The sequence below is a fragment of the Nostoc sp. 2RC genome (assembly GCF_014222165.1).
Classification (GTDB): domain Bacteria; phylum Cyanobacteriota; class Cyanobacteriia; order Cyanobacteriales; family Nostocaceae; genus Nostoc; species Nostoc linckia.
Genome location: NZ_JACKZU010000002.1, coordinates 1 through 57,671, shown reverse-complemented (window position 1 = coordinate 57,671; position 57,671 = coordinate 1). Strand labels below are relative to the sequence as shown.

At 36.4% G+C, this 57,671-nt stretch carries 22 protein-coding genes and 1 pseudogene (1 of these 23 running past the window's edge); all 23 read left to right on the top strand.

What is annotated here, in order from left to right; genetic code table 11:
• A protein-coding gene (locus GNE10_RS00800; RefSeq protein WP_185563220.1) for a non-ribosomal peptide synthetase crosses the window boundary here: on the top strand, nt 1-5,007 show its 3' portion. It extends 1,581 nt beyond the left edge of the window; 5,007 of the gene's 6,588 nt are visible here — the last part of the coding sequence; its start codon lies off the left edge, out of view; it ends in the stop codon at nt 5,005-5,007.
• A 175-nt stretch (nt 5,008-5,182) separates the two neighbouring features.
• Nucleotides 5,183-6,049, top strand: coding sequence for a TauD/TfdA family dioxygenase (locus tag GNE10_RS00795; protein ID WP_185563219.1), 867 nt, complete (start codon nt 5,183-5,185; stop codon nt 6,047-6,049).
• A gap of 88 nt (nt 6,050-6,137) precedes the next feature.
• Nucleotides 6,138-12,098 (top strand): type I polyketide synthase, encoded by a 5,961-nt coding sequence (locus GNE10_RS00790; RefSeq protein WP_185563218.1) that lies wholly within the window; start codon nt 6,138-6,140, stop codon nt 12,096-12,098.
• The gene (locus tag GNE10_RS00785; RefSeq protein ID WP_185563217.1) at nt 12,085-13,038 is read left to right on the top strand and encodes a class I SAM-dependent methyltransferase; all 954 of its coding nucleotides are present in this window, start codon (nt 12,085-12,087) and stop codon (nt 13,036-13,038) included. The genes GNE10_RS00790 and GNE10_RS00785 overlap by 14 nt, the downstream gene beginning before the upstream one ends.
• 33 nt (nt 13,039-13,071) lie before the next feature.
• Nucleotides 13,072-18,660, top strand: coding sequence for a non-ribosomal peptide synthetase (locus tag GNE10_RS00780; RefSeq protein WP_185563216.1), 5,589 nt, complete (start codon nt 13,072-13,074; stop codon nt 18,658-18,660).
• A gap of 78 nt (nt 18,661-18,738) precedes the next feature.
• Nucleotides 18,739-21,957, top strand: a complete 3,219-nt coding sequence (locus GNE10_RS00775) for a non-ribosomal peptide synthetase (RefSeq protein WP_185563215.1) — start codon at nt 18,739-18,741, stop codon at nt 21,955-21,957.
• 14 nt (nt 21,958-21,971) lie between these two features.
• Nucleotides 21,972-26,696: a type I polyketide synthase gene (locus GNE10_RS00770; RefSeq protein WP_185563214.1), complete on the top strand. Its 4,725-nt coding sequence runs from the start codon at nt 21,972-21,974 to the stop codon at nt 26,694-26,696.
• Complete coding sequence (locus GNE10_RS00765) at nt 26,693-28,096, top strand: condensation domain-containing protein (RefSeq protein WP_185563213.1); 1,404 nt, start codon at nt 26,693-26,695, stop codon at nt 28,094-28,096. Before GNE10_RS00770 ends, GNE10_RS00765 begins: the two co-directional genes overlap by 4 nt.
• Nucleotides 28,097-28,099: 3 nt before the next feature.
• Nucleotides 28,100-28,993, top strand: a complete 894-nt coding sequence (locus GNE10_RS00760) for a cupin-like domain-containing protein (RefSeq protein WP_260446700.1) — start codon at nt 28,100-28,102, stop codon at nt 28,991-28,993.
• Nucleotides 28,994-29,033: 40 nt separating this feature from the next.
• A complete protein-coding gene (ectB, locus tag GNE10_RS00755; protein WP_185563212.1) occupies nt 29,034-30,290 on the top strand; it encodes a diaminobutyrate--2-oxoglutarate transaminase in 1,257 nt (418 codons plus the stop codon).
• Nucleotides 30,291-30,325: 35 nt separating this feature from the next.
• Entirely contained in the window at nt 30,326-33,091 is a 2,766-nt protein-coding gene (locus GNE10_RS00750; RefSeq protein ID WP_185563211.1) for a non-ribosomal peptide synthetase, read from the top strand.
• A gap of 21 nt (nt 33,092-33,112) precedes the next feature.
• Complete coding sequence (locus GNE10_RS00745; RefSeq protein ID WP_185563210.1) at nt 33,113-37,780, top strand: type I polyketide synthase; 4,668 nt, start codon at nt 33,113-33,115, stop codon at nt 37,778-37,780.
• A gap of 17 nt (nt 37,781-37,797) precedes the next feature.
• Nucleotides 37,798-39,444, top strand: a complete 1,647-nt coding sequence (gene panP / locus GNE10_RS00740; RefSeq protein ID WP_185563209.1) for a pyridoxal-dependent aspartate 1-decarboxylase PanP — start codon at nt 37,798-37,800, stop codon at nt 39,442-39,444.
• A 128-nt stretch (nt 39,445-39,572) separates the two neighbouring features.
• Nucleotides 39,573-43,898, top strand: coding sequence for a type I polyketide synthase (locus GNE10_RS00735; protein ID WP_185563208.1), 4,326 nt, complete (start codon nt 39,573-39,575; stop codon nt 43,896-43,898).
• Between the two features lie 33 nt (nt 43,899-43,931).
• Nucleotides 43,932-46,586: pseudogene (locus GNE10_RS00730) on the top strand (type I polyketide synthase); the annotation flags it as partial.
• Complete coding sequence (locus GNE10_RS36460; protein WP_397324417.1) at nt 46,566-47,162, top strand: phosphopantetheine-binding protein; 597 nt, start codon at nt 46,566-46,568, stop codon at nt 47,160-47,162. The pseudogene GNE10_RS00730 and the gene GNE10_RS36460, both read left to right, overlap by 21 nt.
• An 85-nt stretch (nt 47,163-47,247) precedes the next feature.
• Entirely contained in the window at nt 47,248-48,021 is a 774-nt protein-coding gene (locus tag GNE10_RS00725; protein ID WP_185563206.1) for a class I SAM-dependent methyltransferase, read from the top strand.
• A gap of 97 nt (nt 48,022-48,118) precedes the next feature.
• A complete protein-coding gene (locus tag GNE10_RS00720; protein ID WP_185563205.1) occupies nt 48,119-52,225 on the top strand; it encodes a non-ribosomal peptide synthetase in 4,107 nt (1,368 codons plus the stop codon).
• Entirely contained in the window at nt 52,225-53,619 is a 1,395-nt protein-coding gene (locus GNE10_RS00715; RefSeq protein WP_185563204.1) for a cytochrome P450, read from the top strand. The genes GNE10_RS00720 and GNE10_RS00715 overlap by 1 nt, the downstream gene beginning before the upstream one ends.
• 63 nt (nt 53,620-53,682) lie before the next feature.
• A complete protein-coding gene (locus GNE10_RS00710; protein WP_185563203.1) occupies nt 53,683-55,071 on the top strand; it encodes a cytochrome P450 in 1,389 nt (462 codons plus the stop codon).
• 50 nt (nt 55,072-55,121) lie between these two features.
• Complete coding sequence (locus tag GNE10_RS00705; RefSeq protein WP_185563202.1) at nt 55,122-56,009, top strand: SDR family NAD(P)-dependent oxidoreductase; 888 nt, start codon at nt 55,122-55,124, stop codon at nt 56,007-56,009.
• A gap of 96 nt (nt 56,010-56,105) precedes the next feature.
• Complete coding sequence (locus GNE10_RS00700) at nt 56,106-57,122, top strand: sucrase ferredoxin (RefSeq protein ID WP_185563229.1); 1,017 nt, start codon at nt 56,106-56,108, stop codon at nt 57,120-57,122.
• A gap of 10 nt (nt 57,123-57,132) precedes the next feature.
• A partial coding sequence (locus GNE10_RS00695) for an MATE family efflux transporter (protein WP_260446699.1) occupies nt 57,133-57,671 on the top strand: 539 nt, incomplete at its 3' end.

Here is a 57,671-nt window from a genome sequence, read left to right as displayed (position 1 = left end):
ATTCGCCAAGCCATTACAGAAGAACATGAAATTCAAGTTTATGGTGTAGTTTTAATTAAACCAGGTACGATTCCCAAAACTTCTAGCGGAAAAATTCAACGACGTGCAACTCGCGCTCAATTTGAGAATGGCGAACTCAATATAGTTGCTAGCAATATACTTAAAATTACTGATATTCCCAGAAAACAAACTCGATTACAGCGTTCTCAATTGTTGCCACTTTCTCCCAAAGAATGTCAACCAATTCTAGAGAATTATTTAATTGAACTTTTAGCGGGAGTACTTTCCATTGCAGCAGATGATATTAATCATCAAGAACCATTAAGCAGCTTGGGACTAGATTCTTTAAAGGTATTTGAGTTAAAAAATTGTATTGAAAATGATTTAGAAATAGAAGTATTGATAGCCGATTTTTTTGAAGGAATGAGTTTGCGATCGCTCGCTACCAAAATACTCGCTCAACTCACCACAGCAGCTTTCATTCCCTCAAAATATCTCAGCCAAATCCAGCCTGCGAAAGTTTATCCTTTATCTTTTGCCCAGCAGCGACTCTGGTTTCTTGACCGATTAGAACCAGGTAACCCAGCTTACAATATTTCCTTGGCTGTGAAACTCCAAGGTCAGCTAGAAATTACTTTCCTAGAACAAAGTTTGAATGAAATTATCCGGCGACATGAAACTTTAAGAACCACATTTACAACAGTCAACGGAGAGCCGGTACAAATTATTGCTGATTTATTAACATTATCTTTATCAGTAATCAATATAGAATCACAGAACAATCTGACACTTGAAAAGTTATTAACTCAAGAAAGTCAACAACCTTTTGACCTCACCCAAGGGCCATTATTTCGTGCTAAACTTTTGCGCCTAGCACAGCAAGAGCATATTCTTTTGCTACAGATGCACCATATAATTTCTGATGGCTGGTCTACTGAAGTATTGTTACAAGAAATTGCACTACTCTACAAAGCATTTTTAAATAAAACTGCTTCACCATTACCAGAAATTTCTATCCAATACAAAGACTTTGTACACTGGCAGCGACAATGGTTACAAGGGGAAATTCTGCAAAATCAACTTTCTTATTGGAAGCAACAACTTGCAGACATACCAACTGTTTTACAATTACCAACGGATCGACCAAGACCGGCTGTACAGTCCTCACGGGGTTTGCATCAATTCGTTGAGTTACCCAAAACTCTGCTAGACGACCTCAAAGCCATCGCTCGTCAAGAAGGCGTGACTCTATTCATGTTGCTACTAGCAGCATTTGGGACTTTTCTTCGTCGCTACACAGGACAAGATGATATTCTCATCGGCTCACCAATTGCTAACCGCAACAGTCAACAATTTAAAGGACTAATAGGCTTTTTTGTCAATACTTTGGTGTTACGTACTGACCTTTCTGGTAACCCCACATTTCAACAGTTACTTGGTCGCGTGCGGAGCTTGGCTTTAGAAGCATATAAACACCAAGATTTAACTTTTGACCAACTAGTAGAAGCATTAAATCCAGAGCGAAACGTTAGTCACACTCCTTTATTTCAGGTGATGTTTGATTTCCGCAATGCTCCACTTCTACCAGAAATGCCCGATTTAGTCGCCAGTCAATTAAAAGTAGAAAATGAAACAGCGCAGTTTGATTTAAGCTTATCTGTGGAAGTTGGGCAAAAGCTGATGGTGTCATTTGAATACAACACTGACTTGTTTGATAACAGCACCATTGCTCGAATGCTGCAACATTTTCAAAACTTGCTTTCAGGCATTGTGGCAAATCCTCAAGCTCAACTTTCTGACTTGTCACTATTGACAAAAAAAGAGCAACATCAATTACTTGTAGAATTTAATCAAACTCAAATCCCCAACCACAAGTTTCAAATTACGCAGTGCATTCATCAGCTCTTTGAAGCACAGGTAGAGCAAACACCGAATGAAGTTGCAGTGGTATTTGGTCACAATCAGTTGACATATCAACAGTTGAATCAACGCGCCAATCAGCTAGCACATCATTTACAAACGCTTGGTGTGGGGCCAGAAGTGATGGTTGGTATTTACATGGAACGCTCTGTGGAAATGGTGGTAGCAGCCTTGGGTGTGCTGAAGGCTGGAGGAGCCTATGTGCCTTTAGATCCCGTCTACTCCCATGAGCGACTGGCTTTCATGTTGAAAAATATGCAAATGTCAGTTTTGGTGACGCAAAAGTGGTTAGTGAAAAATCTCCCACAACACCAAGCTGGAGTTGTTTGTCTAGACTCCAATTGGGAGAGTATTTCTCAACAAAGCAGGGAAAATTTAGTGCATCAAACAACTTTGCAAAACCTTGCATACGCAATTTACACCTCCGGTTCCACAGGGATTCCCAAGGGAGTGATGGTTACTCATGGTGGTTTAGTGAATGCCTATTTTGCTTGGGAGGATGCATATTCGCTGCGTTCCTTAGCCACAAGTCATTTGCAAATGGCCAGTTTTTCCTTTGATGTTTTTACTGGGGACTTAGTTCGGGCTTTATGCTCCGGTGGGAAACTAGTACTGTGTCCGCGAGAATTGCTGTTGCAGCCAGATGGACTTTATGCATTAATGCGTTCCCAAAAAGTTAACTGTGCCGAATTTGTACCAGCTGTGCTGATGAACTTACTTCAGTATTTGCAAGAGACTAAACAATCTCTTGACTTTATGCGATCGCTAATTGTTGGTTCTGATAGCTGGTATGTTAGTGGATATCATCAAGTCAAGACTTTTTGCGGTCATGGAACCAGATTAATTAACTCCTACGGTGTTAGCGAAGCCACCATTGATAGCTCATATTTTGAAACTACTACAGCTAATTTACCACTGGAGCGACAAGTACCAATTGGCCGTCCTTTCGCCAATACTCAAATTTATTTACTAGACTCCCAACTACAGCCTGTACCCATAGGAGTTGTGGGGGAACTTTATATTGGTGGGGTTGGATTAGCTAGAGGTTACTTTAATCGTCCGGAATCCACCGCCGAAAAATTTATTCCTCATCCATTTAGCCAAGAATCAGGCGCACGTTTATACAAAACTGGAGACTTGGGGCGATATTTAGAAGATGGCAATATTGAATTTATTGGTAGAGCAGACTATCAAATTAAAATCCGGGGTTTTCGTATTGAATTAGGAGAAATTGAGGCAGTATTAAACCAACATCCAGCTGTTGAAGAAGCTGTGGTTGTTGCTCAAGAATATGAACCTGCCAACAAACGCTTAGTTGCTTATGTGGTACAAAATCCCGAACCAGAAACTACAGCAGAATTAATTTTAGGAAAGGAATTAAGCACTCAGCAGTTGTCACAGTGGGAAGGTGTGTTTGATGACCTTTATCAAGACCTGGCCGATGAACAAGTACTAAAATTTGATATCAAAGGATGGAACAGTAGTTACACAGGACAACCAATACCAGAAGCAGAAGTACGCCATTGGGTAGAATCAACAGTGGAGCGCATTTTGTCTTTACAACCAACCAAGGTATTAGATATTGGTTCTGGTAGTGGTTTGATGTTATTTCGCATAGCTCCTCATTGTCAGGAATATTGTGCAACAGATGTTTCACAAAAAGCCTTGTTGAGTCTCAAGCATCAGATGACAATGCTAGAGTCTGAATTATCAGGAGTGACTCTCATCCACAGAGGAGCAAATAACTTTGAGGGTGTAGTGGCTAACAGTTTTGATGCTGTTTTGATAGTTTCTGTGATGCAGTACTTTCCTAGTATTGACTATCTACTGCAAGTGTTAGAGAACGCCGTGAATGCAGTAGCACCGGGAGGTTTTATATTTTTAGGAGATATTCGCAGTTTACCTTTATTAGAAGTATTTCATACATCTGTGCAATTTGAGCGATCGCCAGATTTTGTTTCCAAAGAAGAATTACAACAGCGGGCACGAAAACAACTGTTTGAAGAAAAACAACTAGTTATTGACCCGGCCTTTTTTACAGCTTTAAAACAACATTTACCCAAGATTAGCCATGTAGAAATTCTTTTAGAACGTGGTTACTATCAAAACGAGTTGAATAAATTCCGCTACGATGTGATTCTCCATATTAGCGATGAAATTCCTTTGTTAGATTTGCCCTGGTTGGACTGGGAAAAGCAAGAGTTAACACTAGCATCTGTCCAGGAAATGCTGATAGAAACTGCCCCTAATATCTTAGGTATCGCTGGTGTTCCCAATGCTCGAATTGCAAAAGATATGCAGATTTGGCAGTGGTTAACTTCTCCTGGAGGTGTTGCAACTGTGGGAGATATGAGACAATTCCTAGAAAAAAATAGTCAGTACCAAGGAATTGAGCCGGAAGATTTTTGGACATTAAGCAAAGATTTGCCTTACTCCATTGATATTACTTGGTCAAACTGTGGAGATAATGGTCGTTACGATGTCATATTTAAACGACAGCCAACAATCAAAATAACCCAGTCGGAAATTACTCATACTGCAAAACATCGTCCTTGGCGAGATTATACTAACAATCCCTTACAGGCAAAATTTGCCTTGGAGTTAGTACCACAACTGCGCGATTTTTTAAGTGAAAAGTTGCCAGAATACATGATACCTACAAATTTCATGCTTCTGGATGCTCTACCCCTATTACCCAACGGCAAAGTTAACCGTCGTGCTTTACCTCCACCAGATATTGCGACAGCAAGAAATACACTTCATACACCACCAGAAACAGAAGTAGAACAAATGATTGCCAATATCTGGCAAGATGTTTTGCGTCTTGAACGGGTGGGAATTGACGATAATTTCTTTGATTTGGGAGGTCATTCATTATTAGTAGGTCAAGTACATGCCCAATTGCGAGAAAAATTAAATCGAGACTTATCATTAGTAGAAATTTTTCAACATCCAACTATCAATTTGTTGGCGAAACATCTTAGTGAAGAACAGCAAGAACAACCTGGCTTTGAAAAAGTGATGAATCGCTCTGAAAAACAAAAGTTGGCTTTAAATCGCCAGAAAAAAGCTCAGAGACCCCGATAATCAAATCAGGATTTTGTTTACAGGACTTACACAAAATAATGAAAAACAAACCGCAAAGCACGCAAAGTACGCAAAGTGGCTTCTTGCAGGGTAAGACGCAAAGAAATAAGAGTTTGTTTCAGAGAGTTTTTGCGTAAGTCTTAGTTTTCTTGTAATAATTTAGAGGTTGACTGATATGCTGACAGCAGAATTATTAAAAAGTAGTAGCGGTAAGATTATCTTTAATGATACTGGACAAAATATTATGCAATTACCAGTATCAAAAATATTAGAAGACTTCAAATCATTTGGTCTACTTTTGTTTCGAGGATTTGATGTCAATTATGAACAAATGAAAGTCTTTGCCGAACAATTTGATGCTACATTTATCAATCAGTACAATAGACCAATTGTTGATTTAAACAATCAGTTTATTACTTTAGTAGATTCAGGAATGCATTACATTGCGCCTCATTGTGAAAATGCTAATTCTCCTTTTAGACCAGATGTAGTTTGGTTTTGTTGTGCTGTGCCAGCAACAGAGGGTGGTGAAACTTTATTTTGGGATGGTGTTGAAGTCTGGAAGGCAATGAGCCGAGAATTACAACAATTATTTATCGACCAAAAAATTCGCTATGTCCAAAAGTTTCTGGCTTCTCATTGGCAGCAATTTTTAGGGGCTAGTGCCACGATAGATGATGTCAAAAAAATACTAGATAATATGGCCGATATCAGCTATAAAATTAACCAAGATGAATCGCTAATTTTAGAATATATTTGCTCTGGTGTTATCAAGACTAAATACGGTAATCAAGATGCATTTGCTAATAGTATAATTTCTGAATATAGAAATCCTAGAGCAATCGTGACTTTTGCTAATGGCTGTGCAATTCCTGTAAAAATTATCAATGAAATCCAGAAAATTATGGATGATTTGATTGGTTTTATTCCTTGGATGTCTGGAGATTTGGTGATGATTGATAACTCCAGGTTTTTACATGGACGCAAATCTTTTAACGATAAGCGTCGAAGAATTGTGACTTTACTTAGTGATATGAAATAAAGTTTCTAGAGGCGCGATGCTTTGCGTTATCAAAATTGTAGATAAAACTATAAATCAGGGAACTTTTTAGCAAAGTAAAAGGAAAAAAATGAGTATGGTGGAAACAAGTGAATTAATAGAAGGGGTAGCTATTATTGGGATGGCGGGGCGTTTCCCTGGGGCCAAAAATATTACAGAATTTTGGCAAAATTTACAATCAGGGGTGGAATCTATTTCTATTTTTACGGATGAAGAATTAGTATCTGCTGGCATTAATCCGGCGCTGCTGAATGATAAAAATTATATAAAATCAGGCTCGATATTAGAAGATATTGATTTATTTGATGCGGCATTTTTTGATTTTAATCCCAAGGAAGCCGAGACTACTGACCCGCAACACAGAGTGTTTTTAGAATGTGCTTGGGAAGCTCTAGAAAATGCTGGTTATGACTCTAATAGATGTGAAAGTCGCATTGGGGTTTATGCTGGGGCGAGTCAGAATAATTATTTAGCTTTTAATTTATATACTGATGGTGTTGGTTCGGCAAAATGTTATCAAACTTCTATAGGCAATGAAAAGGATTTTCTCAGTACTCGCGTATCTTATAAATTAAATCTTACCGGGCCGAGTTTAACTGTACAAACGGCTTGTTCTACATCGTTGGTTGCAGTTTTCCTTGCTTGTCAGAGCTTGTTGAATTATCAATGTGATATGGCTTTGGCGGGAGGAGTTTCAATTTATGTTCCCCAAAAAACCGGCTATTTACATGAGCCTGGAGGAACTTTATCCCCTGATGGTCACTGCTATGCTTTTGATGCTAGGGCGCAGGGTATTACTATCGGTAACGGTGTCGGAATTGTTGTCCTCAAGCGACTGAGTGAAGCGATCGCAGATGGCGATCGCATTCATGCTGTAATTAAAGGTGCGGCTATTAATAATGATGGTTCTGCCAAGATGGGCTTTACAGCGCCTAGCGTTGATGGTCAAGCAGAGGCGATCGCTGAAGCCATGATGCTGGCTTCGGTGGAACCTGATACAATTAGCTACATTGAAGCTCACGGTACTGGCACACCTTTAGGCGACCCCATCGAAATAGCTGCACTCACCAAAGTTTTTCGCGCCGGTACTGATAAGAAAGGTTTTTGTGCCATTGGTTCTGTGAAAACCAATATCGGTCACCTCGATGCTACCGCCGGAGTTGCAGGGTTAATCAAAACCGTTCTCGCTCTCAAACACAAGCAAATACCACCTAGCTTAAATTTTCAGCAACCCAACCCACAAATTGATTTTGCCAATAGTCCGTTTTACGTCAATACAAAACTGACTGAATGGAAAGAAGGCATAACTCCCAGGCGTGCTGGTGTCAGTTCTTTGGGTATGGGAGGAACCAATGCTCATGTCATTCTGGAAGAAGCACCAACACAAGTCAAAAATCAAAAGTCAAAAGTCAAAAGTGAATATTTTCTGTTGTGTCTGTCGGCGAAAAGTGAGAAAGCACTTGAGAAGGCAACAGCTAATTTAATCACCCATTTAAAAGAGCATCCAGAAATTAACTTTGCAGATTTAGCTTATACCTTGCAAATTGGTCGCAGGCAGTTTAATCAACGTCGGGTATTAGTATGTGAAAATATTCAAGATGCGGTGAGCGCATTGCAAGAACAAGTTTCTCAACGAGTTTTGACAAACTTGCAATCAACTAGCCATCCTGCCATTGCTTTTATGTTTCCCGGTCAGGGCGCTCAGTATGTGGATATGGGTAAAGAACTTTATGAAAATGAAGCAATATTCCGCAACCAAGTAGACCGTTGCTGCTCAATTTTAAAACCTCACTTAGAAATAGATTTGCGTTCGTTACTTTATCCCCAAGCAGATGAAGTTGCAGCCACAGCCGCAGAAAAATTAAAACAAACTGATATCGCTCAAGCAGCACTATTTGTCATTGAATATGCGTTGGCTCAATTGTGGATATCCTGGGGTATTTCTCCCAGTGCAATGATTGGTCATAGTATTGGGGAATATGTAGCAGCAACCTTGGCAAATGTCATGTCTGTTGAAGATGCTTTAGCTTTGGTGGCGATGCGCGGGCGATTAATGGGAGAAATGCCGCCGGGAGGTATGATTGCGGTTTCATTACCAGAAGCAGAAGTTATTAGTTTACTAAATAAAAATTTGTCTTTAGCTGCCATTAACGCTCCTGGTTCCTGTGTAGTTTCGGGAACTGATGCGGCTATAGATGCACTGCAACAACAACTAACAAATAAAGGTATAGAATATCGCCGTTTGCATACTTCCCATGCTTTTCATTCACCAATGATGGAACCTGTGAAGGAGCGATTTATTCAGGAAGTTAAAAAAATTAAATTAAATTCTCCCCAAATTCCTTTTATTTCCAATGTTACCGGAACTTGGATTACAGCAGAACAAGCCACAGATGCCAATTATTGGGGAAAACATTTACGACAAACGGTTAATTTTAGTCGGGGAATTTCACAGTTATTACAAGATAAAAATTGTATTTTGTTAGAAGTAGGGCCTGGGCGGACTTTATCTACCTTTGCTAAAAAATGCACTGCACTCACTAGCAAAGAAGTAGTGTTAACTTCATTACGTCATCCCCAGGAGCAAAAGTCAGATGTTGCCTTGATGTTAAATACATTAGGTCGTCTTTGGTTAGCCGGAGTTGAAATTAATTGGTCTGGTTTTTATGCCAATGAACATCATTATCGAATTCCCTTACCAACTTATCCTTTTGAACGACAGCGTTACTGGATTGAAACTGAAAAAACTGCTAATTATTTAGTTGATACCAATTACAAAAAGCCAAATATTTCCGACTGGTTTTATGTTCCTGCGTGGAAACAAGCAATTTTATCTCCAGTCAAAACAGGAGAACAAAAGTTATGTTGGCTAGTTTTTGGAAATGTAGATAAATTCGGCAAACAAATTGCCCAATATTTGGAAAGTAATGGCGATGATGTGATTACTGTACAGCCAAAAAAACAGTTTGAGCAAATCAGCGATCGCCAGTTTTATCTGAATCCCCAACAGCCAAAAGATTATGATACTTTAATCACACAATTAGAAATATTAGGTAAAATTCCCGACAGAATCATTCATTTATGGAGTATTACAGCAGACCACGAAACACAAGCCGGAATAGAATATTTTGAAAAATGTCAAAATCTGGGTTTTTATAGTTTATTATTTCTCGCCCAATCTCTTGAAAAACAGGATATTACTCAACCAATCAAGATTTTTGTCGTCACCAATAACATACATGATGTGACTGGTGTGGAAAACTTAAATCCAGAACAAGCAACTGTATTGGGAATGTGTAAAGTCATTCCTCAAGAGTATGCAAATATTACTTGCCAGAGTATAGATATCGATAGTATTGAAGAGAACATACACCAACTAATAAAAGAAGTCTGTCACGAGTCATCAGATTTAGTAATTGCTTACCGCAGACATCATCGCTGGATACAAACTTTTGAGGCAATTCCTGGGGATGATTCTACAAATTGTTCTCTGAAAGAATCTGGTGTTTATCTAATTACTGGTGGCTTGGGTGGTATAGGTCTTGAACTGGCTGAATATCTAGCACAAACATTCAAAGCAAAGTTGATTTTAGTGGGAAGATCCCCTGTTCCCCAACGCCAGGAATGGCAGCAATGGCTAAAAACTCATGGTGAGACAGATAAAATCAGCCGCAAGATATTGAAAATCCAGCAGCTTGAAAAACTGGGTGCAGAAGTGATGGTAGAAAGCGCTGATATTGGCGACGAAACACAAATGCAAGCAGTGATTAATCAAGCTGGCGATCGCTTTGGTAAAATTAACGGAGTTATTCATGCAGCAGGCATCAAATTATTAGGAACTGTTCGAGAAATAAATCGCAGTGAATGTGAAAAGCAACTGCAAGCAAATGGTCAGGGATTATTTGTTTTAGAAAAAGTTTTACAAGACAAAGAACTTGATTTTTGTTTATTAATATCTTCTTTATCATCCATGTTGGGTGCATTGGGTATGGCAGCTTACCCAGCAGCCCATTTATTTACTGATGCCTTTGTTTATAAACATAACCAAACACATTCCACACCTTGGATGAGTGTGAATTGGGATAATTGGCTCACAACTCAATTAGCTACTGAGTTAGCTGGTCAACAAGAAAGTGCAAATGATGTCTTCATGACAGCTAGCGAAGGGATAGAAGTATTCCAACGTGTATTAACTTTCAAAAACTTAACTCAATTAGTTGTTTCAACCACTAATTTACCAGCGAGAATTAAACGTTGGGTTGGTGATGAGTCATTAAAAAATTCCCAATCTTCCCTAAGCAAAAATTTAGCATCACGTCACTCTAGACCAAACTTAGACAATAGTTATGTTGCTCCTAGAAATGAAACAGAGCAAATCATTGCTAACATTTGGCAAGAAGTTTTGGGATTTGAAAGAGTCGGTATATACGATAATTTTTTAGAGTTAGGTGGGGATTCTCTGTTGAGTATCCAAGTAACAGCGAGAGCAAATAAAGTAGGGTTACGTCTTAACAATCAACATTTATTTCAATACCCAACAATTGCAGAATTAACAGAAGTAGCAACCAAAACTCAGAATGTTTTGGGCGAACAAGGATTAGTACAAGGAGAAGTACCTTTAACACCAATACAACACTGGTTTTTTGAACAAAATTTAGTAGATAAGCATCATTGGAACCAAGCTATTTTATTAGAAGTACAACAACTGATTTCTTCAGCTTTATTGACCCAGGCAATACAATATTTACTTGTACATCATGATGCTTTACGTTTACGTTACGTCGAAAATGAATCTGGCCTCCAGCAAATTAATATTCTCCCTGATGAATTTGTGCCCTTTGTGGAAATAGATTTATCAACAGTACCAGATTTGTTACGAGAATCTGCTTTTGAATCTGCTGTTAATCAATTACAAGCTTCACTAAATTTATCATCAGGCCCGCTTTTACAAGTTGCTCTTTTTGATTTCGGCACACAGCAACCCCAAAGATTACTATTTGTAATTCATCATTTAGTAGTTGATGTTGGTTCTTGGCGGATTTTACTCGATGATTTAGAAACAGCGTACCAACAATTAAATCAAGGTAAAACAATTAAATTGCCAGCGAAAACAAGCTCATTTAAACAGTGGGCACAACGGTTAATTAAATATGCTAAATCAACAGAGTTGCAATGGGAAGAAGTTTATTGGTTGTCAGCTAATCGTGAGTCGGTATCACCGTTACCTGTAGATTATCCACAAGGAGCGAACACTGTAGCCTCAACAGACACCATATCCATAACATTGAGTGTTGCAGAAACGCAAACATTACTACAAGAAGTGACAGCAATTTATCGAGTTCAAATGGAGGAAATTCTATTATTTGCTTTAACACAAGTAATTAGTAAATACACTGGAACTCAATCATTGTTAGTTGATTTAGAAGGTAATGGTAGGGAAGTAATTTTTGATGATATAGACGTAAGCCGGACAATGGGTTGGTTCACTAATATTGCTCCTGCACTTTTAGATGTAGAAGCAAGCAATAGTCCAGGGGAAGCATTGAAATTAGTTAAAGAACAACTACGAAATTTCCCAAATCAAGGTCTTGGTTATGGTGTATTGCGATATTTGAGTGATGATTTAATCATTACGGAAAAAATTCGTTTATTACAACCAGCAGAAATCATTTTTCTCTACCTTGGTAACTTAGAAGAAACTTTACCCAAATCTCCTTTGTGGAAGCTATCTGAAAAGTCTTTGGGAAATGTTGTTAGTTTGCAAGGAAGCCGCAGTCATTTATTAGAAATTAATGCTTTAATTGCCAATAATCAATTAAAAGTAGATTGGAATTATAGCACAAATATACATCGATTAGAGACAGTAAAACAATTAACTGAAGATTTTATTGTAGTTTTGCGATCGCTAATTGATAATAGTCAAACTTCTCCATTAGAAAATTACACGCCTGCTGACTTTGCAGAATTTCAAGCTAGTCAATGGAGTCAGTCTGATATTGATAGTATTTTGGCAAAATTTGAGAACTCTTAAAGTTGGTTTTTGGACAGATTTGATAGGAGCGATCGCCATGAAATTAGATATTTATCCCCAAACAATTTGGCAAAATTTATCTCATCAATTACAGCTATTCATCCACCGTAAAGATTTAAGTAAATTATTGCCATTGTATGATTGCAAATGGAATCCCCATTTGTTTGGTCAGCGCTACCAATTGCATTTTGCACCTTTAAGAACTAAAAAATTAAAAATTCTAGAAATAGGTATAGGTGGTGTTGAAGTCGGCGTATCTGGTGGTTATGCTGATGACCCATATTCTGGAGGCGAATCTTTAAGAATGTGGAAGAATTATTTTCCTAATAGTATGATTTATGGTATTGATATTATAGATAAAACAGCTTTAGAATCAGACAGAATCAAAATTTTTCAAGGAAGCCAAGACGATGAGGTTTTTTTGAAAAAAGTTGTCGAACAAACAGGGAAATTAGACATCATTATTGATGATGGTAGTCATCACAACGACCATGTAATTAAAACATTTAAAGTCCTCTTCCCCGAATTGAATGATGGGGGAATTTATATCATTGAAGACACTCATACTTCTTATATACCCAGCTACGAAAATTGGTGGAAATTCTCCGATGATAACCAACCTCCTGAATGGTCGCAGTATGGGGGAAGCTTAGATTTATACGACCCAAAAACGATGATGAATTTTTTTAAAAGACTAGTTGACTGTTTAAGTCATCAGGAATTTTTTAATCCTGGGTATTTACCTAATTATTTTGATAAACATATTGTTGGTATCCATTTTTATCGCAATCAAATTTTTATTTATAAAGGAAATAATACAGAACCAGGTAATGTGATGGACAATAATACATTAAAACCAGAATTTTTAGAAGAAATCGGTATCGATGCGATTGATAAATTAGGTTTAAGTTTTCCCATAATTGACGACCCCACAAAATAGTTAATTTTAATAATATTTTTTGGTATTCATCAAATGAAAAATATTGAAGATTTCTATCCACTTTCACCAACACAGCAAGGCATACTATTTCACAGTCTTTATGCCCCAGACTCCGCAGTTTATTGTGAAATCTTCAGTTGCAATATTGTAGGTGAATTGAATATCTCAGCATTTAAACAAGCATGGGAAAAATTAATACAACGTCATTCAATTTTGCGGACATCTTTTGTTTGGGAAGGCTTAAAAGAACCCGCTCAAATTGTACATAAGCAAGTAAAGTTACCTTGGCGGCAGGAAGATTTGCGCGGCATTGATAGTATTACCCAGCAAAAACATATTGAAAGTTTTTTAGCCGCAGAACAACAACGAGGTTTTGATATTTCTCAAGCACCGTTGATGCGGTTAACTTTGATACAATTAGCCGAAAATAATTATCAATTTATCTGGAGTCAACATCACTTATTATTAGATGGCTGGTCTTCATCTTTGGTGATGGACGAAGTCTTTACATTTTACAAAGCGTTTAGCCAAAATAAAAATTTAGATTTACCAAAACCTCGTCCTTACCGAGATTATATAGCTTGGCTACAACAACAGGATATTTCTCAAAATGAAGCTTTTTGGCGACGGTATTTGCAGCAATTTAATGCAACTACTTCCTTGAGTGTAGACCAAATTTCTAGTACTTTATCTGACGAACAAAAAGAATATAAACAACAATATATTAAATTATCAACTGCCGAAACATTAGCATTACAATCTTTTGCACGACAGCAACAGCTAACTTTAAATACTTTAATACAGGGTACATGGGCTATTCTTTTAAGCCGTTACAGTGGAGAAAAGGATGTTGTTTTTGGAAGTGTTGTTGCTGGTCGGGGCAATTTAGCTGGAACTGAATCAATGGTGGGGGTGTTAATTAACACTCTGCCAGTGCGAGTACGTATAAATTCAGAAGCATCTTTGATATCTTGGTTCAAGCAACTGCAAGTACAGCAAAATGAAACACGACAATATGAGCAATGCCCATTAATCAAAATTCAAAAATGCAGTGAAATTCCATCTGGGCAACCTTTATTTGAAAGTCTAGTTAATTTTCAGAATTATCCGACAGATTTTTCTAAGTTAGAACAAGTCAGCAATTTACAAATATCTCATATTCGTAGTTTTATACATCCTCATTATCCCCTCACTGTATCAGTGAAGGTGGATGCAGAATTATTATTAGAAATTTTCTATGAAAGTCATCGGTTTGAATCAAATGCCATCGCTCGAATGTTGGGGCATTTGCGTACATTATTATTGGGGATGATAGCCAACCAACAGCAGCGTGTTAAAGACTTGCCGTTACTGACTGCACAAGAACATCAACAATTATTGGAAGATTGGAATAATACCGGAGTTGATTATCCTCAAAAGTGCATTCATCAATTATTTATAGCGCAAGTGGAAAAAACACCTGATGCTGTAGCAGTAGTATTTGAAAATCAGCAATTAACTTATAACGAACTCAATATCAAAGCTAATCAATTAGCACATTATTTACAAAAACTGGGAGTAAAACCGGAAGTTTTAGTGGGGATTTGTGTAGAACGTTCCTTAAATATGCTTATCGGATTATTAGCCGTACTCAAAGCAGGTGGAGCATATATTCCGCTAGATCCTAGTTATCCAAAGGAGCGATTAGCATTTATTTTAGAAGATGCAAAAGCCCCGGTTTTGTTAACTCAAACTTGCCTTTTAGAAGTAATACCGCAAAATCAAAGTCAAGTCGTTTGTTTAGATGCACATTGGCAGAAAATTGCACAACAAAGTCAAGAAAATTTACTTGATAAATTAACTATTGATCATCTAGCTTATGTTATTTATACCTCTGGTTCTACAGGAAAACCAAAAGGCGTACAAATTCCCCACAGCGCTTTGAGTAATTTTTTGTACTCCATGAAACAAAGACCGGGATTAACCGAAAACGATACTTTGTTGGCAGTGACAACTTATGCTTTTGATATTGCTGCTTTAGAACTTTTTCTACCAATTATAGTTGGTGGTTGTTTGGTAATTGCTAGTAGGGAAATAACCTCAGATGGAATTCAATTATCAGCAAAACTAACAGAGTCCAAAGCAACAGTGATGCAAGGAACACCAGCAACTTGGCAATTGCTTTTAACAGCAGGCTGGAGTGGAAATCGTCAATTAAAAATTCTCTGTGGTGGAGAAGCTTTACCTGGATATTTAGCCAATCAATTATTGCATCGATGTGCTTATTTATGGAATATGTATGGCCCTACAGAAACCACTATTTGGTCAGCAGCATCTCAGGTAGAAACTGATGTAAAAATTATAGGTATTAGTGGTGCGATCGCCAATACACAATTTTACATTCTAGACCAATACAATCAATTAGTTCCTATAGGTGTAGCAGGGGAATTGCATATCGGTGGCGATGGACTTGCACGAGGTTATTTCAATCGTCCCGACTTAACAGCAGAAAAATTTATCCCAAATCCATTTAGTCAAAAACCTACGCGTTTGTATAAAACAGGAGATTTAGCCCGCTATTTATCAAATGGAGAAATAGAATACATTGGTCGAATTGATAATCAAGTAAAAGTCCGTGGTTTTCGTATTGAACTAGGAGAAATTGAAGCACTCCTAACTCAACATTCCGCAGTTAGAGAAGCAGTAGTTATAGTACGTAACGATTCTCTAGATTCTCAACGAATAGTTGCTTATTTAGTCCTTCAAAGCCAGCAAACATTAACGATTCCTCAACTGCGTAACTTTTTAGAATCGAAATTACCAAGCTATATGTTACCAAGTAATTTCGTCATCTTAGAAGCACTACCACTAACACCTAATGGAAAAGTTGACCGCAAGGCGTTACCCGCACTTGATAAAATACTTCCAGAATGTGAGGAAAACTTTGTTGCACCTCAAACTTCTATGGAAAAGCAATTAGCAATTATTTGGATGGAAGTACTGGGATTAGAAAAATTAGGAGTCAACGATAACTTTTTTGAATTAGGGGGACACTCACTTTTAGCAACCCAAGTGATATCCCGCATTAATAAAAATTTAGATATCCAGTTGCCAATACGCCGCATTTTTGAACTGCCAACAATAGCAAAATTAGCTAAAAGCATTGAAGAAAAACAGCTAAATATTAATTCCTTACCACCAATTGCACGAATTTCACGAGACAAAGAATTACCCTTATCTTTTGCTCAAAAAAGATTGTGGTTTTTAGAACAATTAGAGGAAGGAAGTTCTACATATAATATGCCAGCCGCCGTTTACCTCAAGGGACATTTAGATATAAATGCTTTAGAACAAACTTTTCAAGAACTTTCACGGCGACAAGAAGTCTTACGCACTAGCTTTAAAAAAGTAAACGGAAATCCTGTACAATTAATCCTTCCATCTATTACTATCACTATCCCAATTGTAGATGTCAGTGAAGCTTCAGCAGAAAAACAATCTTTGAAAGTGCGGCAGTTAATTTTGGCAGAAGCTCAACGACCTTTTGACTTAACTAAAAGTCCATTGCTGCGAGTGAATTTATTGCGTTTAGCTGAAGAATCTTATGTATTGCTGTTAGTGATGCATCATATTATTTCTGATGGCTGGTCAATTGGCGTACTGATTCGTGAATTATCTATTCTTTATGCAGCTTTCAGCAAAAAACAACCATCACCTTTAACAGAATTACCAATTCAATATGCAGACTTTTCCTATTGGCAAAATCAATGGCTGCAAGGTGAAGTAATGCAGAAACACTTGTCTTATTGGAAACAACAACTTGCTAACTTACCCGTGTTGGAATTGCGTACTGATTATCCCCGTCCTAAAATTCAAACTTTTCGCGGTACTAGCCAACATTTACAACTATCAAAACAACTATGTGAAGAAATTAAAGCATTAAGTCGTAGAGAAGAAGTCACTTTATTTATGACTCTAGTGGCAGGATTTAAAATCTTAATGCATTACTGCACAAAACAAGATGATATTGTTGTCGGTACTGATGTTGCAAACCGCAATTATCCAGACACAGAAAATATTATTGGTTTTTTTGTTAATCAGCTAGTATTACGTACCAACTTAGGAGGAAATCCAACTTTTCAGGAACTATTGCAACGTATTCGTGAGGTGACATTAAGTGCTTACGAACATCAAGATATGCCATTTGACCAGTTAGTATTAGCCTTAAAACCAGAACGAGATTTAAGCCGTACACCTCTATTTCAATCTAAATTTGTTTTGCAAAATGCCCCGACTTTGCCACTAGAACTTGAAGGTTTAAAGTTGAAAGTTATCGAAGATATTGACAATGGCACAGCTAAATTTGATTTACTACTTACCATGTGGGAAAGTGAACAAGGTTTGAGTGGTAGTTGGGAATATAGCACAGACTTGTTTAATGCTTCTAGGATTACTAAATTTATTACAGATTATGAAATAATTTTACGTGCTGTTGTTGCTCAACCTAATATTAAATTTACAGGCATCAAAGAAATATTGGCAGCAGCAGAAAAACAAACACAAGATGCAAAACAAGAGGAATTTAAACAAGCCCGTAGCCAAAAATTTAAAGCATTTAAATCACAAGCTCAGCCAAAAGTAATTAACTTATCTCCCCAAGAATTAATTACACAATCTTTTTTAGAAACTACAAATAAACTACCTTTAGTTATCTCGCCAAAATTCAGCGATTTCAATTTACCTATTTGGACTGCAAAAAATCAAGAATTTATCGCCACTAATTTATTAAAATATGGAGGTATTTTATTTAGAGGTTTTGCTATTAACCAAAAAGAGGATTTTGAGCAATTTGTTAGCGCCGTGTGTCCTCAATTAATGCCTTACATAGAATCTTCCACACCTCGTACTAAATTAAGCGAAAAAGTTTATACTTCTACCGAATTTCCTGCCGACCAAACTATTGCTTTACATAACGAATCATCCTATGCCAATACCTATCCGATGAAGATATGGTTTTGTTGCATGGAACCAGCAAGCCAAGGAGGAGAAACTCCAATTGCTGATGTGAGAAAAGTATATCAACGTATTCATCCCCAAATTAGAGAACGCTTTCAAAAAAAAGGATGGATGCTAGTCCGCAACTATGGTGATGGATTTGGTTTACCTTGGCAAAAAGTCTATCACACAACAGACAAAGCTGTGATGGAAGAATATTGTCGTGATGCTTCTATTGAAGTTGAGTGGAAAGACAACAACCGCTTAAGAACTCGCCAAGTTCGTCCAGCCATAGCAAAACATCCGAAAACAGGTGAAATGGTTTGGTTTAATCATGTTGTTTTTTGGCATGTATCGAGTTTACAAACACAATTTCGAGAGAAATTTTTCAGCGAGTTTACAGAAGAAGATTTACCTTATAACACTTTTTATGGCGATGGTTCTCCTATTGAAGATTCAGTGATTGCAGAAATTCGTGCAGCTTATCAACAAGAAATGATTGTTTATCCTTGGCAGAAAGGAGATATATTAATGCTCGATAATATGTTGACAGCCCACGCCCGTAATCCCTACTCTGGTTCCAGAAAAATTTTAACTGCAATGGGCGAACCTCTTCAGCATGATTTTTCAATAATTACTCACTCATAAAATCCCTAAACTAGACAATTTCTCTTTCCTCTCTGTGTCCTCAGCGTCTCTGCGGTTCCTTTAAAAATTAACTGAATCATGAATAATCAAGGAATTCACGGTTTTCAACTTTCACCACAACAAAAACATTTATGGCTATTACAACAAGAGAACAATAGCCATGCTTATTATTCATTTAGTGCGGTGGAAATTACAGGTAATTTAAATATAGAGACGTTGAAGAATGCCATAAAAACTATTGTCCACAAACATCAAATTCTTTGCACTAGCTTTCGCTGCTTACCAGGAATGAATATTCCATTACAAGTAATTGAAGATAACAGCGATTTATTAATCAAAGAACACGATTTGAGAACAATTTCAACGGCAGAACAAAATAATGCTATTGAATTGTTAATTGAATCTCTTAAACAAGATAAATTACAGATATTTCTAGCTATCTTGTCAGAATCTAGATGGATATTATTGTTAAACTTACCTGCTTTATACGCAGATACAACTTCCCTGAATAATTTATTAACGGAAATCACTCGTGCTTACACTGGCAATTTAGATAATGAGGAACCAGTACAATACATAGTTTTTTCAGATTGGCAAAATGAATTATTAGAGTCAAAAGAAGCAGAAATTGGCAGAAAATATTGGCGAGAAAAAGATATTAGTCATATTTGTAATTTGAAACTGCCAAATGAAAATTATTTATCTAGTAAAACTGAATTTAAACCGCAAATTTTTACTCAGATAATTCCCCCTGAAATTGTAGCGAAAATCAAGGCGATCGCCGAAAATTTCAATACCACTGAATCATCTTTATTACTAACATGTTGGCAAACCCTACTATGGCGTTTGACCAATGTATCCAATATGGTGATTGGTACTCACTGCGATGGTAGACCGGAAGCAGAACTCCAAGACATGCTGGGACTGCTAGCCAAATATGTACCAGTAGATTGCCATTTCCAAGGTAATTTAAAATTTAGCGAAGCTTTAGAGCAAATTACTTTGAAACAAAATCAAGCTGAGGAATGGCAAGATTGTTTTAATTGGGAATTATTTTCAGGATTTGATAATATACCCTTCTTACCCTTTTGTTTTGAATTTATAGAGCAAAATTCCGAAATTTTGACTACAAATACAGTTAAATTTTCTCTATTACAGCAATATGTTTGTTTTGATAAATTCAAAATAAAATTATCATTTATTCCTAGAGAAAATTTTCTTCAGGCTCAATGGCACTATGATGCAAAGTTATTTTTTCTAGAAGATATCGAACAATTATCGGGACAATTTTTTAATCTTTTAAAAAATGTCATTAACTATCCTGATGCACTACTCAGGGAATTACAAATACTTAGTGACAATGAAAATCAAAAACTGCTAATTGAGTTTAATAATACACAAATTGATTTTCCAACCAATAAATGTTTTCAGCAACTTTTTGTGGAACAAGTACAACGTACCCCAGACAACATTGCTGCTGTTTATGAAAATCAACAATTTACCTACCAAGAATTAAATCATCGTGCTAACCAGCTAGCTCATTATCTACAACAATTAGGTGTAAAACCAGATGTCATGGTGGGAATTTGTGTAGAACGTTCCCTTTTCATGTTGATTGCACTTTTAGGGATCTTAAAAGCTGGTGGTGCTTATGTACCCATTGACCCTAATTATCCTTTAGAAAGAAAAACTTTTATCTTAAAGGATTCTCAAATGCCAGTGCTATTGACTCAACAGCATTTAATGGCAGATTTAGTTACAAATGAAATTCAAGTAATTTATCTTGATAGTGATTGGGAAACTATAAACCAACAAAAAATTGATAACCCAATTACTACAACAACGACATTAAATTTAGCTTATGTGATTTACACTTCCGGTTCCACTGGGAAACCGAAAGGAACTCTTATCCCCCATCAAGGATTAGTGAATTACTTAAGTTGGGCTACTCAAAAATATACAGTGGCACAAGGAATAGGAACTGTAGTCCACTCACCTCTGGGTTTTGATTTAACCATCACCAGTTTATTATCACCTTTATTAGTTGGTCGCACAGTAGAATTATTATCAGAAGAACAAGGAATTGAAACTCTTTCTCAAGCTTTAAAGAAAAGCTCGAATTTAAGTTTAGTGAAAATCACTCCCGCACACTTGGATTTGTTGAAACAACAGTTATCCAAAGAAGAGATAGCAAATAAAACGAGAGCTTTTATTATTGGTGGTGAAAACTTATTAGCCCAAAGTATTACTTTCTGGCAAGATGTAGCCCCAGATACGATATTAATCAATGAATACGGCCCCACAGAAACAGTGGTAGGCTGTTGTATTTATGAAGTTCCAGTGGGAAAACATACTTCAGGTTCCATACCCATTGGTAAACCCATCGCTAATACTCAGTTGTACGTTTTAGACCAATATTTACAACCAGTACCAACAAACGTAACGGGCGAATTATATATTGGTGGACTGGGATTAGCTAGGGGTTATTTGAATCAACCTGAATTAACAGCTTTGAAATTTATCCCCAATCCCTTTAGCAAACAACAAGGCGATCGCCTTTATAAAACAGGTGATTTAGTCCGCTTTTTACCAAGTGGAGATATTGAGTATATCGGTAGAATTGATAATCAAATAAAAATCCGGGGTTTCCGTGTTGAATTAGGAGAAATTGAAGGAGTTATCAATCAACATCCATCGGTATCTGCAAGTGTAGCAATACTTCGGGAGGATAAACCAGGAAATCAAAATTTAATCGCCTATATCACTCTTTATCCAGACAAAACATTAACAATTTTTCAACTGCGACGCTTCTTACAAAATAAATTGCTTGACCATATGTTACCAACAGCGTTTATGATATTAGAAGCATTTCCACTAACATCTAATGGCAAAGTAGACCGTCGAGCATTGCCAATGCCAGATGCGCTACGTCCAGAATTAGAAGTTGCTTATGTAGTACCACAAACAGAAGTAGAAAAAACAATAGCTTCAGTTTGGCAGAAAGCTTTAAATCTTGAAAAGATAGGTATTCACGATAATTTCTTTGAAATTGGCGGCCATTCATTACTTTTAGTTACAGTTCACAGCCAATTACAAGAAATATTGAATAATGCCGAACTATCAACCCTTGATTTGTTTAGATATCCCACCATTAATTCTTTAGCAGAGTATTTAAGCTCATCTGCAAATCAAACACTATCCCTACAAGAAACTGATATTCAAACAGAGAAAATTTCAGCTGGGAAAGCGCAACAAAGAAAACGGTTGCAAAAACTTAAATCAGTTGAAAATAATTAAGGAATTTGTCAATTATGAATATTCCCAGCGACACATATTCTTATAACGGTTCAGAAATCGCAATTATCGGATTAACAGGAAGATTTCCTGGGGCGAAAAATCTTGACGAATTTTGGCATAATCTCCAAACCGGCGTAGAGTCAATTTCTTTTTTCAGTGACGAAGAACTGTTAGCAGCAGGAATAGAACCAGCACTGATTAACAATCCCAATTATGTGAAAGCCAATGGTGTTTTAGAAGATGCAGAACTTTTTGATGCTGCCTTTTTTAACTTTAATCCTAGAGACGCAGAAATCACCGATCCGCAACATAGGATTTTTTTAGAGTGTGCTTGGGAAGCCTTGGAAAATGCCGGCTATGATTCTGAAACTTATAATGGTTCCATAGGTGTTTTTGCTGGCTCTAATTTAAGCGGTTATTTATTAAATATTTATTTTAATCAAAATATTAGAAACTCAATAGACGAACACCAATTAACAATTGCTGCGGATAAAGATTACTTAGCTACACGTACTTCTTACAAACTTAATTTAACAGGCCCTAGTTATACAATTCAAACAGCTTGCTCAACTTCATTAGTCGCTGTACATTTAGCTTGTCAAAGTTTGCTTAATGGTGAATGTGATATTGCTTTGGTTGGCGGAATTTCTGTTGGTGCATCTAGAAAAGCTGGCTATTTATATCAAGAAGGCGGTATTAAATCTCCTGATGGACATTGCCGTGCTTTTGATGCTAAAGCACAGGGAACTGTTAGTGGAGAAGGTGTAGGAATTGTTGTTTTAAAAAGATTAGAAGATACATTAAACGATGGTGATTTTATTCATGCTGTAATCAAAGGTTCTGCCGTTAATAACGACGGTTCAAATAAAGTTAGCTATACAGCACCCCGCATAGAAGGTCAAGCTAAAGTTATTAAAACTGCCCAATTTGTTGCAGAAGTAGAAGCAGAAACAATTAGCTATATTGAAGCTCATGGAACCGGAACTTCTTTAGGAGATCCCATTGAAATCGCAGCACTAACCCAAGCCTTTGAAAGCAGCACAAAAAAGAAAAATTTCTGTGCAATTGGTTCCTTAAAAACAAATATTGGACATTTAGATGCCGCCGCCGGTGTTGCAGGTTTAATTAAAACAGTTTTAGCCTTAAAACACAAACAAATCCCTCCCAGTTTGCATTTTGAGGAACCAAATCCTCAAATTGATTTCGCCAATAGTCCTTTTTATGTCAACAATCAACTTTCAGAATGGAAAACAAACGAATATCCTAGACGTGCAGGAGTTAGTTCTTTTGGTATTGGCGGTACTAATGCTCATATCATATTAGAAGAAGCTCCAAGGCAGCAGGGGAAGCAAGGAGCGATGGAGCAGGGGAGAAAGTATCAATTGCTGGTACTTTCAGCTAAGACGAATACAGCCCTAGAAACCGCTACAAAAAATCTGGCGAATCATCTACAAACACATCCAGATTTAAATGTCGCTGACATTGCTTATACTTTGCAAGTTGGTCGCCGAAATTTTAATCATCGTCGAGTTTTATTGTGTGAAAATATTTCAGATGCAATCAAAACACTCACAGCGCCAGATAAACAAGGGATTTTTAGTAATTGTTCAGAAACCCGTAACCATCCAATTGTATTCATGTTTCCCGGACAGGGAGCGCAGTATGTAAACATGGGACGGGAATTATATGAAAGTGAATGGATTTTTAGGCAACAAATTGATAATTGTTGTGAATTATTAAAGCCATATTTAAAGTTAAATCTCAAAGAAATACTTTATCCTTCAACATTAGAAACTACAGCAGAAAAACTCCAACAAACTTCCTTAACTCAACCTGCATTATTTGTAATTGAATATGCCCTGGCTAAACTTTGGATGTCTTGGGGCGTGCATCCCCAAGCAATGATTGGTCACAGCATCGGCGAGTATGTAGCAGCTTGTATTTCTGGTGTTTTTTCTTTAGAAGAAGCACTGATTTTAGTCGCTATTCGCGGACAATTAATGCAAAATGTCGAACCTGGGTCGATGCTTTCTGTTTCTATTTCTGCTGAAGAAATACAACCAATGTTAAGTTCAGAACTTTCTTTAGCAGCCAGCAATGCACCATCTCTTTGTGTGGTTTCTGGTGCTACAAATGCCATAGAAATATTAGAAAATAAGTTGACAGAACAAGGTATAGATTGTCGCCGTCTGCATACATCTCATGCCTTCCATTCCCAAATGATGGAGCCGATTTTAAAGACATTTTTACGACAAGTTAGAGAAGTCAATTTCAAAGCACCACAAATTCCTTTTATTTCTAATGTTAGCGGCACTTGGATTACAGTACAGCAAGCAACCGATCCTGATTACTGGGGGAGACATTTACGACAAGCGGTATTGTTTAACGAGGGAATCGCTACATTGCTGCAACAACCAGAGCGAATATTTTTAGAAGTCGGCCCTGGACGCACCTTAACTACCCTAACCAAACGACAGTTAGCTACACAAACTATGGTACTAACTTCGCTGCGACATCCCCAAGAGCAAGTTTCTGATGTGGCATTTTTACTTAATACTTTGTCTCAGCTTTGGTTGACAGGATTGCCGATAAATTGGACGGGCTTTTATGCTGGCGAACAATGCAGACGTATTCCTTTGCCTACCTATCCTTTTGAGCATCAGCGTTATTGGATTGAGGCTGATTCTGAAACTACCTTGTCAACAATATCGCCAAAATCATTAACTAAAAAGCCAAATATTGCTGATTGGTTTTATGTCCCAAGTTGGAAACAATCAACACCAATTGAATTATTTCCAGCAATTGAAAAAAATATCTGCTGGTTAATTTTTATAGATGACTATGGAGTGGGTGATGCAGTTGTCAAAAAATTACAACAGCAAAGTCAAAATTTAATCACAGTTAAGATTGCAGATAAATTCACCCAAATTAATAAATATACATACACTGTTAATCCCCAACAAAAAAATGATTATGATGTTTTGTTGGTAGAACTGCAAAAACAAAATTTGATTCCCAATGTAATAGTTCATTTTTGGAGCATTACTCAAAATGATACTTTACCTACTTTAGAAAATTGCCATAATCTTGGTTTTTGGAGTTTGTTGTATTTGACTCAAGCATTAGGAAAACAAAATATTAGCGATTCTCTGAAATTAAAAGTTGTAACTAATAATGTACAGAATGTCATTGGCGATGAAAAATTGTCCCCAGAGAAGGCAACTATATTAGGTGCTTGTAAGGTAATTCCCAAAGAATATCCAAATATTCATTGTTCGCTGATTGATGTGGTAATTTCTAACGCTCAAATTTCCCAGAAATTTGTCAATTATTTAATTATAGAATTAACAACCCAGCAAACAGAAAATATAATTGCTTATCGGGGATATCATCGCTGGATTCCAACCTTTGAAAATCTACGTTTAGATGAACATATTCCTAGTAAAACTAAACTAAAAAAAGCAGGAGTTTACTTAATTACTGGTGGACTCGGCGGTATGGGTTTAGTACTGGCGGAACATTTAGCCAAGACAGTACAAGCTAAATTAATTTTAATTGCTAGAAAAAAATTACCAGAGCGATCGCACTGGCAAGAATGGCTAGAAAATCACGATCGCCAAGATTCTGTAAGCCGCAAGATTGAAAAAATATTGGCACTTGAAAAATTAGGTTCGGAAATTGAAATTAAAAGTGCTGATGTCGCTAGCTACGAAGAAATGCAGGTAGCTATTACTGAAGCTTTAGAAAAATTTGGTCAAATTAATGGCGTCATCCATGCTGCGGGTATTGCTGGCGGTGGTATGATTCAACTGAAAACAGAGGATTTAGTAAATAGTGTTTTCGCACCAAAAATCAAGGGCACATTAGTATTAGAAGAAATTTTAAAATTCAAAAATATTACTTTAGATTTCTTGGTGCTTTGTTCATCCCAAAGTTCTATATTAAGTGAATTTGGACAGGTAGATTATTGTGCTGCTAATGCATTTCTCGATGTTTATGCAAATTATCGTACCTCTGAATTTGATGAATTCACTGTGTCAATTAACTGGGATACTTGGCAAGAAGTAGGGATGGCAGTGGAGACAACACTACCAGAACAATTAAAATTGCAACGTCAAGAAGAAATTAAAAAAGGCATACTACCTCCAGAAGGTGCAGAAGCTTTTAATCGTATTTTGTTAAGTCATTTGCCTCGTGTTATTGTCTCCACCCAAGATTTTCAACAAGTAATTGAACAGAACAATTCCTTCAATTACCTCAATCAAGATTTAGGACTGTTATCAAAGACATCAACAACAAATCTTACCCAAATCAGTCATCCGCGTCCAAATTTAGCAAATGCTTATGTTGCCCCTCAAAATGAAGTTGAGCAGACTTTAGCTAATATTTGGCAACAATTTCTAGGGATTGAAAAAATCGGAATTCATGACAACTTTTTTGAATTGGCAGGAGATTCGATTATTGCAATTCAAATTGTTGCCCAAGCTAATCAATTAGGCTTAAAGTTAACTTCTCAACAAATGTTTCTCCACCAAACTATCGCTGAGTTAGCAACAGCAGCCAATTTAATTGAGGTGAAAGAAACAATCGAAATAGCACCGATTCAACATCAGCAGTCTCAGTCCTTGTCAGCAGAAAAATATACACCCTCTGACTTCCCCAGGGCTAACTTAAACCAAGACGACTTAGATAAATTTTTGGCAAAAATCAATAAATTAAGTGAGAATAAAGCACAATGAAAGTAGAAAATGTAGAGGATATATACGAACTCACACCAGTGCAAAAGGGGATGCTTTTTCACTGCTTATATGCTAAGGAATCAGCATTATATTTCTTCCACCACACCTTAACTTTACATGGTCAACCCAATATAGAAGCTTTTGAACAAGCATGGCAGCAAGTCGTAGATAGACATACAATTTTGCGTACAGGATTTTATTGGGAAGACATTGATAATCCCTTACAAGTTGTTTATAAACAAGTCAAAATTACTTTAAATCAATATGATTGGCGTGGCATTGAAACAGCAGAACAACAAGAGCGAATGAAGTTATTTTTAGAGAGCGATCGCCAGTTATATTTTGACTTTTCTCAACCATGTTTAATGCGTTTATCTTTAATTCGTCTTGCTAGCGATCGCTATGAATTTATTTGGAGCAATCATCATATAATTATAGATGGCTGGACAACTCCGATAATCTTAGAAGAATGCTTACAAATTTATGTAGCACTTTGCGAATCTAAACAAGCTAACTTACCCCCAGCCCGTCCTTTTAGAAATTATATCGATTGGTTACAGCAACAGGATATAGCTAAAACTGAAAGCTATTGGCGACAAGCATTACAAGGAATCAAAGCACCAACTCCCTTAACTTACATCGAAAATAATCAATTACCCGATCTCAAAGAAAGATACGACGAAGAAAAAATTCAATTATCAGAAGCAACTACAAAATCCCTACTATCTTTTGCAACAAAAAATCGTCTAACTCTTGCTACATTAATTCATGGAATTTGGTCTATTCTCCTGAGTCGTTACACTTGTCGTGACAACATTATCTATGGATGTACTGTTACAGGAAGACCAGTAGATTTACCCGATGTCAATTCAATGGTTGGGATGTTTATAAATACCTTACCAATTAATGTTAAGCTAAATCCCGATCAACAAGTATTGTCATGGCTACAAGATTTCCAAACTCAATTAGTAGAAGCACGTCATCATGAATATACTCCCCTAACACAAATTCAAGGCTGGAGCGAAGTACCCCGAAATTTACCATTGTTTGAAACAATTGTTGTAGTTGAGAACCTTCCAGTTAGTCAATTTGTCAGAAATTGGAAAGGAAATATAGAATTTGAACCAACTGGAACTTATTACAGAAACAACTATCCTTTAAATTTAGTTATCTATCCCGAATCAGAAATTATAGTAGCAATTTCATACAATGCTTCTAGATTCGATATCGCCACAATCACTGGGATAATTAGAGATTTTCAAGTACTTCTACAAGAAATCATAAATAATCCTCATGTTCCTATCAAAGAACTATCATTTTCCACGGCACAAAAACACCAAATATTAACTGCTTTAGATAAAGAAGCATCATTTGATTGGCAATTAGCAGCAACATTTTAAGGTATGTATGAAGGTATGATTATTTCCTCGGCAATAGAAAGAAGATATAAGCTATCAAGTGATGAATTTCAAAAAGAATATGTTGAACTAGGTAAACCAGTCATCATTTCTGGAGTAATTTCCAATTGGAGTGGGTTTGATAAATGGTCTTTAAAATATTTCAAACAATTATCTCCATTTCTCAATATTTATGCCAAGAAATTTAGTAATAAGGAAATCGAAATATGTAGATTGACCATGAAAAAATATATAGAATTAATAGAAAGCTATGAAAAAGATCCAGAAAATCATCCACTACCACCATATTGCCATGACCTACCTTTATTTAGTTTAATTCCTTCACTAATAGAAGATGTTAAACCATTTCCTGTTGAATATTTACCAAAATGGTATTGGTATAAGTGGTGGCGTTACTGCCAATTTTTCTTAGGTTCTTCCAACAGCATTACACCATTACATTTTGATTGTCTTCTTACTAACAATATTTTTTTCCAAATTACTGGACGCAAACAATTTACCATCCTATTACCTGAAGACGCTAAATATTGCTATCGCCAAGGCTGGAGATGGTTTCTTGTCAATCCAGAAAATCCAGATTTCAATAAATATCCTGATTATAAAAACGCTAGACCAATTACATTTATTGTTAATCCTGGGGAAATTTTATATATGCCTCCTGGAACGCTGCATTATGTTAGAAGTTTGGATATGTCAATTTCCTTTAATATCGATTGGCATACACAAAAAAGCTCATTGACTGCTTTAGCAGCTATTAAAAAAGGAATGCCAGTACAAAATTTATACTATAACTGGTTATTAACAATGGGCTTAGTATTTAAAGTACCTCCCCAGATAATTTTTAAATTTTATAAAACTTATCTTAATTACGTTTCTTAAACAGTACACGCTCGGTTTGTAATTCAAATCCTAGAATCTCATGAACATATTTGAAAAGCGTGAATCCAACGTCAGAAGCTATTGCCATAATTTTCCAGATATCTTCCATCGAGCCAAAGGTTCTATCATTTATTCGGAATCAGGGAAAGAATATATTGATTTTTTTGCTGGAGCCGGGGCTTTAAATTATGGACATAACCACGACTATATAAAACAAAGGGTAATTTCATATTTAGATGCTGATGGAATTGCACATGGGCTAGATATGTATACTTCGGCTAAAGAAAAATTTTTAGCGAAGTTTGATGAAGCGGTACTTAGTTCAAAAAAGCTAGATTACCGCATTCAATTTTGCGGCCCGACAGGAACAAATGCAGTAGAGGCAGCTTTAAAATTAGCTAGAAAAGTTAAACAAAGACCAGGTATTTTTTCCTTTATGGGGGCATATCATGGAATGACTTTAGGTAGCTTATCAATTAGTGGTAATATCGGAATTAGGGCAGGGGCAATTGGGACATCAAGTAATGTCACATTTATGCCTTATCCTTATGGATTTATGGAAAGTTTTGACACAATAGAATATATTGAATCTGTTTTAAATGATGTTAATTCCGGAATTGAAAAACCAGCAGCAATTATTTTTGAAACAGTGCAAGCAGAAGGTGGGGTGATTGTCGCTCCCATTGATTGGATGCAAAGATTAAGAAAGTTATGTGACGAACATGATATTTTATTAATTTGCGATGATATTCAAGTCGGCTGTGGTAGAACGGGGTCTTTCTTTTCTTTTGAAAGAGCAGATATTGTTCCCGATATGGTCGTACTCTCGAAATCAATTAGCGGGTATGGTTTTCCCATGTCGCTATTATTAATTAAGCCAGAATTGGATATTTGGGAACCTGGCGAACATAATGGTACTTTTAGAGGAAACCAATTAGCATTTATTGGAGCAACAGCGGCTCTGGAGTACCGAGAAAGCTATGATTTTGAACAAGATGTAAAAGCTAAAGAGCTTTTTTTGAGAAATTTTCTGAATCACGAAATAGCAGCGATGAGTGAAAAAATTGCAATCCGGGGAATCGGAATGATTTGGGGAATTGATGTGAAAAATTTTGGCGATCGCACTTTATCTCAACGTATCACATCGCGTTGTTTTGAACTGGGATTAATCATTGAAAAAGCAGGCAGAAATGATAGTGTAATTAAAATTTTGCCTCCCCTCACAATTGATATGTCTAGCTTACAAAAGGGTTGTTCAATTATTAAAGCAGCCTTTGATAATTGTATATCGAGTTAAATTTAAGTACTAGTTAATTAGTCACATCAAAGATTATGGGTTTACATCTACAGTCACATGACACATTCTCTGAAAAAATTTATTGGATAAATAAATTATCCAAAGAATTGCCAGAAACAAATTTAATGTTGGATTATGTAAGACCATTATTTCCCACTGGTAATAAAAAATCTCTGAGCTTTGATTTATCCAATGATTTATCTCAAGCAATCATTAAACTGGGGAATAGTTCTTACTTTTCAATTTATTTAATTCTTGTGTCGACTTTGAAAATATTGCTGCCAAAATATACGCGAAATAATGATGTTATTCTTGGCATACCAGTATATGAAAAAATCGCAACAAATAACGTAAATAGTAAAGTCATTCCTCTACGTACTCAAGTTACGCCTCAGCTGACATTCCAAGATTTGGTTTTGCAAGTTAAAGATGCTACTATAGCTGCTTACGCTCATCAAAACTATAATTTTGATGAACTAATTAAATTATTAGCAATCCCCACAACTCCTAATCGTTGTCCCATTTTTGACATAGTAGTTTTACTAGAAAATATTCATCACAAAACTCAGTTAAAGCAACTCAACAACGACATCACAATTTCTTTTACAGTTAACGGTAAAAATATTAGTGTTCATATAGAATATAGCGAATATCTGTTTCAAGATGAAAATATCACATCAATGAGCAGATGTTATGTAAATGTTTTAGAAAGCTGTTTGAATCAAGTTAATATTAAAATTTCCGATATTGCTTTCTTAAAAGAGTCGTATAAGTACCAATTATTACAACAATTTAACAACAATGTTAAAGAATATCCCGTTTACCAGACAATCAATGAATTATTTGAAAAGCAAGTAATTCAAACTCCAAACAATGTAGCTGTAGTTCACGAACAAACTCAATTAACTTATCAAGAGCTAAATCAAAAAGCTAATCAGCTAGCTGGCTTATTGCAGAAATTAGGTGTTAAGCAAGGGGAATTTATTGGTATTTTCAAAGACCGCGATATTAATTTTCTTATCGCTATTCTTGCTATCTACAAGGCGGGTGGGGCTTATGTACCCATTGATAGCACTTATCCAGCGAACCGCATTAAATATATGCTAGCTAATAGCGAAGTCAGGTTTTTATTCACAGATATTTCGTTATTAAATGTGTTATATGACTTAGCAAAAGATAGTTTTGAGCTATCATCTATTATTTGCTTAGATAGCTTGATTGTTGATGAAAAATTAGTTAGCGATCGCCCACAATTAAAGATATATAACAACTTAGATTTTCAACATCTACCCAATGATAATATAGACCCTATAAATCATGCTGGTGACCCAGCTTATATGCTTTATACTTCTGGGTCTACAGGATTACCAAAGGGAGCAATTGTCAGGCATGATGGGGCAATTAATCATATTTATGCCCAATTCGATGAATTACAATTAACAGAAGAATTTTCTTTTCTCCAAAGCGCTCCTTCATCAACAGATATTTCCGTCTGGCAATTTTTAGCACCGCTTTTAATTGGTGGCAAAACAGTAATAGTAGATGTAGAAACTGTAGCAATTCCTGATAAACTATTTAAAGCACTCAAATCAGAAAAAATTACAGTTGTTGAATTAGTACCTGCATTATTTGGCAGCTTACTTGAATATACTTCCGAACTACCAACTCATGAAAGAGAATTACCCGATTTAAAATGGATGATGGTTGTCGGAGAACCAGTAACAATAAGTTCGGTAAATAAGTGGCTCCAGATATATCCTGAAATCAAAATTGTTAACGCTTACGGCCCCACCGAAGCTGCTGATGATATTACTCAATTTATTGTTAATCAGCCTTTTGCTGAAAATCAGCGCACAGTACCAATTGGTAAACCATTAGCTAACTTGAATATCTATGTTCTCGATGAGCAAATGCAACTATTACCCATTGGCGCTCCGGGTGAAATTTGTGTTTCGGGTATTGGTGTTGGTGCGGGATATTGGAAGAATGAAGAGAAAACTAATTTAAGTTTTGTTCCTAATGTTTTTCCAGATACTAAAAAGAAATTACCACCAAATCGTCAGGATTTAATTTATAAAACTGGAGATTTAGGTAGGTGGTTGGCTGATGGAAATTTGGAATTTCTTGGACGCATTGACCATCAAGTAAAAATTCGTGGTTTCCGAGTTGAACTGGGAGAAATTGAAACATTTCTCAATCAACACCCCAATGTACGTGACAATGTAGTCATCGTTCAAGAAGATGTACCAGGTAATTTATTAATTGTTGCTTATGTAGTTCCGAAAATCTCCCCAGTTCCTAGTGTTAGTGAATTGCGTAGTTTTTTAACAGAAAAGTTACCAGATCACATGTTACCTTCTGCCTTTGTGATGTTAGAAAATTTGCCTCTAGCACCAAGCGGAAAGGTAGATAGGAAAGCTCTACCAAAACCAGATAATCTTCGCCCAGTACTAGAAACAGCTTATGTATTGCCGCGAAATGAAATGGAACGCACAATTGTTGATATTTGGCAAAAAATTCTCAAGGTGGAGAAAGTCGGCATTCAAGATAACTTTTTTGACCTTGGCGGACATTCTTTAAATGTGCTTCAGGTTTACAGCAAACTCCGAGAACTTTTTAAACCAGACTTAGCAATAACTGACTTGTTTAAATATCCAACAATCAGTTCTATTTCGCGGTATTTAAATCAAGAAACAGATGACAGCTTTGAAAATCAAAGCAATGAATTAAACGAAAAAATAGAAGCTGGTAAAGCCAGATTAAAGCAACGCTTTTTACAAAAAAGACAACAAAATGTGTAATAGCCAATAGCCAAATTAATTATGGAAGATTCAGAATATTTCACAAATACAACTGGTCTGGAAATAGCTATTATTGGCATGAGTGGCTGTTTTCCGGAAGCTTCAAATATAGAACAATTTTGGCAAAATCTCCGAGATGGAGTAGAGTCAATTCATCGATTTACTGACCAAGAATTGCAAAACTTGGGTGTAGATGCCGCCTTAATCAATGACCCGAATTATGTGAAAGCAGAAGGCCGAGTCGAAGGTATAGATTTATTTGATGCTGCATTTTTTGACTTTAGTCCTAGAGAAGCTGAAATTCTAGACCCTTCATTGCGCTTTTTCTTAGAGTATTCATGGAAAGCATTGGAAGATGCTGGTTATAGTTCGCAGATATATAAAAAACCTATTGGAGTTTACGCTGGTACGAGTTTTGGCAGTTATTTACTGAATATTTATTCTAATTATGATGTCATAGCTTCTGTAGGCGATAAGCAAATAGAAAAAGGAACTTCTACAGATTACGTTACTACACTTGTTTCATATAAATTAAATTTGCAAGGGCCGAGTTATGCGGTTCAAACTACTTGTTCGAGTTCATTGGTTGCCGTACATTTAGCTTGTCAAAGTTTGCTTAGTGGTGAGTGCGATATTGCTTTAGCAGGAGGAGTTTCAATATCTACAGCAGACGGTTATTTATATCAAGAGGGAGGAATTGAATCTCCTGATGGACATTGCCGTGCTTTTGATGCTAAGGCTGCGGGAACCGTAAAAGGAAGAGGTTTAGGTCTTGTAGTTTTAAAACGATTAGAAGAAGCGATCGCCGATCAAGATTGCATCCATGCTATTATCAAAGGCTCTGCTATTAATAATGATGGTGCCGATAAAGTTAGCTACACCGCACCGAGTGTAAATGGTCAAGCGAAAGTAATTCGAGCAGCCCAAGTGATGGCTGAAGTGGAACCTGAAACTATTAGCTATATTGAAGCACATGGAACCGGAACTTCTTTAGGCGACCCCGTTGAAATTGCAGCATTAACACAAGCTTTTCGTACTAAAACTCAGAAAAAAGAATTTTGTGCCATTGGTTCTGTAAAAACCAATATTGGACATTTAGATGCAACTGCCGGTGTCGCGGGTTTAATTAAAACTGTTTTAGCTCTAAAACACAAACAAATTCCTCCTAGTTTAAACTTTGAAAAACCTTCGCCTCAAATTGATTTTGCTAACAGCCCTTTTTATGTAAATAATCAATTATCAGAGTGGAAAGCAAACAATACTCCTCGCCGTGCGGGTGTTAGTTCCTTTGGTTTTGGTGGCACAAATGCCCATATTATTTTAGAAGAAGCACCAAGGCAGCAGGAAAGCATGGGAGGAGGGGAGCAGGGGAGAAAGTATCAATTATTGCTACTTTCAGCTAAGACGAATACAGCTCTAGAAACCGCTACAAAAAATTTTGTAAATCATCTACAAACGCATCCAGATTTAAATTTTGCTGACGTTGCTCATACTTTACAAGTAGGTCGCTGGGCTTTCAACCATCGCCGCATGGTAGTTTGTCAAAATCAAGAAGATGCTATTAACGCATTGCAAGACCCACAAAGAACTTTTACTTCTTATCAAGAACCTTGTAACCGTTCAATTCTATTTATGTTTTCCGGACAAGGTTCGCAATATGTAAATATGGGTCGCGAATTATATGAAAATGAAAGCATCTTTAGAGAACAAGTTGATTACTGCTGCGAATTACTAAAACCTCACTTACAAATAGACTTACGTACAGTTCTTTATCCCAGCGAAGAAAAAATTGCAGAAGCAACACAAAAATTACAACAAACAGCAATTACTCAACCTGCATTATTTGTTATTGAATATGCCATGACCAAGTTGTGGATGGCTTGGGGCGTGAGTCCTGAGGCCATGATTGGTCATAGTATTGGAGAGTATGTAGCTGCTACCATAGCCGGAGTTTTTACTTTAGAAGATGCGTTAATAATAGTCGCAACGCGAGGAAAACTCATGCAAGAGTTACCCGGCGGTGCGATGCTTTCGGTTCAGCTTCCTGAAGAAAAAATACAACAATTTATAGAACAAGGAATTTCTTTAGCTGCCATTAATGCACCTACTTCTTGTGTAGTGTCTGGTTCATATACAGCAATAGATAAATTACAAGAAAAATTGCCACAAATAGGCGTAAATTGTAGGCGTTTGCATACATCTCACGCCTTTCATTCTCCAATGATGTCACCCATCATTAAGAGTTTCATTCAGTCATTTCAAAAAATAAAATTGAATGCTCCAAAAATTCCTTTTATTTCCAATGTTAGTGGAACTTGGATTACTGCCATTGAAGCAACAGATCCTCAATATTGGGCAAGGCATTTAAGACAGCCAGTCAATTTCAGCTTAGGGATTTCTCAGTTGCTAAAACAGCCAGAGCAAGTATTGTTGGAAGTCGGGCCGGGACGGACATTAAGTAGTTTGGCTAAACAACATCAAACAGATGTAATAACATTAACTTCTATACGACATCCCCAAGAACAACAATCAGATATAGAATTTTTACTTAACACCTTGGGCAGACTTTGGTTAGTAGGAATTCAAATTGATTGGTCTGGTTTTTATGCAAATGAAAAACGTCGTCGCCTACCTTTACCTACCTATCCCTTTGAGCGCCAGCGTTATTGGATTGAGGTAAATCGAAATGCAACTTTAGCAATGATGTCTGCAAAAGCATCAGAAAAAAAGCCAGATATTGCTGATTGGTTTTATGTTCCTCGGTGGAAAGAATCTACACCAGTTGAATTTCTTCAACAGGATAAACTGTTAGAAGACAAATCATTTTGGTTAATTTTTGTTGATAATTATGGAGTGGGGATAGAAATTGCCGACCGACTGCAACAACAAAATCAAAATGTAATTTTTGTTCGAGTTGGGGATAATTTTACTAAGCTTGACGACTGTAATTATGTCATTAATCCCCAAGAAAGTAATGATTATGATACTTTATTTCAAACACTTCAAGAACAACATTTGATTCAGGAAGTAAGGCAAATCGCGCATTTTTGGAGCCTAACTTCTAACGATATTTTACCTAGTCATGAACTAAATCCGAAAACACAATATCAATTTTTTGAAGATTGCCAAAATCTCGGTTTTGATAGTCTGTTGTTCCTAGCACAAGCCTTGGTAAAACAGAATATAATTGACCCAATAAATTTAATGGTTGTCACCAGTAATCTACATGATGTCACTGGTAGCGAGAATTTATGTCCTGAAAAAGCAACTATATTGGGGCCGTGTAATGTCATCCCCCAAGAATATCTCAACATCACTTGTTGTTGCTTTGATATTGTACTTGCAGACTCTAAAACTAAACCATCAGCAACACTAATAGACTCGCTGTTGACGGAATTTACAACACCAATCACTGATAATTTAATTGCTTATCGTGGTAATCATCGCTGGATTAAAACTTATGAAGCTGTACGTTTAGATGAAAGTGTTACCAGCAAAAGCAAGTTGAGAAAAGGCGGTGTTTATCTAATCACGGGTGGTCTTGGTCGCATCGGTTTAGCAATGTCAGAATACTTAGCAAAAACAGTACAGGCTAAGTTAATTTTAATCGGTAGAAAAAGCTTACCAGAAAGACATCAATGGTCTGAATGGCTACTAAATCATGATGAATTTAATGAAGTTAGCCAAAAGCTAAAAAAAGTGATGATGCTTGAGGAATTAGGTGCTGAAGTTCAAGCGATTAGTGCTGATGTCGCTAACGAAGAACAAATGCAAAAAGCTATATATTTAGCTAAAGAACGCTTTGGTGAAATTCATGGTGTCATCCACACAGCCGGAATTAATGACGATGCCTATTACACTATTGAAGAAAGTTCTAAAGCTCAAAGTCAAGCACAATTTAGTCCTAAAGTATACGGGTTATTTGTTTTAGAAAAAGTTTTACAATGTGAAAAGTTAGATTTTTGTTTATTCACATCTTCCTCATCATCTGTATTAGGAGGTTTGGGGTTAACTTCCTATTCTGCTGCTAACATTTTTATGGATGCTTATGCCCACAAACAGAATCAAACAAATTTGTTTCCTTGTATTAGCGTCAACTGGGATACTTGGCAATCTGAATCAGGCGATATTCAAGACCTTACTGTGGGATTAGCTTTAGAAAAATTACGTATGACATGGAAGGAAGGTATAGATGTTTTTAGTCGGGTATTATGTTTAAATAAAACTCCTCAAATTGTTGTTTCTGCGGGAGAATTACAACCCAGAATTGAGCAATGGATAAAACGACAATTTTTACAAAATAATGTAGAAAATTTATCACTTCATTCCAGAGGAAATTTACAAAATGAGTACGTTCCAGCTAGCAATCAAGTAGAGCAAATAGTAGCGACAACTTGGCAAAAACTTCTGGGAATTGAAAAGATTGGTATTTATGATAACTTCTTTGATTTGGGTGGCAGTTCTTTAATCGGTGTTGAGGTGATTTCCCAGTTACAAAAAGAATTAAATACCCATATTCCCATAATCAGCATTTATGAAAGACCAACTATCAGTTCCCTTGCCGAATTTTTAACTAGGGAGGAAGAAGTTGTTTCGCAAAAAGATTCTTATCGTCCTCAGGTAAGGTCTGCTTCAATTAAGCGTCGCAAGGAAGCAAGACAAAGTCATCGCCGAGCCAGTCAAAAGTAAATAATCAGGGGTATAAAATGGCATTAAGTCAGCAAAAATCAGAAAAAACTCAGCAAAATTTATTTTCAGAAAATGAGCTAACGCCACAGTATGCAGTTGCCAATGAAGTGATGCAATTATTTGCACCATCTAATAGCTTAGTCTGTAGTGAAGCTAAGATGACTATTGAAACTGATGTGTTGATTGATAATTTTTTAAATGCCATTAACACTAATTCAGATATTGAATTTAATTCATTAATAGAAACATTTGCTGATAGTCAAGTTCCTGTTAATCCTGCTGACTTTGACACTTATCTTGAATATTTAGCAAATAATGTTATTAATCATTCAATACATACATCTTCACCGAGATTTATCGGTCACATGACTTCGGCGCTGCCTTGTTTTGTAAGACCTCTGGCAAAACTAATGACAGCAATGAATCAAAATGTCGTCAAAATAGAAACAGCCAAAGCTTTTAGCCCCTATGAGCGTCAAGCTTTGGCAATGATTCATAGATTAATTTATAACTTTTCTGATAAATTTTATAGCGAGCATGTGCAAAATAGCCAAAGCACCTTAGGCATATTAGTTTCTGGAGGTACGGCAGCCAATATCATTGCATTATGGTGCGCTCGTAATAAATCTTTGGGTGCAAACAATAGTTTTCCTGGTGTAGAAAAGGCGGGTTTATCAGCAGCTTTAGATTACTATGGCTATCAAGGAGCAGTAATAATTGGTTCGGAATTGATGCATTTTTCTTTTGAAAAGGCAGCAGATTTATTAGGCATAGGCACGCATAGTTTGATTAAAATTCCTACTAATAGAAACAATCAAGTGGACTTAGTAGCCTTACGTCAAGCTGTTGCAGATTGTCAATCAAAAAATTTGCATATTATTGCGATCGCTGGCGTTGCCGGTACTACGGATTCTGGTAATATAGACTCACTTTCTGATATTGCAGATATCGCCCAAGCTGCAAATGTGCATTTTCATGTAGATGCTGCCTGGGGAGGGCCGCTAATATTTTCCGAACAACATCGACAAAAACTTGCTGGTATCGAACGCGCTGATTCTGTCACAATTGATGGACATAAACAGCTGTATTTACCTATGGGTATTGGCATGGTGTTTATGCGCGAACCACACCTAGCTGCATCCATTGAAAAAAATGCTAGCTATACCATGCGTAAGGGTTCGTTTGATTTAGGAAAACGTGCTTTAGAAGGTTCTCGTCCCGGTATGGCATTATTTTTACATGCGGGGCTACATCTAATCGGTTTGAAAGGTTATGAATTTTTGATTGATGCAGGTATTGAGAAGACGCGATATATGGCTGCGCGTATTAATGCTATGCCGGAATTTGAGTTACTATCGGAACCTGATATAAATCTGCTGCTTTATCGTTATATTCCCCAATCTTTAAGAGATGTTGCAGTTAAAAAGCAATTAACAGAAAGTCAGAATCAAGAAATTAATTTATTTAATGAACGTCTACAAAAAAGTCAGCGTCAAGCTGGTCGTAGTTTTATTTCACGGACAATAAAAAGAATTGGTTGTTTCGAGAAAGAAGTTTTTGTAACTGCGTTGCGTGCGGTAATTGCTAATCCGTTGACGACTAAAGAGGATATTGATGCTGTTTTAAATGACCAAATTCAAATAGCTTTGGATTTGGAGGTATGAATATTTTGAAACGCATACCGCCAAAGGCGGAACCCGCAGGGTAGGGACGCAAAGTAACGCGCAGAGGTACGCAGAGATTTATACCTCAGTAGACTAGGAAATTCTATATGTAATTTTTGGTAATAAAGATGAATGATTTTCAAGAGTTTGACAATTTTGATGACAGGGATGAGATAGCTATTATTGGAATTACTGGTAGGTTTCCAGGGGCAAATAATGTTGATAAGTTTTGGGAAAATTTGCGAGATGGAGTAGAATCAATTTCGCGTTTTACAGATGAGGAGTTGCTAGCGGCTGGTGTAGATGCTGCTTTGTTAAGTGACCCTAATTATGTAAAAGCAGGCAGTATTATAGAAGGTATTGAGTTATTTGATGCTGGATTTTTTGGATATACTCCTAGAGAAGCTGAAATTACAGATCCGCAGCATCGGATATTTTTAGAGTCTGCCTGGGAAGCTTTAGAATCTGCGGGTTATGATTCTGAGTTTTATCAAGGGAAAATTGGGGTTTTTGCTGGTGTCACTAATAGTAATTATTTATTTACAAATTTAGCTTCAAATAAAGAGTTAATCGAATCTGTAGATGCGTTAAATATTTTTATTGGTAATGAAAAAGATAATTTAAGTACTCAAACTTCTTATAAATTAAATCTTACCGGGCCGAGTATTAATATTCAGAATAACTGCTCTACATCATTAATAGCTGTACATTTAGCTTGTCAAAGTTTGCTGAATGGAGAAAGTGATATTGCTTTGGCTGGTGGTGTTTCTATAGCTAAGTTACCCCAAAAATCTGGCTATTACTATCAAGAAGGAGTTCTGCATTCTCCTGACGGACATTGCCGGACTTTTGATGCTAATGCTAAAGGAACGGTGTTTGGTGATGGGTTGGGAATTGTTGTTTTAAAAAGATTGGAGGATGCGATTGCTGATGGTGATTTGATTCATGCTGTAATTAAAGGTTCCGCTATTAATAATGACGGTTCTTTAAAAGTTGGTTTCACAGCACCTAGTGTTCGCGGTCAAAGAGAAGTAATTGCAGAAGCGCTGGCTTTAGCTGGTGTTGAAGCCGATACGATTTCTTATGTGGAAGCTCATGGAACTGCAACGCCGTTGGGAGATCCCATTGAAATTAAGGCTCTCACACAAGCTTTTAATGCTACCACAAATCGCAAAAATTTTTGTGCTATCGGTTCAGTCAAAACCAATATTGGACACCTGGATACAGCAGCAGGTGTGACAGGTTTAATTAAAACAGTGCTGGCATTAAAACATCAGCAAATACCGTCTAGTTTACATTTTGAAAAAGCAAATCCAGAGATAGATTTCGTTAACAGTCCTTTCTATGTCAATACCAAATTATCAGAGTGGCAAACTCAGGAATTTCCTCGTAGAGCAGGTGTAAGTTCTTTTGGTGTTGGTGGTACTAACGCCCATGTCATATTAGAAGAAGCTCCAGTAATTGAAGAATCTAGTGCTTCTCGTCCTTGGCAATTAATATTATTATCAGCAAAAACTAGCACGGCTTTAGAAACTGCTACAGCAAATTTAGCAACTCACCTCCAGCAAAATCCCGATATTGATTTAGCTGATACGGCTTACACTCTAAAAGTAGGTCGCCGAGCTTTTGAACATCGGCGGATGGTAGTTTGTCAAGATTTGGATGATGCTATTAAATTACTACAAAATCATGACCAAAAACGTGTTTTTGACTATCATTTACAGCCCACTCGCTGTCCTGTGACGTTCGTGTTTCCTGGGGGAAAATCACAAAATTATAACATTACCAAAGAATTATACGAAGTTGAATCTACATATCGCAAATATGTAGATAATTGCGCTGGAATTTTGCAATCTTACATCGATTTTGATATCCGTGATTTACTGTTTGACAATTCAGATAAAATTGCCGCAGCTAATCTTAATGAACTAGCATTATTTGTGATTGAGTATTCCCTAGCTGAGCTATTTATGTCATGGGGTATATTACCAGAAGCAATGATTGGCGAGGGAATTGGTGAATATGTTGCAGGGGCGATCGCGGGTGTATTTTCTTTAGAAGATGCCTTAAAAATTGTAGCCAACAAGGGCACAAAAGTTAAACTTTATCCACCACGTATACGCTTTATTTCCAATATCACTAATAATTGGATTACAGACGCGCAAGCAACAAATCCCAACTATTGGAATCAATATTTGCAAGAAAATCTTAAATTATCTGATAGTATATCTCAACTATTAGAGCAGTTTGAAGGTGTTTTTCTAGAAATTGGGTCTGGACAAAATTTCAGCAAATTAACTAAAAAACACGTACTGACTGCTTTACCTGAAAATCAACAATCAGAAGTCAGCTTTTTGTTGCAGACCTTGGGTAAGTTGTGGCTTTTTGGTGTCAACATAGATTGGTCAGAATTTTATAGCCAAGAACAGCGCCATCGTTTACCTTTACCTACTTATCCTTTTGAACGACAAAGGTATTGGATTGATGCGAAAAAGCCAGAACAAGATAACAATGATAATTTGGTTTCACTCGTTAAAAAAACCGATATAGCCGACTGGTTTTACATTCCTTATTGGAAGCCTTCATTACCTCCAGTTAAACTGGATAGCCAACAATTAGCAACTAAAAATTGCATTTTGGTATTTCTTGATGAGTGCGGCTTGGGTATTAACTTAGTAAAACAACTAGAAACACAAAAGCAAGATGTAGTTACAGTTAAATTAGGTGACAACTTTACCAAAATAGGCAATTTTGAATATACTATCAACCCCGAAAATCATCACGATTATGATATTTTATTTGAAGAATTAATCAAACAAAATAAACTGCCAAAAAAGATACTTCATTTATGGAATGTTACACCTGTTGTTGAGCAAGAATTAGAACTAGCTCAAATCAAGGGATTTTATAGTTTATTATTTATTGCTCAAGCTTTAGGGAAACAAGAAAGTAGTAATGATTTTGAAATCATAGTTATTTCTAACAACCTACAGTCAGTAACGGGAAGTGAATCACTTTCTCCAGAGAAAGCAACTTTACTCGGCCCAGTTAAAGTTATTTCTCAAGAATATGCAAATATTAATTGTCGTAGTATTGATGTTATATTTCCTCTCAAAAACAATTGGCAAGAAGAAAAATTGATAGAAAATATCCTCGCAGAACTGACAGTTGAAAAACCAGAAAAGTTAATTGCTTATCGAGGTTTAAATCGTTGGTTGCAGAGTTTTGAGCCAGTACATTTTGATAAGGGTAAAACTGAAAAACCTCGACTAAGAGAAAGAGGAGTCTATTTAATTACAGGTGGACTTGGAGGTATTGGGCTTGTTTTGGCGGAATATTTAGCCAGAACTTTACAAGCAAAATTATTATTAGTAGGACGTTCTACTTTACCCAACAAAAATGAGTGGTTTAAATGGTTATCTACTCATGATGAAACTGATAGTATTAGCTGTAAAATTCGCAAAGTCCAAGAACTTGAAAAATTGGGTGCAGAGGTTTTGACCATTGCTGCTGATGTTAGCAGTATAGAACAAATGCAAAGTGCGATCGCTCAAGCACAACAACAATTCGGTCAACTCAATGGTGTCATCCACGCCGCCGGAATTCCTGGAGGCGGTGCAATTCAACGTAAAACTCCAGAAGAAGCACAAAAAATCCTTGCTCCCAAGGTAAAGGGAACAATCGTTATTGATAAAATTCTCCAAAATATTGAATTAGATTTCTTTATTTTAGTTTCATCAAATAGTTCTATCGTAGCGGAATTTGGACAGGTAGATTATTGTGCTGCAAATGCTTTTTTAGATGCTTATGCTCACTGTAATGCTGCAAAACAAAACCGATTGATTACAAGTATTAATTGGGATACTTGGCAAGAAGTTGGGATGGCAGTAAACACACAATTACCTGAACGGCTCCAAGAATTGCGCCGAAAAAATCTCCAGCAAGGTATATTACCCCATGAAGGTGTAGATGTATTTCAACGGATTTTAGACAATACAATGCCTCAAGTTGTAATATCTACTTCTAATTTATTGGAAGTATTTAAACATTACAATTCTGAGAACAAAACATCAGGGTTAGATTTTTTAGAAACTGTCAATTCAGCCAAATTAAAGTATCCCAGACCAGAACTCAGTAATGATTACGTTGCACCCCGCAATCAAAATGAGCAAAAGTTAGTTGATATTTGGCAAGAAGTCATTGGAATTGAAAAGATAGGAATTTATGATAACTTCTTTGAACTTGGTGGTGATTCGCTGATAGGTATTCAACTGACTAACATATTGAATAAGCAATTTGATGCAAATCTTTCTGTTGCCAAGCTCTATGAATGCCCAAATATTAATTCTATGGCAAAAACGTTTAATTCTGTTGAAGAATCCGATAAAAATAGTTTTGAACAAAGGCTAAATAGAGGACAAAGGAGAAGACAAATAAAAATGCAAACTCACTAAAACATAAAATTAATTTATCTGGTTAATAAAGTTATGCAAGAATCAACCGTAAATCTAGATATAGCAATAGTGGGAATGTCCGGTCGTTTCCCTGGTGCGAATAATATCGAAGAATTTTGGCAGAATATCCAAAATAAAGTTGAGTCTATTTCATTTTTATCGAATGATGATTTAGCTGATTTAAATTTAGATACGGAAGTTTTAAACGACCAAAATTATGTTAAAGCCGCGCCTATATTACCAGATATTGAACATTTTGATGCTCGATTTTTTGGCTACAGTCCAAAAGAAGCGGAACTAATTGACCCGCAACATCGCTTATTCATAGAGTGTGCTTGGGAAGCTCTGGAAAATGCTGGATACGACCCAGAAACATACAATGGTTTAATTGGTGTTTATGGTGGCGTTAGCACTAATACTTACTTTTTTAATAACGTATATAATAACGTTAATTCTAGAGTTATTGCTAGTAACTATACTTTCAATAAAGATTTTTTAACTACACATGTTTCATATAAGTTAAATTTAACAGGCCCAAGTATAGGAGTTCAGACTTACTGTTCTACTTCATTAGTTGCCTTACACTTAGCTTGCAAAAGTTTACTCGATGAAGAGTGTGATATTGCATTAGCTGGTGGGGTTACAATTATCGTTCCCCAAAAGTCTGGTTATTACTACGAACAAGATGGAATTTTATCTCCTGATGGTCATTGTCGAGCCTTTGATGCTAAAGCAGAAGGTACTATTTTTGGCAGTGGATTGGGAATAGTTGTATTAAAAAGATTACAGGATGCCATCGCAGATAAAGATTATATTCATGCAGTTGTTAAAGGTTCAGCAATTAATAATGATGGCTCTTTAAAAGTTAGCTACGCCGCCCCTAGTGTCAATGGTCAGGCTGAAGTGATTGTGGAAGCTTTAGCCATTGCTGGAATAGATGCTGATGATATTTCTTATATAGAAACTCATGGAACTGGAACTGCTGCTGGAGATCCAGTGGAAATTGCAGCATTGACTAAAGCTTTTCGGGCTTTTACATCAAGAAATAACTTCTGTGCCATTGGTTCAGTTAAACCAAATATCGGACATTTAGATATAGCTGCTGGTATAGCAAGTCTCATCAAAACTGTACAAGCATTAAAATATAAAAAACTACCTCCAAGCATCAATTTTGAAGTTCCCAATCCAGAAATTGATTTTAAAAATAGCCCTTTTTATGTTAATACTCAATTAATTGATTGGAAAACTCACAATACTCCTCGGAGAGCCGGCATTAGTTCCTTAGGATTTGGTGGAACTAACGCCCATGTAATTTTAGAAGAAGCACCGCAAGTTACATATTTTGATAAATCTAGACCTTGGCAATTAATTTTATTATCAGCAAAAACTAGCACAGCTTTAGAAAGTGCAACGGTAAATCTATTAACGTATTTTCAACAAAATCCAGAAGTAAACTTAGCTGATGTCGCTCATACTTTACAAGTTGGTCGTAGAGCTTTCAACTATCGCCGAATATTAGTATGTCAAAATGTTGAAGATGCTATCACTGTATTAGAAACACAGCAGCCAGAACGGACTTTTACTGTATATCAAGAGCATAGAGACAAACCTGTCATTTTCATGTTTTCGGGACAAGGTTCGCAATATGTAAACATGGGTCGGGAACTGTATGAAGTGGAAGCAACTTTTCGCAAACATGTAGATAATTGCGCGGAAATTTTGCAACCACACCTCGGTGTTGATATCCGCGATTTACTGTTTCCAAAATCAGTAGAAATTACCGCAGCTAAGGAAAAATTACACCAAACAGCCTTTACCCAGCCAGCATTATTTGTAATTGAATATGCCTTGGCTAAGTTATTGATGTCATGGGGTGTGTTACCTGCGGCGATGATTGGCCACAGCATTGGGGAATATGTTGCAGCGGCGATCGCAGGTGTATTTTCTCTTGAAGATGTCCTATTCATCGTGGCAAAAAGAGGAGAACTGATGCAACAGTTACCGCCAGGGAATATGTTAGCAATTAAACTTCCAGAAAAAGAAGTGCGATCGCTAATTTCCCACTCTGTAGAAATCGCAGCCATTAACAGTCCAACTTCATGTGTAGTCTCTGGAACAAAAGAAGCGATCGCCACACTAGAAAATCAATTATCCTCTCAAAAAATTGAATGTCGTTTGTTGCATACCTCCCATGCATTCCATTCTCAAATGATGTCGCCAATCTTAGAGGAATTTCAGCGATGCTTCCAAAAAATTAAACTGAATCCACCACGCACACCTTTTATTTCCAATGTTACTGGTAATTGGATTACAGACTCACAAGCCACAAATCCTAATTATTGGGGTCAACATTTACGAGAAACTGTGAAATTTTCCGATGGTATAAATCAACTATTAAATCAGTTTGAAGCTGTTTTTTTAGAAGTCGGCCCTGGGCGAACTTTAAGCACATTAACCAAACAACATTTAGATATCAATGCTAAACAAAATGTGCTGACTTCCCTACCTCACGTACAAGAGCAAAAATCCGATGTGAATTTTTTATTAGAAACATTAGGTAAGTTATGGCTTTTTGGTGTAAATATAGATTGGTCAGGATTTTATACCCACGAACAACGTCATCGTTTACCTTTACCTACCTATCCCTTTGAACGAGAAAGATACTGGATAGATCCTAAATTTTCATCAAATTCATTAAATACTAAATTAACAACATTAAACTCCACCCAAGAATCAAAAATCTTAGAAAAAGTAAGTGGATTAGAATTAGCCATTACTCCAACAGAAGCTATAGAAGCATTTAAAAAAATATTATCTTTAGAACAACCAACTCAAATCATTATATCTACAGTAGATAATCAAGCTGGACAAAATTATGTATTTCATCTTGATTATTTCAAAAATTTCCAACCTACTAATCAATTAGATTCATCCCCACGCTATTCTAGACCGCAACTAAGTAATCCCTATATTGCTCCCACAAATGAATTAGAAAAACAAATTATCCAAATTTGGCAAGAGGTACTTGGAATTACAGAAGTTGGTATTTATGACAACTTTTATGAATTAGGAGGAGACTCTCTTATTGCTACTCAATTAATTTCTCGATTGCGGGCAAAATTCCCTATAGATTTAGCCCTACGTGACCTTTTATCGCAAGCCACAATCCCAGTTAAACAAGCAGAAATGATCGAGCAACTTCTATTAGAAAAAATAGAAGAATTATCCGAAGAAGAAATAGAAGCTCTTTTAGCTAACCAATAAATCTTTTTCTATTTTCTCCGTTTTCTCTGCGCCTCTGCGGTTCGTTATTTAATTGTAAACCTTCATTTAACAACAAAAAAAGTCTATGTCACTACTAAATCCTGCTCCCAACTATGAACCCATCGCTCGCCTACAAAACGAATTCAAGAACACACCTGAAGTTTTAGAACAAGGTATATTACCTGCTTTAGAGCAAATAATGTTATCACAGCTTCCTCCCGGAGCGCATATTCTTGAACTTGGTTGTGGTTCTGGATATTTAGCACAACAACTTAACATTAGAGGATATAAAGTTACTGGAATCGATGCTTCCGAAAGTCTGTTAAACTACGCTAAAAAAAACGCCCCAGAAAGTGAATTTATTCTGAGTGACATACGTCAATTTGATTTACCAGCCATCTTTGATGCAGCCTTAGCTAATGATGTCTTCCATTTTTTTCATAGCAACGAAGATTTGAAAACGGCGTTCAAAAACATATATGCCGCACTTAAAGATGGTGGTATATTTGTATTTAATATACCAATAACAGACTGGCTACATGAAGCCGCTCACAACAACAATTTTAATATTGTTAATATCAACGAGCAATGCTCATTAATAGAACTATTCTACTACAAACCAGAACAAAGACTCTGGGAAATCAAAGTCACAGGCTTTGAATTAATAGATAAAAACTGGCAACGTTCAGACACAGTTTGGTTAAGAAAAGATCACTTTTTAGAAGAAGTTGAATCAACTTTAAAAGACGCTGGTTTCACACAATTTAATTACTATAACACCAGAGATTTTGGAGAAAGTGAAGACATAGCTTGCTTTGTTTGTCAAAAAACCTCCCTTAATACAGAAAGTAGCCAATAGTGAGTTATCGGTAAATTTCTCCTCCCCCTCCTCCTCTCTGAGCCTCCGCGCCTCTGCGTGCAAATAAATATATTCAACCTCTCATCAAACATTATCAATGGATAAACATCTTTCTAACTTATCCCCAGCTAAAAAAGCCCTGTTAGAAAAATTGAAAGCCGGCAAATTTCAAGCCGACACTATTCCCAAACGGCAAATTTCTCACAACATCCCCTTATCTTTTTCTCAACAAAGACTCTGGTTTATTGACCAACTTTACCACGGGAGTTCCTTCTACAATATTCCTATCGCTTTTCATATCAAAGGACACCTAAATATTACTGCCCTTCGGCGAAGTCTCAATGAAATCCTCAAGCGTCACGAAATTTGGCGCACAACATTTAAAGTGATAAATGGAGAACCAATACAGGAAATTGCACCTAATTTAACTTGGGATTTACCCGTCATTAATCTCCAACATTTATCTAATAAAAATTGGGAATCCGAGGTTAAAGAAATTGTAGCTAAAGAAGCAGCAAAACCCTTTAATTTAGCTAAAGAACTTTTAGTCAGAGCAACTTTACTACAGTTAAACGAACAAGAACACGTCTTGCTTGTAACCATGCATCACATTATCACCGATGGATGGTCTTGTGGAGTCTTTTTGCGGGAATTGTCAACGCTATATGCAGCTTTTTCTACAAATCAACCTTCTCCCTTACCCGAACTAGCAATTCAGTATGCAGATTTCGCAATTTGGCAACGCGATCGCATTCAAGGAGAATTCCTCGCCAGCAAGTTAAAATATTGGAAGCAACAGCTAAGCGGCGAACTTCCTGTACTCCAACTACCCACAGACCGTCCGCGACCTAGTGTCACAACTTTTGCAGGTGCGAAGCAATATTTTACATTCTCCACAACCTTAACTAATGCACTCAAACAATTAAGCAAGCAAGAAGACGCCACTTTATTTATGACCTTGCTGGCAGCTTTTAATATATTATTAAATCGCTATACAGACCAAGAAGATATTTTAATTGGCTCTCCAATTGCCAATCGTAACCGAACAGAATTAGAAGGAATGTTGGGTTTATTTGTTAATACTTTAGTATTGCGTAATAACCTCAGTGACAACCCCAGATTCCGCGAATTTTTACACCGAGTCCGCCAGGTAACTCTCGATGCTTATGCACATCAAGACTTACCTTTTGAGATGCTTGTAGAAGAATTACAACCAGAACGTGACTTAAGCAGAAATCCCCTTTATGAAGTCATGTTTGTTCTACAAAATACTCCCACAAATGTACAAGAAGTATCTGGATTAACTCTGCGTACTTTAGACTTTGATAGCGGCACATCGCAACTAGATATTTTTCTGTCTATGTTTGAATCCGAAGCAGGATTAACAGGGTGTTTGGAATACAATACCGATATTTTGGATGCAACAACCATTAGTCAATTTGTCAAAAATTATCAAACTTTATTAGAAAATATAGCTCTTAATCCACAACAGCATATTTGTGAATTATCACTACTAACTGCCAGCGAGCAAGAGCAATTATTAATTAAATATAATAAAACAAGTGCAGAATATAAAAATTTATCTCTCAATCAACTATTTGAACAACAAGTTGAATTTACACCTAATTCCATAGCGTTAATTCATCAGTCTCAGCAAATAACTTATCGCCAACTTAATAATAAAGTTAATCAACTAGCGAATTATTTACAAAAACAGGGTGTCACAAAAGAAACCCTGATTGCTATCTGTCTAGAACGCTCAATAGACATGATAGTGGGAATTTTAGCCATTCTCAAAGCTGGCGGTGCATACATTCCTCTAGACCCAAGCTATCCAGTTGAGCGTTTAAATTTTATGCTCTCTGATTCTCAAGCATCAATATTAATTAGCAATCAAGAAATATTAGAAAAACTATCATTATCTTTGCCCAAAATTATTTGCCTCGATATTCAAAAAGACGAAATTGCTCAACAAAGTCCACAAAACCCCATTAACATTTCCCAACTCGATAATCTCGCTTATATCATCTACACTTCTGGTTCAACTGGACAACCAAAAGGCGTTCTTGGCACTCATCGGGGTACAGTAAATGGCTTACACTGGCTATGGAAAACTTATCCCTTTAACCCAGAAGAAGTTTGTTGTCAGAAAACAGCTATTAGTTTTGTAGATTCTGTTTGGGAAATTTTTGCTCCTTTACTTCAAGGAATTCCTACAGTAATTATCAGCAATGCAACTCTACTAGACCCACAGTTATTTATAGAAGCTTTAGCGCATCAGAAAGTTACTCGAATTATACTTGTACCTTCATTACTACGTTTACTTCTAGATAATTATCATCTAACGAAGAAATTATCACAGTTAAAACTCTGGATAACTAGCGGCGAAGCACTATCTATTAACTTAGCTAAAACTTTCCGAAAAGCAATGCCATTTGCAAAATTAATCAACCTTTATGGCTCTTCGGAAGTTTCTGCTAATGCAACTTACTACGACATCAGTTTATTACAAAACCAAGCAAACACCGTCCCCATTGGGCGTCCTATTGACAATACTCAAACCTATGTATTAAATCGCAATTTACAACCAACACCTTTAGGAGTTGTAGGGGAACTTTATATTAGTGGCGACGGTTTAGCTAGGGGATATTTACATCGTCCAGAATTAACGCAAGAAAGATTTATTGATAATCCATTTATTCCCGAAACCAAGCTTTACAAAACCGGCGATTTAGTACGTTATTTATCTGATGGTAATTTGCAATATTTGGGTCGTGATGACGCACAAGTAAAAATTAGAGGTTTTCGCGTAGAATTGGGTGAAATAACTAGTGTAATTAACCAACATTCAGAGGTGCAAGATGCTGTTGTCATTGCAGTTAATGACGCTGAAGAAAATCAACGTTTAATTGCATATATTGTCACAGAAAAACAAGACATAACTGCACAGCTTTTGGCATATTTGCAACAAAAATTACCTTCTTATATGCTCCCCTCTGCCTTTGTGGTATTAGATGCACTACCACTGACACCTAATGGAAAAGTAGATAAATATTCTCTTCCCAGAGATACAATTATCCAAGTAAATACTACTAAAACTTTAATTACTCCCCGAAATTTTACAGAATTATCATTAGTCAAGCTTTGGGAAAATCTCTTAAATACTAGCCCTATTGGGGTACAAGATAACTTCTTTAACTTGGGCGGTCACTCGTTTTTAGCTGTACGCTTAATGGCTCAAATTCAAGATAGATTTGGGCATAACCTCAGCCTATCTACTCTTTTTGAAAATCCCACAATTGAAAAATTAGCTGTAATTGTTAGTCAGCCATTTCGGGAGAGTTCTAATTCTCCCGTGGTAGCAATTAATTCTTCTGATTCCAAGCTACCTTTCTTTTGTATACATGGCGCTGGTGGAGGTATTAATCACTATATTAATTTATCTAGAAGGCTTGGTGAAAATTATCCATTTTATGCTTTGGAACATAACCCGGATACAGAGGAACCTGAAATTATTTCAGTGGAAGAAACTGCAAGTTATTACCTACAAGAAATTCGCAAAATACAGCCAAATGGCCCTTATCTTTTAGGCGGTCATTGTTACGGTGGTGTACTTGCTTTTGAAATGGCGCAACAATTACAAAAACAAGGAGAAAGAGTGGATTTGTTAGTTGTAATTGATGCCATTCTTGCAGAAACCCGCATTGAATCCACAAAAGATGATGATGCCAAATTCCTACTCCGCATGGCTGAATCAATCAAAACTGACAGCAATATAGATTTTGCAGTTTCTTTTGAAGAACTCCGAGATTTATCGCTCAGCCAGCAAATTGATTTGATTAATCAAAAAGCAAATTTAATTTTTACTGATACAGAAATTAAAGATTTTATTCGTTATTACCAACTCTTTAAGGCTCATGTCCAAGCTATGCGGAATTATGTGCCACTTGTTTATCCTGAGTCCATGACTTTATTAAGAGCTAAAGAAGACATTATCCACGATTTTGAAAGCCCGGAATTTCATACTGATGACCCCTTACTAGGTTGGGGTAAATATTCTAGTCAACCTATTAAAGTTATAGAAATTCCTGGCGATCATTTTTCAATTTTTGTGGAACCTCATATTCAAGAATTAGCTAAAACTTTGAGAGTTTGTATTGATAATGCAGTGTCAAATTTAAATAATGGGAGTAAAAACAACTAATGAAACTACCCCCAGGGCCGAAAACACCATTTTGGCTGTTAGGTATACAATTTGAGTCTAATCCTTTTGGCTATTTGGATGCTATTTCCCAACGTTATGGTGATATCGTCACTCTCATGTCTGGTGCTACACCAATTGTTTACATCAGTAATCCTTTAGGCATAAAAGAAATTTTCACAAATACTAAAGAAATTCTCGCTAGGGGTGAATTAAACGAAGATTTTGCTTTTATTACAGGAAATCAAGGTATTCTACAACTTGATGGTTTAATTCACAAAAATCGGCGTAAACTTCTAATGCAAGCTTTTCATGGAGTGCGGATGCAAGCCTGTGGAAAAGGTATCTGCGAACTCACAGAAAAGATGATGAATAAACAAGTAATTGGAAAACCTTTTGTTGCTTACCCGGTGATTGAAGATATTACTTTTCAAGTGGGTATAGAGCGGGTAATTGGTTTGTATGCAGGAGAACGCTACGACAAAATTAAACATTTATTCGCATCTTTGCTAAAACTCGATCGCCAATCTCTGATAATTAAAATTATTAATCAAATTTTCTTAAATAAAGATTTAGGTCAATGGAGTCCACAGGGATATCTCCTGCGTCTACGACAAGAACTTTTTGAGTTACTATTGACTGAAGTTGAAGAACGCCGCCAGCAACCAAATTTGTCATCAACTGATATACTTAGCGATTTGTTATTGGCTCGTGATGAAACAGGTGAAGCATTAAGCAATAAAGAAGTACGCGACCTTTTAATATCACCTATATTTGCAGCTGCTGATGCTTCTGGAACTGCTATTAGTTGGGCTTTGTATTGGATTCATAGTTTAAAAAATGTCCGAGAAAAATTACTCCAAGAACTTGATAGTCTTGGTCAAAATCCAGACCCCATGAGCATTGTTGCATTACCGTACTTAAGTGCTGTATGCAATGAAATTTTGCGAATTTATCCAACTCAATTGTTTGCATTTCCTCGATTAGTGGAATCTAGCGTTGAGATTATGGGCTACGAACTACATCCAGGTACGATACTGATTGCTAATATTTATTCGACCCACCAGCGTGAAGATTTATATCCAAATTCTAAAATATTTAAACCAGAACGTTTTTTAGAAAAACAATTTTCTCCTTATGAATTTTTACCATTTGGCGGTGGTTCTCGTGTGTGTATTGGTGCAAATTTTGCCCTATTTGAAATGAAACTTATATTAGCAACGATTCTTGCAAATTATGAATTAGAGTTAACCAGCAAGCGCCCAGAACGTCCTAAATTTGCGGGCTTAATTTGTTCTCCTGCAAGCGGTGTGAAAATGGTAATGCGTAGTCGCCGTCAACAAGAGACAGGGGAAATGGAGAGTAAGGAAAGTGCAAAAAAAACTATTCCGGCTTAGGTCGTTGACTGTCAACAGTTAACAGTTTTCTATATCTAGAAATTATGGAGTTAAATAACATTTATGACACTACCTCCTGGCCCTAAAACACCTTTGTGGTTGCTACGTCATCAGCTTAATACTAATCCCACTGGTTTTTTGGATGGTCTTTACAAACGTTATGGCGACATTATCACTATAATGTCTGATTCTACACCAATAGTTTATGTCAGCAATCCCTCAGCAATCAAGCAGTATTTAACTAATACTAAAGAAATTACAATCTCTAGCCTTCCCCCTGGAGATTCTCCAATTACAGTCGGACAAATGGGACAACAAGGAATTCTTCATCTAGAAGGTTTAATTCATAAAAATCGTCGTCCTATATTGATGAAGGTTTACCACGGCGAGCGGATGAATGCTAGTGGAAAAAGTATTTGCGAACTGACCAAACAAATTATTAGTCAACAAACAAGCAATAAAACTTTTATTGCCCATGAAATATTATCAAAAATTACCTTACAAGTAGCTATAGAGGTTGTAATTGGCTTACGAGAAGGAAAGCGTTATGAAAAAATTAATCATTTGTATACCTCTTGTATTAAATATGAAAGAACTTCACTATTTAATTTAGTGAAAGACCTGCCTTTTTCACAAATAGATTTCGGTCGCCTAAGTCCGTGGGGATATCATAAATATCTCCTAAGGGAAATTTTTGAATTTTTATACAATGAAGTTAAAGAACGTCGTCAGGAAGCAGATCCTTCACGCACTGATATGCTCTGCGATTTAATATTTGCTTGTGATGAAACAGGTAAATTATTCAGTGATGAAGAAGTCCGGGATCTTTTGTTTTTACCGATATTAGCAAGTAGAGATGGTGCAACGCATTCGTTGACTTGGCTTTTATACTGGGTTCACCATTTACCTGATGTTCGCCAGCAATTACTTGAGGAACTAGATAGCCTTGGTGAAAACCCAGATCCCATGAAGATTGTTGCTTTGCCTTATTTGAATGCTGTTTGTTGCGAGTCTTTGCGAATTTATCCAAGTCCGGTATTTTCATTACCAAGGGTGGTAGTTTCCCCTGTGGAAATCATGGGGTATGAGTTAACTCCTGGTACAGTACTAATTACTAATATTTATTCAACACATCAACGTGAAGATGTATACCCGGAGGCGAAACAATTTCAGCCAGAAAGATTTCTACAAAAAAAATACTCTCCCTATGAATTTATTCCCTTTGGTAGCGGTGTCCGTAGTTGTATTGCAGGGTCTTTTTCTATTTTTCAAATGAAGCTTGTATTAGCAACAATTCTTGCAAACTATAAATTAGAACTAGTGAATAACAAAGCGGAATCACAAGAACATGCCAACGACCAATGTTATGCCAAAAGCGGTGTGAAGATGGTTATGCATGGTCAGCGTCAGCCTTTAGAAAAGTCAAAACCGCTTGTTTCTAATTTGTTTTAGTTCTGAATTTTAGTTGTTTATTTAATTAATATACGTAGGATAAAATTACTATGGATCGAAATCGAAAAGGTGCAGTTGTCATTACTGGAACATCCACAGGTTTAGGCCGAGCAACTGCACTTTTATTAGCTAAACAAGGATATCAAGTTTTTGCTGGAGTCCGCACAGAAAAAGATGCACAGTCTCTCAAGCAAGTTGCATCTGGGAATTTAACACCAATTATTATGGACATCACAAAAGCTGAAGAAATTAAATCTGCTACTGAATTTGTTTCGTTGGCTGTTGGTGATGAAGGATTATTTGCATTAATTAATAATGCCGTTGTCGCTATAGATGGGCCTTTAGAATGTATTCCCATAGATGAAGTGAGGTTTAATTTTGAAGTCAATGTTGTTGGTCAAATTGCTGTGACACAAGCATTTTTACCATTGATCCGAAATGCCAAAGGTCGCATCATTAATATCAGTGCAATTTGTGGCAGGTTAGCTTTACCTTATAGAAGTCTTTTATCGGCTTCTAAATTTGCGATCGAAGCAATTACAGATTCTTTACGAATGGAATTATTTTCCACTGGAGTTGAGGTTATTTCAATTTTACCAGCAGGTATAGTCACTCCAGAACAGGCTGATAAAGTAGAAGCTAGTTATCAGCAAACATTAGCAGATATGTCACCGGAAATTAAAGCCATATATGGCAAGAATTACAAAATTTATATGCAAGGTTCGGTAGAAGATAATCGCAGTGGAGGTTTACCAGCTGATAAAGTGGCAAATACAATTCTTCAGGCTTTGGAAGCTCGTAAACCTAAAAGACAATATTTTGTTGTGCAATCATACTGGCGTTTGAATATGTATGCTTTATTTAAAAGGTTAGTACCGCACCAATATTTTTATGATAATTTTTATCAGGATATGCGAAAAGGAATGGAACTTGATTAGTAATTTGTTGATGTGAAAATTAGCTTTGATTTTTTAAATTTTGTCATTTGTTCTTAGAAAAGCAAATGACCAATGACTAAAATACAGATAGTAAAAATGCAAACTCAACATGTGAAAGAACTTTTGGGAAAAAATTGTCGTTTTTGTTCCTTGGTTTCTAAAACTAATGGAGAAGACTTGATTGGAACAGCAGGTACTTGCGAACATTGGTTGATTATGGAAGTTCCACAACCTTGGCCGCAAGAAATATTCCAAAAAAATCCAATTATTAAGTCAGTAATAGATTTATTCCAAGAGTTGATTGTTCAGCATGGGGTTAACTTAAAACCGATACTAATTGCCCCTGACCGCGAATATTCTCATGCTGGTTTTACTCGCATTTTTTACTATTATCGTCCTGGAAAACTGTTTTCTCAGTTTGAGAAACAAGAGTTTGTGGTTCCAGAAAGTAAAGCAGCTGATTTGTTGACAGCAATATTGCAGCAGTTGATACAACAACCGAATAATTTATCCCAATTTCAGCAGTATCAACAACAAACAAGTGAAATTCGCGAATTGATGGTGTGTACCCATGCTCAAGTTGACCTTGCTTGCGGTAGATTTGGGACTCCGTTATATAGACAATTACGTAAAGAATATGCTGCTATTTCTCATGGAAAACTACGAGTTTGGCAGACAACTCACTTTGGCGGTCATCAATTTGCACCGACATTAATTGATTTACCCCAAGGTTCTATATGGGGACATTTAGAGTCAGGAATATTGGATTTATTAGTGCAACGAAATGGTTCAGTTGATGATTTACGTCAATTTTACCGGGGATGGACTGGTTTAAACAAATTTGAGCAAATTGCTGAGCGTGAAATTTGGATGCAATTTGGTTGGAATTGGCTAAATTGTTTGAAAGCAGGGAAAGTATTGGCGATGGAAAAAGATGGTGACTGGGCAGAAGTGCGGATTGATTTTGCTCTACCAGATGGCAGTATTTCAGGTGCTTATGAAGCAAGAATCGAAGTTTGTGGTGAGGTAATGAGTGCATTTAATTCAGCAAAAGAGATGGAGTTAGAAGCAGTGAAGCAGTATCGTGTTAGTCGGTTAGTTAAGGTTGAGTAAAAAATAAAAAATGATTTCCCAAAAACAATCTCAAATCACTAATGAAATTCTTGATGGTAACCTTGTTAAACTGATGTTTAAGTTATCAATTCCTAGTACTCTGGGAATATTGATGCTGAGTTTAAATACTTTTATTGATGCTTTATTTGCTGGAAGATTTATTGGTGAAAATGCTTTGGCTGGCATTTCCTTGGCACTACCAATTATTACCATAATCAATGGATTTGCTTTTTGTATTGGGGTGGGTTCTGCTTCTGTGATGAGTAGAGCTATTGGTTATGGAGATGTGAAAACTCAGTCGAAAATTTTTGGTAATTTAATAGTGATGAGTGTTGTAGTTTCACTATTAATTACTATTATTGGTTACCATTTTGGTGAAAAATTAATTCTATTAATGGGAGGAACTGGTGAAGTTACTTTAGAAGGCACAAAATATTTTAATACTTATATACTAGGTTCAGTATTTTTGATTTTAGCTGAAGCTTGTAACAAACTAATAAAATCAGAAGGAGAAATTAAATTAACTTCCATATTTGATTGGTTATTTGT

What these genes read in the sequence shown, in the direction of transcription:
- GNE10_RS00790 (WP_185563218.1), top strand. Translation starts at nt 6,138, where the DNA reads ATGAGTATGGTGGAAACAAGTGAATTAATAGAAGGGGTAGCTATTATT.
- GNE10_RS00715 (WP_185563204.1), top strand. Translation starts at nt 52,225, where the DNA reads ATGAAACTACCCCCAGGGCCGAAAACACCATTTTGGCTGTTAGGTATA.
- GNE10_RS00725 (WP_185563206.1), top strand. Translation starts at nt 47,248, where the DNA reads ATGTCACTACTAAATCCTGCTCCCAACTATGAACCCATCGCTCGCCTA.
- panP (WP_185563209.1), top strand. Translation starts at nt 37,798, where the DNA reads ATGGCATTAAGTCAGCAAAAATCAGAAAAAACTCAGCAAAATTTATTT.
- GNE10_RS00710 (WP_185563203.1), top strand. Translation starts at nt 53,683, where the DNA reads ATGACACTACCTCCTGGCCCTAAAACACCTTTGTGGTTGCTACGTCAT.
- GNE10_RS00765 (WP_185563213.1), top strand. Translation starts at nt 26,693, where the DNA reads ATGAAAGTAGAAAATGTAGAGGATATATACGAACTCACACCAGTGCAA.
- GNE10_RS00750 (WP_185563211.1), top strand. Translation starts at nt 30,326, where the DNA reads ATGGGTTTACATCTACAGTCACATGACACATTCTCTGAAAAAATTTAT.
- GNE10_RS00795 (WP_185563219.1), top strand. Translation starts at nt 5,183, where the DNA reads ATGCTGACAGCAGAATTATTAAAAAGTAGTAGCGGTAAGATTATCTTT.
- ectB (WP_185563212.1), top strand. Translation starts at nt 29,034, where the DNA reads ATGAACATATTTGAAAAGCGTGAATCCAACGTCAGAAGCTATTGCCAT.
- GNE10_RS00775 (WP_185563215.1), top strand. Translation starts at nt 18,739, where the DNA reads ATGAATAATCAAGGAATTCACGGTTTTCAACTTTCACCACAACAAAAA.
- GNE10_RS00780 (WP_185563216.1), top strand. Translation starts at nt 13,072, where the DNA reads ATGAAAAATATTGAAGATTTCTATCCACTTTCACCAACACAGCAAGGC.
- GNE10_RS00705 (WP_185563202.1), top strand. Translation starts at nt 55,122, where the DNA reads ATGGATCGAAATCGAAAAGGTGCAGTTGTCATTACTGGAACATCCACA.
- GNE10_RS00745 (WP_185563210.1), top strand. Translation starts at nt 33,113, where the DNA reads ATGGAAGATTCAGAATATTTCACAAATACAACTGGTCTGGAAATAGCT.
- GNE10_RS00735 (WP_185563208.1), top strand. Translation starts at nt 39,573, where the DNA reads ATGAATGATTTTCAAGAGTTTGACAATTTTGATGACAGGGATGAGATA.
- GNE10_RS00720 (WP_185563205.1), top strand. Translation starts at nt 48,119, where the DNA reads ATGGATAAACATCTTTCTAACTTATCCCCAGCTAAAAAAGCCCTGTTA.
- GNE10_RS00770 (WP_185563214.1), top strand. Translation starts at nt 21,972, where the DNA reads ATGAATATTCCCAGCGACACATATTCTTATAACGGTTCAGAAATCGCA.
- GNE10_RS00760 (WP_260446700.1), top strand. Translation starts at nt 28,100, where the DNA reads ATGTATGAAGGTATGATTATTTCCTCGGCAATAGAAAGAAGATATAAG.
- GNE10_RS00700 (WP_185563229.1), top strand. Translation starts at nt 56,106, where the DNA reads ATGCAAACTCAACATGTGAAAGAACTTTTGGGAAAAAATTGTCGTTTT.